A 57,671-nucleotide genomic window follows, 5' to 3' on the forward strand; every position below is an offset into this window, starting at 1 on the left:
CTATCCGGTCATCCGCAAAAACGCCGTCCACAAGGGCAAATGACAGCCCTCCACCACACCACCACGAACACACCCACACCACACCGCCAGACCACCCTGCCCACAGAACGGTCAAAACACGAGGGTATGCCTGTGAGGCATATTTATGCCTCACAGGCATACCGCTTCTTGCCGCACCGACATACCGCGTTCCGCGCCTGATGGTGCCGACACCCGGACGGGCCACGGGCCGGCCGGACGAGCCGGCCCGCCAGCGTCGAGCCGACCGAGCCCGACCAGCCAGTCGAGCCGGACCAACCGGGCCAGCCGGACGGCCACGGGCCAGCCAGTCGAGCCGGACCGCCAGCGTCGAGCCGACCGAGCCCGACCAGCCAGTCGAGCCGGACCGACCGGGCAGGCCGGATCACCCGCGTCGACCCGGATCACCCGCGTCGAGCCGGCAGACGGACGCCGCCCGCCGCACTAGGCTGCCCAGGCATGAGCGATGCGAGTGAGCTGCCGTCCCGCGCCGACGTCGTGATCATCGGATCGGGGCACAACGGGCTGGTCTCCGCCGTCCTGCTGGCCCGCGCCGGGCTGGACGTGCTGGTGCTGGAGGCGGCGGAGGTCATCGGCGGGGCCACCCGCACCGAGAACCCGTTCCCGAAGGTGCCCGCGCTGCGCCACTCCACCGGGTCGTACCTGCTGGGGCTGATGCCGCCGGAGCTGCTCGCCACCCTCGACGTGCGCATCCCGGTGCTGCGCCGCGACCCGCACTACTTCCTGCCCACCCCGGGCGGGCCCGGAGCGCCTTACCTGCTGTTCGGCAGCGACACCGCCGCGACCCGGCGGCAGCTCACCGAGTTCTTCTCCCCCGCCGACGTGGCCGCCGACGACGCGCTCCAGGCCGAGCTGGCGCAGTTGCGCGCCGACCTGGCCCCGGCGTGGCTGGCCGAGCCGCTGCCGGTGGAGCAGACCGCCGAACGCTACGTCCGCCCCGAGCTGCGGCAGGTCTTCGTCGACCTGGTCCGCAGCTCCGTCGCCGACTACCTGGCCCGCTTCGACTTCCGCTCCGAGCTGCTGGTCAGCATGTACGCGGTCACCGACGGGCTGTCCGGCCTCAACGCCGGCCCCGACGACCCCGGCACCGGCCACAACTTCCTGGTGCACAACATGTGCCGGCTGCCCGGCGCGGACGGCACCTGGATGATCGCCGAGGGCGGCATGGGCACCGTCTCGCGTACCTTCGCCGAGGCCGCCCGCGCCGCCGGGGCGACCATCCTGACCGGTGCCCGGGTCGACGCCGTCACCCTGTCCGGGGGCGCGGCGTCGGGCGTCCGGCTCGCCGACGGGCGGGAGGTCACCGCCGAGGTGGTGCTCGGCGCGTGTGACCCGTACCGGCTGATGGAGCTGGTGCCCGACGGCGCGCTGCCGGCGGAGCTGGGCGCGCGGATGGCGGCGGTCCGCCGGCCCGGCACCACCCTGAAGCTCAACCTGGCGCTGACCGGGCTGCCCCGGTTCTCCTGCCTGCCGGCCGACGCGCCCAGCCCGTTCGGGTCCACCATCCACCTGCTGCCCGGGTCGGCGTCGCTGGTCGGTGCCGACAGCGAGTCACCGATGGCGGCGCTGCGGGCGATGTGGGCCGACGTGCAAGCCGGGCGGCTGCCCGACGAGCCGACCATCGAGTGGTACCTGCACACCACCGTCGACCCGTCGCTGTCCGACCCGGCCGGGCACCACTCGTCGGCGCTGTTCGTCCAGTCGGTGCCCTACACGCTGGCCGGCACCGACTGGGACACCGCGTTGCCCGGCTACGTCACCCGACTGGTGGAGATCTGCGAACGGTACGCCCCGGGCACCGGTGACCTGATCGCCGACGCGGTGCCGCTGCCCCCGCCCGGCATCGAGGCGCACTTCGGCATCACCGGCGGGCACATCCACCACGTCGACAACACCGTCTCGTTCACCGACCGGATGCCGTACGCCACCGGCATCGACGGGGTGTACGCGGGCAGCGCCGGCTGCCACCCGGCGGGCAGCGTGATCGGCGCGGCCGGCCACAACGCCGCCCGACGCATCCTCGCCGACCTGGGCCGCTGACGCCCACCGGCCCGTCCCGCCGGGCGGGCCGGGTGACACCGTCGCCGTCCGGGCGGGCGGTGACGGGCCTGCCCGGCTCAGGCGGGGGCCGGGCGGGAGGACGGCAGGTCGCCGGGGCCCCGGATCAGGTAGAGCCCGGTGAGCAGGAAGTACGCCGCGAGGCTGAGCACCGGGTCGACGAAGGAGATGCCGAACGCCACCACGTAGAGCACCGGGCCGAGCAGGAAGCGGCGGGCCACGGCACGGGCCAGCCGGGGGTCCAACCCCGGGTCGAGCAACCGTCGACGGCGGGCCCACCACCAGCTCAGGTTGAAGAACAGCGCCTCACCGAGCACCGTGCCGACATAGAGGGCGGCGGTCAACCGCTGGTCGGCGACGGTGCCCCGCAGGTTGTCGGCGAGCAGACTGGCCGCGAACGGAATGGCCGCCACGAACAGCAGCAACAGCAGATTGAGGACGAGCAGCAGCTGGTCGACCTTGACGACGTACCGCCACATGTTGTGGTGGGTCAACCAGACCTGACCGACGATCACGAACGTGATCACGTACGCCAGGTAGGCGGGCCACTCGTGGAACAACGCCCCGGGCAGATCCTGCCCCTCGGGCCGCTGCGGGCTGAGTTGGAGCAGCTCCACCGCCATCAGGGTGAGCACGATGGCGATCACCGCGTCGCTGAACGCCTCCACCCGGGAGGCGTCCCGCTCCTTCTCCCGCCGGTGCCCGAACTCGTACTCCTCCTCGTCCACCACCCCGCCCCACCCGCCCTGTCGGTCCTGACGTCACCGTGCCCGGAGTGCACCGGTTGCCGGCCTCTGCGGCGTGGCACCACGTCATGGTCGCCGGAAACGGGGGGTGGCGGGGTGGGAACGGGTCAGCCGCGTCGACGGCCTGGCCGGTTCGCCCCCCGCCTGCCGCCCCACAGGACGGCCGGTGGTCAGGGCGGACCCGGTGAGCCGGTCAGTTGACCGGTCCGCCGGCCGGGGCGGGCGTCTCCGCGTCCACCTGGGCGGCGCGGATCTTGTGGCCGACGCTGGTCAGGCAGCGGCCCGACGGCAGGTCGAACTTCCAGCCGTGCAGCTGGCAGGTGAGCTGGTCGCCGTCGACGATGCCGAACCTGGTCAGGTCCGCCTTGAGGTGGGGGCAGCGGCGCTGCACCACCCAGTCACCCAGGGTGACGTCCTCGGCGTCGACGGCCCGCTCGTGCTCGTCGTACCAGCCCTCGGCGTACTGGAGGCGCTCGGTGGACAGGCACTTGAAGAAGGCGTAGACGAACTCGTTGTACTGGCCGATCCGGGCCGCCGAGAACCGGCAGGACAGGAAGAGCGAGTTGACCCAGTCGACCTCGTCGATATGGAGCAGGTGCTCGATCAGCGCCCGCTCGGTGCGGAACCGGTACCGGACCTTCTCGTCCGCGTACGGCCGGACCTCCTTGCCGGGGAAGTCCACCACGATCGACTCGACGCTCTCCCCGTCGTAGCCGACCAGGTCGAAGCGGACCGGGCCACCGACGCCCTTGGCCAGGTAGATCGACTCGTCGAGCAGCGGCTCGATCCGGCGCTTCATCCCGGCCAGCACGTCGATCTCGGGGTGCCGCCAGGACGCCTTCTCGGCCTCGATGACCGGGCGCTTGCGCTCCCGCATCTCCTCCAGGTGCGCGGTCTTGTTCGCGAAGAACTCCTCGACCGGCTGCGGGTGGGTGGTGGTCGCGCCGGAGGTGGTCACCTCGGCGACGCTGCCCGGCAGCAGCACGATGCCGTTGGTGCCGCCGACCTTCGCGTACTCCGACAGGAACACCGACTGGTCCGGGAAGATGTTGCCCTCGTCGCCGTGGATGTCGTTGAACTGCCACAACGCGTCGTCGAGGAAGCACGGCGGGCCGGCGATCGGGAAGACGTGGTCGGCCTTCAGGTCGTCGATGTAGCGCCAGGTCCGGTCGAACTGCCGCTCCCGCTTCTGCTTGCCGAACGCGGTCTTCGCCGACTGCGGCAGCTCGTAGACCATCGGGTACCAGATCGCGCCGGAGAACTGGAGCAGGTGCGCGTGCACGTGGCCCAGCTCGGCGAAGACGGTCAGGTCGGTGGGGCGGGCGTCGTTCTGGTTGAGCAGCCGGACCCCGTCGTACTCCACCCAGAGCGACGAGTCGCCGATCGGGCCGTCGGTCGGGCTGGTCAGCGCCTGGATCATGATCTTCAGGCCGCCGGGCAGCTCCACCACCTGCTCGTTGGGGGCCCGCAGGAACTTCGTGAAGCCCAGCGCCCGCAGCTCGTCGGCCATCTCCGAGGTGGGGAACTCGGGCAGCAGGACGGTGGCGTCCTTCGAGACGAACTCCCGCAGGTGCTTGGCGTCGAAGTGGTCCCGGTGCAGGTGCGACACGTACAGGTAGTCGACCTGACCCAGGGCCTCCCAGTCGAGCAGGGAGTTGTCGGGGAACGGGAACCAGGAGGCGAAGTAGGCCGGATTGACCCACGGGTCGCACAGGATGCTGCCCGCAGCCGTGTCGATCCGCATGCTGGCATGTCCCGTACCGGTCACTCGCACCGCAGTCCCCCTCAAACAGACAATCAAGGTGTACGCCCGAACGCTACCGGAGGCAGTGTGGTCGACGGCCCGCGACGCCGGTAGAGCCGACCCGCCCCACCGGGCCGGGGTCTTTCGGCCCGGTCCCCGGCCGGCCCTGCCCACTCCTGCCCGGCCCGGCCACCCCGGCACGCCGATCCTGCCGACCCGGCCCCCGGCGACCCGGGCGCTGCTGCTCAACAGCCGGCCGCGCGCCACGAGTTTCCCGGTCCGCCGGGCTTCGGCAGGGCGGACCCCGCACCGGGGCCGGGGCAGGGCGTGCCAGACTAGCCGGAGATCCGATCGCGAGGGAAGGACCGACAGTGGCAGGAAGCGAGCCGGTAACCGCGCCAGATCAGCACAGGCCCGGGCACCGCAAGGCCGGACGGATCGGCGCGGTGCTCTCCGCGTTGGCGCTGCTGGCGATGCTGTGCGGCAACCACGAGGGCAAGGTCGAGGAAATCTGGCTGGTCGGCCTGGCCGTGCTGTTGCTGGCGATCGTCATCGGCGACGCCGTGCTGCGCCGCAGCGGGCTGCGCTCCTGACGCACCGCCCCACAGACGTACGAGGGCCCACCCCGGTCGGGGGTGGGCCCTCGTCACATCTGCTGGATCAACGGCCGAAGAGGATGTCCTGGACGTCCTTGAGCGCGGCGTCGACCTCCGCCTCGAAGTAACCACCGGGCACCAGCCCGAACCGCAGCGTGTCCAGGTCCTTGGGGTTCACCGGCATCTGGTTACGGCCCTGCATCCCACCGAGCAGGCTCTCGAAGAACCGGTCCACCTGGTCGGGGTCGTACCCGCTGCCGAAGCGGCGCACCTGGAAGCTGCGCCGGATCTGGTCGACCCGGTACAGCTCGCTGCCGGGCGGGCCGGCCATCGGCGGACCCACCATCGGCGGGCCACCGGCCGGCGGACCCATCGGCGCGGGCCCGCCCATCGACGGGCCACCCATCGGCGGTGGGCCTCCCGGACCACGACCACGCATCTCCCGCGGGTCGCGCTCGGGCATCCGGTCCCGCTCGGGCATCCGGTCGCGTTCCGGCATCCGGTCGCGCTCGGGCATCCGGATCTCGGCGGTCATGTCGGTACGACCGTGCCGGCCCGCCTCGAAACCGTCGAAGCGCTGCTCGTCCGGGGGGCCGTAGCCACTACCCGGGCCGGCCGGCAGACCCCGCGGCGGTGGGCCACCGTGCCCCATCGGCCCGCTCGGACCGGGGCCCATCGGCCCGCCGGGCCCGGGGCCCAACTGGCCGCGCGGCGCGTCGTACCCACCACGAGGCGGGTCGTACCCACCGCGCGGCGCGTCGTGTCCGACGGCGAAGGCACCGCTCGGCTCGTCGTACCCACCGCGCGGCGCGTCACGTCCGACGGCGAAGGTGCCACTCGGCTCGTCGTACCCACCGCGCGGCGCGTCACGTCCGACGGCGAAGGCGCCGCTCGGCTCGTCGTAGCGGCTGCCGTAACGGTCCGGCGGACCCGGCTGGGCCGGCATCGCGCGGGGCGGCATCGGCTGCGGCACCGACGACATACCCCGGTGGTCGTCGCGCATCGGCGGGGCGAGCCGGTCCGCGCCACGCGGGTCGGCGACCCGGCCACCGGGGGCGGCGCGCTCCTCCAGCTCGGCCAACTGCCGCTCCACCCGGTCCAGGTGCAGGTCGACCTGCCACTCGTCATAGCCGTTGAAGCGGACCCGGAAGACGACGTCGTGGACCTCCTGGGAGGCCACGGGGGCACCGACCGGCTGACCGGCGAGGGTGGCCTCCACCCGGTCCAGGAAGGCGTCGACCTCGTCGACCTTGTAGCCCCGGCGGAGCGCCTTACGCCGGAAACGCTGACCCTGACTCGCCACTATGTCTCCTGGTCTCGTACCGCTACGCCCGGTCGCGCCCGCGCGGCGCTTCGATGTCACTGTCCACCGCGGCAGCCAACTGCCCGCACGCACCGTCGATCTCACGCCCCCGGGTGTCACGCACCGTGGTGGAGACGCCGGACTCCCGCAACCGTCGGACGAACTCCCGCTCCACCGGCTTGGCGCTGGCGTCCCACCGGCTACCCGGTGTCGGATTGAGCGGGATGAGGTTGACGTGCGCCGACCTACCGGCCAGCAACCGCCCGAGCAGGTCGGCCCGCCACGGCTGATCGTTCACGTCTTTGATCATCGCGTACTCGATCGACACCCGGCGCCCCGTCGTCGCCGCGTAGTCCCACGCTGCGTCCAGCACCTCGGCTACCTTCCAGCGCTGGTTGACCGGCACGAGTTCGTCGCGCAGCTCATCATCGGGCGCATGCAGCGACAACGCAAGGGTCACCGCGAGGTCTTCGCTGGCCAGTCGGCGGATGGCCGGCACCAGACCGACCGTGGAGACGGTGATGTGCCGCTGCGACAGACCCAACCCCTCCGGGGCCGGCGCGACCAGCCGCCGGATCGCCGTGACGACCCGGGAGTAGTTGGCCAGCGGCTCACCCATGCCCATGAACACGACGTGCGACAACCGGGGCGGCGACCCGGCCACCGCGCCCGAGGCGGCGACCCCGGCGAGATAGACCGCCTGGTCGACGATCTCGGCGGCGGACAGGTTGCGGGTCAACCCGGCCTGGCCGGTGGCGCAGAACGGGCAGGCCATGCCGCAACCCGCCTGGCTGGAGATACAGACGGTGACCCGGTCCGGGTAACCCATCAGCACGCTCTCCACCAGCGACCCGTCGTGCAACCGCCACAGCGCCTTACGGGTGGCCCCGTCGTCGCAGGCCAGCTCGCGGACCGGGGTGAGCAGCCGGGGCAGCAGCGCCCCGGCCAGCCGGTCCCGGGTGGCCGCCGGCAGGTCGGTCATCTCGGCCGGGTCGCGCACCAGTCGCCCGAAGTAGTGGTGGGAGACCTGCTGGGCACGGAAGGCTGGTTCACCCAGCTCGGTGACGAGCGCCCGCCGGCCCGGCAGGTCCAGGTCGGCGAGGTGTCGGGGTGGCATCGCCGGGCGGCGGCCGGGGGCGTCCGGGTCAACGGGGATCACAGGCAGGCTCGTCATGGCTGGTCCAGTCTGTCACGCCGGTCGCCGGACCCACCCGTCCGGAGGTGCCGAATCGGCCCCCACCAGGGGGACCACCCGGGTGGCGCGGCGTGATTCATCCCTCAGCCCACCACCGGCACGAGGATCGCCAGCAGCAGGTAGGCGGTGGGTACGGCGAACAGGATCGAGTCCAACCGGTCCATCAGGCCACCGTGCCCCGGCAGCAGGGTGCTCATGTCCTTCACGCCGAGGTCCCGTTTGATCATCGACTCGGCGAGGTCGCCCAGCACCGCCGCGCCGGAGACCGCCATCCCGAACACCGCACCCCACCAGGGCGCCACGTCGAAGAGCAGCCAGATCAGCAGGGCACTGCCGAGCGCTGCGGCGGCGACCGAGCCGGCGAACCCCTCCCAGGATTTCTTCGGGCTGATCCTGGGTGCCATCGGGTGCCTACCGAAGGACACCCCGGCGGCGTACCCGCCGGTGTCGGAGAGCACCACGCCGACCACGGTGACCAGCACCCGCAGGTGGCCGTCGCCCGGAGCCGCCGCGAGCATCGCCGCGAAACCACCCAGGAACGGCACGTAGACCGCGATCAGGGTGGCCGCGGTGATGTCCCGTTGGAAGCCGGCCGGGCCGTCACCCAGCCGCCAGACCATCGCGCCCAGCACGGTGACCAGCAGCCCCAGGCTCAGCGCGTCCGGCCCGGCGAACCAGGCCAACCCGATGGTGAGCACGCCACCGGCGAGCAGCGGCACCAGCGGCGGGTGGGCGCCGCTGCGCCGGACCGCGCGGGTCATCTCCCAGATGCCCACCCCGATCGCGCCGGCCAGCACGGCCAGAAAGCCGGGCAGGAAGAAGAAGAGCGGCACCAGGACCAACGCGCCGAGCCCCAGCCCGACACCGATGGCGGCCGGCAGGTTACGGCCGGCCCGCCCGGTCGCCGGCAGTGGGGTGGCCGGCCGGTCGGCACTGGCCCGCCGCCGGCCCCGGAACCGTCGACCGGCCGGTGGCTCCGGATCCGCCTCGGCATCGGGCGACGGCAAGCGCGACCCGGTGCCGCCGTCGTCACCGACCGGGACGAACTGGGGGGTCGGCAGGTCGCCGTCGCGCACCGGCGTCAGGTGCGCGGTCGGGGCGTCGTCGTCGCGCACCGCGGCGAACTGCGCGGTCGAGGCGTCGTCGGCGAGCGGCCCGCCCGGGTGATCGGCACCGAAGAGGTCACCGACCGGTTCGTCGTACGGCCCGCCGTTCGGCTCGTCGTGGCCACGCACCGGTGGCCGGAGCGGGGCCTGCGGCCCGGCCGACAATCCGGGGCCGGACTGCCGGGGCGACCACGGTTCGACCTCCCGTTCCGGCCAGGGCAGGGCCGGGGGACGGTCGGACCGCTCCCAGCCACGGGGCTCGGTGCCGCTGTAGGGGTCGAGGGGGGACATCACGCACCGGACGAGGGTGCGAGTGCCACCACATGACGCAAGACCACAACCATCCCCTACCCGCGTGACTACTTCCGGTTGACCGGCCCGACGACCGATCGATCCCCGCCGTTCACCGCCCGGTGGCCAGGAATCCTGCCGAGCCTACTGCACCGGCCAGCCGGGCACGGTGGACGTCGGCACGGCGGTCCGGCCGACGGACGACGACGGCACCGGCGCTGCCTCCGCAGAGCGGTGACGCGCCGGTGCCGTGGGCCGGGCTCAGACTTCGAGCAACTCCGACTCCTTGTGCTTGACCAGCTCGTCGACCATGGCGACGTAACGCTGAGTCATGTCGTCGAGTTCCTTCTCGGCGCGGCGGCCGTCGTCCTCGCCGACCTCACCGTCCTTGACCAGGCGGTCCAGCTCTTCCTTGCCCTTGCGGCGGACGTTGCGGACCGCCACCTTGGCCTCCTCGCCCTTGTGCCGAGCCACCTTGATCATCTCGCGGCGACGTTCCTCGGTCATCTGCGGGAGCAGGATGCGCAGCTGGTTGCCCTCGTTGTTCGGGTTCAACCCCAGGTCGGAGTCGCGGATCGCCTTCTCCATGGCGTTGATCTGCGAGTTGTCGTACGGCTTGATGATGGCCATGCGCGGCTCCGGCACCCCGATGGACGCCATCTGGGGCAGCGGGGTCGGCGTACCGTAGTAGTCGATGATGACCTTGGAGAACATGGCGGCGTTGGCGCGACCGGTACGGATGGCGCCGAACTCCTCCTTGGCGTGCTCGACCGCACGCTCCATCTTCTCCTCGGCCTCGAGGAGGGTGTCGTCGATCACCGGTCTCCTCGCCTCCTTCTGTTGCTCGTCGTGGGCTGAAGCTGCTGCTCTGGTGCGGAGGACCGCTCTGGTCGCCGGGACCGGTCAGGCGGTGATCAGCGTACCGATCGTGTCGCCGCCGACGGCCCGGATGATCGTGTCCTCGCCCTGGGCGCCGAAGACCAGCATCGGCAGCCCGTTCTCCATGCAGAGGCTGAACGCCGCCGCGTCGGCCACCCGCAGGTTGCGTTGCAACACCTCGGAAAAGGTGATCGAGTCGAACTTGCTGGCGGCCGGGTCGATCCGCGGGTCGGCGCTGTAGACGCCGTCCACGCCGTTCTTGCTCATCAGCACCACGTCGGCGCGGATCTCCAGCGCCCGCTGGGCGGCCACCGTGTCGGTGGAGAAGTACGGCATCCCGGCACCCGCACCGAAGATCACCACGCGTCCCTTCTCCAGGTGCCGGATCGCCCGCAGCGGAATGTACGGCTCGGCGACCTGGGCCATCGTGATCGCGCTCTGCACCCGCGTCTCGATGCCCTCCTTCTCCAGGAAGTCCTGCAACGCCAGGCAGTTCATCACCGTGCCCAGCATGCCCATGTAGTCGGCGCGGGCCCGGTCCATGCCGCGCTTCTGCAACTCCGCCCCACGGAAGAAGTTGCCGCCGCCGACCACCACGGAGACCTGCACACCACGGCGGACCACGGTGGCGATCTGCCGGGCGATGGCCTGCACGACGTCCGGGTCGACACCGATCGCCCCACCGCCGAAGACCTCACCCGAGAGCTTCAGCACCACCCGGCGGGCTCGGCCGGCCGGCGGCGCCGTCGGGTCGTCCGCCTCCAGGCTCCGGTCGTTCACAACCTGTGTCATCCGCCCCGCCCCTCCCGCGTGCGCGTCGACCGCGCCGCGTCACCGCGTACCTGCCCGTTGCCGACCCTATGCGACGAGGAGGCCGCGGTGCCTGTCGCGTACACCTGCGGCCTCCTCGTCGGCGTTGCGTGCCCGTCCGGGTGCGGCACGCGCGCCCGGACGGTGGCGGCTCAGGCCTGGCCGACCTCGAACCGGACGAAGCGGGTCACCTCGATGCCGGCCTCGGCCAGCACCTGCTTGACGGTCTTCTTGTTGTCGGAGACCGACGCCTGCTCGATCAGGACGTAGTCCTTGAAGAAGGCGTTCACCCGACCCTCGACGATCTTCGGCAGGGCCGCTTCGGGCTTGTTCTCCTCGCGGGCGGTCTGCTCGGCGATGCGCCGCTCGGACTCGACGACCTCGGCCGGCACCTCGTCACGGGTGACGTACTTCGGCCGCATCGCGGCGATCTGCATGGCGGTGCCCCGGGCGTCGGCGTCGCCGGCCTCGTCGGTCTTGCCGCTGTACTCCACCAGCACACCGACGGCCGGCGGCAGGTCCTGGCTCTTGCGGTGCAGATAGACCGCGACGGTGCCGTCGAGCTTGGCGAAGCGGTTGAGCACCAGCTTTTCGCCGATCTTGGCGGACTGCTCCTGGATCAGGTCGGCGACGGTCTTGCCGTCCAGCTCGGTGGCGAGCAGCTCCTCGGCGGTGCCGACGCCGCTGCGCTCACCGTGCTCGACCAACTGCTGGGCCAGCGCGACGAACGCGTCGGTCTTGGCCACGAAGTCGGTCTCGCAGTTGAGCTCCAGCAGCGCCTTGCCGGAGTGCGCGACGAGGCCGTTGGCGGCGGTCCGGCCGGCCCGCTTGCCGACGTCCTTGGCGCCCTTGACGCGCAGGATCTCGACGGCCTTGTCGAAGTCGCCCTCAGCCTCGGTGAGCGCCTTCTTGCAGTCCATCATGCCGGCGCCGGTGAGGTCGCGGAGCTTCTTGACGTCCGCGGCGGTGAAGTTGGACATGACTCTCTCTTCGGGTGTTGAGTCTGCGGTGGGTGGTCTGGGATGCCGGCTACCCGGAACAGGCCGGATGCGCCCGGCGGTACGGGTCACTCGGCGTTGGCGGCCGCCGGCTGCTCGGCCGGCTTCTGCTCGGCGGCGGGCTGCTCGGCGGCGGCAGGCTCGGCGGCCGGCTGCTCGTCGGCGGCGGGCTGCTCGTCGGCCTTCTTCGGCTCCAGCAGCTCACGCTCCCACTCGGTCAGCGGCTCGTCGCTGCCGACCTGACCCGCCTCCGGCTTCTCGTCGCCACCACGACGACGGCCGGACCGGGCGATCAGACCGTCGGCGACGGCGGCGGCCACCACCCGGGTCAGCAGCTCGGCGGAGCGGATCGCGTCGTCGTTGCCCGGGATCGGGAAGTCGACCTCGTCCGGGTCGCAGTTGGTGTCCAGCACCGCGATCACCGGGATGCCCAGCTTGCGGGCCTCGTCGACGGCGATGTGCTCCTTCTTGGTGTCGACGATCCAGACCGCGGCCGGGAGCTTCTGCATGTCCCGCAGGCCACCAAGGGTCTTGGTGAGCTTGGTCTTCTCGCGGAACAGCTGCAGGGTCTCCTTCTTGGTGTAGCCGGCGGCGGTGCCGGTCAGGTCACCGAGCGCCTCCAGCTCCTTCATCCGCTGGAGCCGCTTGTACACCGTCTGGAAGTTGGTCAGCATGCCACCGAGCCAGCGGTGGTTGACGTACGGCTGGCCGACCCGGGTGGCCTGCTCGGAGATGGCCTCCTGAGCCTGCTTCTTGGTGCCGACGAACAGGATGCTGCCGCCCTCGGCCACCGTGTTGCGCACGAAGTCGTACGCCTTCTCGATGTAGTCGAGGGTCTGGCGCAGGTCGATGATGTAGATGCCGTTGCGCTCGGTCATGATGAAGCGCTTCATCTTCGGGTTCCAGCGCCGGGTCTGGTGCCCGAAGTGGACACCGCTCTCCAGCAGCTGACGCATGGTCACGACGGCCATGGTGGGGTACTCCTCAAGATCCCTGGTTGTCACGCCCGGCCGGTGGCCGGGCGTCCTGGTGCCTGGTCGCCGGCCCATGGTGGGCCCGAAGGAGATCGGGACCAGGGAGGCCGTCGCCCCACGACGAGACGTGGAGAGGGCACGCGAGGTCGACCGCCGAGGCGGTCGCCAAGAGGCCAGTGTACGCCCCCGCCCTGCCACCCGACCCCCGCCCCACCATCCAGCCGCGCATCCGGTTCCCGCTCCCGGCTCCCGGCTCCCGGCTCCCGGCTCTCGGGTCCCAGCTCCCGGTCTCGGGTCTCGGGGCTCAGCTCCCGGGTCCCGGGTTGGATCGGGCGGGTGCCGAGGTGTCGGCAGGCGACGGGGGTCCAGCGGGTCGGCGAGGGTGACGGTTCTCCGCAGACCGCCGTTCGACGGGCGGTCCGGGGGGCGCGGTTCAGGGGGGTGGTTCAGGGACGGTCCGGGGGCGGTTCAGCGGGCGGCGAGGGCAGCGGCGAGGAAGAGGACCAGCCCGACGGTGAGGTAGGCGGTCGGCGGGCGCAGCCAGCCCCGGGCCCCGTCGGTCATCGCCAGGCCACCGGTGCGCAGCCCGTACAGGCCGCCGGCGAAGACCGGCAACCCGATCACCAGGAAGATGCCCACGACGACGTGCGACGCCGAGACCGGGTCACCGGTGAGTCCGTGCAGCAGCACCCGCAGCGCGGGAACCTCGAAGACCAGGGCCGACAACCCCAGCAGCACCGCCAGGGCCGGCCGCCGGGTGCGGTACACGCCCTCCGAGGTCGGGCCACCCGTGCGGTACGCCCCGTCCGGGCTGGCCAGGTCGTCCACCCGCGGCGTGACCGGCGCCATCGGGCCGGTCGGCACCTCCAGGGGGGAGGGCTCCGCCGGTCGGGTGGGTTCGACGATCGGGTAGTTGCCCAGCGCCGCCGGCCGGACCGGATCGGTCCCCGCCACCGGGCCGACCCCGCTGACCCCCAACAGGCCGGAATCGGCGGTGAACCGGCCGGTGCCACTGTCACCGCTGCCGAGCCGACCACCCCCGGTACCACCCAACCGGCCCGTACCGGTATCGCCGACACGCCGGCCGATGCCGGTGTCGGACAAGCGGCCGGTACCGGTGTCGGACAGCCGGCCGGTACCGGTGTCGCCAACGCCCCGGCCGATACCGGTGTCGGACAGGCGGCCGGTGCCGGTGTCGCCCACGCCCCGCACCGGGATGCCGCCGATCGGGCCCGCACCGGTGTCCCCGAGCGGGCCGACGCCACTGACTGCGGCCTCGCGGGCGGCGCGTCGACCCACCCGGTCACCGGGCAGTTCGCCGGAGACATCCGGGTCGTCCCGGCGGGACCGGGTCGGCCGGTATCCGGTGCTCTCACCCCCGGCGGCACCCAAGGGATCAGCCGTGTCGAGGCGTCCCGAGTCGAAACGGCTGGCGTCCCCGTGCCGGCCTTCCTCGGCAGCTCGTTGGTCGGGGGTGCGGGCCTCGTCGTCGCGCCGGCGCACCCCGCTCGCCGTCCGCCAGTCGGAGTCGTCGTACGCGCGTTCCCGGCCGGCCGGGTACCAGCGTGACTCCTGATCTTCGGGGTAGCTCCGTCGTGCGTCCACGTCCGGCACCGTATGCGACCGACCCGCCCGGCGCCATTCGCAGGTCGTACCGGCAGACGGGACCGATCGGACGGGTCGACGGACGATCGCCGGCCACCCCCGGGAGCAGGGCATCAGCAGATCACATAGCAGGTCTGGGCCTTGATCGTCCGCTCGTCCACAGGGCGTCGAGTTGTCCACAGGTGCGGCCTCGGATGTCGCGCCCACCCCCGCCCCACCCGCAGCCTGACGGGCATGACGAAGCGGAACCAGGCGATCGGCGCGTACGGCGAGAGGTGCGCCGTACGGCATCTGATCGGGGCCGGGCTGCGCCCGGTGGCCCGTAACTGGCGCTGCCGTGAAGGTGAGATCGACGTCATCGCGTGGGACGGCCCGGTCCTCGCCTTCTGCGAGGTGAAGACCCGACGCGGCGACGCCTACGGCAGCCCCGCCGAGGCGGTCGTCCCGGCCAAGGCCCGACGGCTGCGGGGGCTCGCCGCCCGCTGGCTGGCCGAGACCGGGACGACCACCGACGAGGTGCGTTTCGACGTCCTGTCGGTCCGGTTGCCGCCGGCCGGTCCGGCGCAGGTCGAGCACCTCAAGGGGGCCTTCTGATGATCCCGACCCGCCACCGCGCCCGGCCGGCCCTGGCCCGTCACCGCGCCCGGCCGGCCCCGACTGGCCACCGCGCCCGGCCAGCCCTGGCCCGTCACCGCGCCCGGCCGGCCCTGGCCCGTCACCGCGCCCGTCGGGTCATCCGGCACCACGCCGGGCGGCCGGGGGCAGGGGTGGCACGGTGAGCTACGCCAAGGTGCACGCGGTCGGCCTGGTGGGGGTCACCGGCCACCTGGTCGAGGTGGAGGCGGACCTCTCCCCCGGGCTACCGGCCGTGGTCATCTCGGGGCTGCCGGACACCGCCCTGCACGAGGCCCGGGACCGGGTCCGCGCCGCCGTGGTCAACTCCGGCCAGCGCTGGCCCAACCGCCGGATCACCCTCAACCTGCTTCCCGCCACGCTCCCCAAGTACGGCTCGGCGTTCGACCTGGCCATCGCGGTCGCCCTGCTCGGTGCCGCCGGTGAGCTGCCGCTGCTGCCGATGGAGGGGGTGGTGGTCCTGGGCGAGTTGGGGCTCGACGGCACCGTCCGCCCGGTCCGCGGCGTGCTGCCGATGGTCACCGCGGCGGTACGCGCCGGGCTGGGCCGGGTGGTCGTGCCGGTGGGAAACGCGGCGGAGGCGGCGGTGATCCCGGGGGTGAAGGTGCGCGCCGTCGACACCCTGCACCGGCTCGTCGCCTTCGTCCGGGACGGCGCTCCCCTGCTGGAGCCGCCGCCGGCTGCTCCCGCCGGGACGCCGTCCGGGCCGGATCTCGCCGACGTCGCCGGGCAGGGGCTGGGCCGGCGGGCGTTGGAGGTGGCGGCGGCCGGCGGGCACCACCTCTGTCTGCTGGGGCCGCCCGGCGCCGGCAAGACGATGCTCGCCGAGCGGCTGCCGTCGATCCTGCCGGAGCTCGACGACGAGGCCGCGTTGGAGGTCACCGCACTGCACTCGATCGCCGGCACGCTGCCACCGGACGGCCGGTTGCTGCGTCGGCCGCCCTTCCAGGCACCCCACCACTCGGCGACCGTGCCGTCGCTGGTCGGCGGCGGCTCGGGGCTGGCCCGGCCGGGCGCGGTGTCGCTGGCCCACCGGGGGGTGCTCTTTCTCGACGAGGCAGCCGAGTTCAGCAAAGGAGCCCTGGAGGCGCTGCGCCAACCGTTGGAAAGTGGGCAGGTCCATCTCACCCGGGCCCGGGGCAGCACCCGTTACCCGGCCCGGGTTCAGTTGATCATGGCGGCCAATCCCTGCCCCTGCGCGAAGCCCGGTGGCGACTCGCTCTGCGAGTGCAGTCCGCTGGTGCGACGGCGCTACCTCGGCCGGCTCTCCGGTCCCCTGCTCGACCGGATCGACGTACAGGTCAGGGTGCTGCCGGTACGGGCGGCCGAACTGATGGGCGTCGACCCGGACGGCGAACCGTCGGCGGTGGTCGCCGCCCGGGTGGCGGTGGCGCGCGCGGCTGCCGCCGAACGGTGGGCCCCGGTCGGGCACCGGCTCAACGCGGAGGTGCCGGGCCCGCTGCTGCGCCGACCACCGTGGCGGCTCGCCGCCCAGGCCACCGCCGAACTACGGGGGCGGCTCGACCGGGGCTCGCTCTCGGCCCGGGGCTTCGATCGCATCATCCGGCTCGCCTGGACGATCGCCGATCTTGACGGCCGGCCACGGCCCGATCTTGAGGACGTCCGGGAGGCCACCGGCCTGAGAACGGGGGAGGAAGTGTGAACAGCACCGAGGATCTGCACGCCCGGGTGGCACTGACCTGGCTGACCGAGCCGGGCACCCGGTTGGTGCACCGGCTGGTGGGCCGGCTCGGTCCGGTCGCCACGCTGGACCTCCTGCTCGACGGTGGGGCACCCGACGAGACGTTGCGGGTGGCGGTGGCGGCCCGGTTGCACGCGGGTGACCCCCGGGCGGTGGCCGCCGAGGCGGTGGCGCTCACCGACCGGCTCGGTGCGCGGATCATCTCCCCGCACGACGACGAGTGGCCCACCCAACTGGGCGATCTGGAAGGGCTGGTGCTGCCCGGGGCGAGCCGGAAGGTCGACCGGGAGACCGCCCCACCGCTCTGCATCTGGGTACGCGGCGGGTGGCCGTTGGCCCAGGTGCTGGACCGCTCGGTGGCGGTGGTCGGCGCACGGGCCGCCACCGGGTACGGCGTACACGTCGCCACGGAACTCGGGTACGGCCTGGCCGACCGGGAGTGGACGGTGGTCTCCGGTGGCGCGTTCGGCATCGACGCCGCCGCCCACCGGGGCGCGTTGAACGCCGGTGGGGTGACGGTGGCGGTGCTGGCGTGCGGGGTGGACCGCCCCTATCCGATGGGCAACTCCGCGCTGTTCGACCGGATCGCCGAGACCGGGTTGCTGATCAGCGAGTGGCTGCCCGGTGCGGAGCCGCTGCGTCCCCGATTCCTGATCCGTAACCGGGTGATCGCCGCCGGCACCCGGGGCAGTGTGCTGGTGGAGGCGGCGGCCCGCAGCGGCGCGGCCCAGACCATGCACCGCGCGATCGCCCTGCGACGACCGGCGATGGTGGTGCCCGGCCCGGTCACCTCGGCGCTGTCGGTGGGCGCGCACGAACTGCTCCGTGAGTACGAACGCACCCGACTCGTGACCGGGCTGGCGCACGTGCTGGAGGAGGTGGGCCGGATCGGGGCGGACCTGGCACCACCCGCCCGAGGTGCGGACCGTCCCACGGACGTCCTCGACGACGAGGCCGCCATGCTGCGCGAGTCGATGCCCCGACGCGGCACGATCGGCGCGGACGCGCTCGCCGCCCGGGCCGGCGTGCCGATCCGCACGGCGTTGCGCAAGCTCGCCCTGCTGACGGAGCTGGGCCTGGTGAGCCGGCACGACGACGGCTACGCCCTGGTCCGACGGTGAGCGGTCGAGACATACGGATCTCTGGCGACGACGTCCTGACCGACAGGGGTCTCCCCACGAGCGGGCCGGTCCACCCGGGACGACGCCGGCCGTCGATCGCGCTGGCCCGAGGTCGGTACGAATGCGATGATCGCTGCCGTGTCGATTCCCCGTCGTTCCGTGCTCGGTCTCGGGTTCGCCGCCGCCCTCGGGTTGGTCGGCTGTGCCAAGAACCCGCCCACCGCGCTGGCCGGCTCCTGGGCCACCGCCGCGCCGGTCGACGGTGCGCAGGGCGGCCAGGGTGCTGCGGCGGCCCGCCAGCCCCGGGCGGCCGCCCGGGGCACCACCCCGGTCCCGGCCAGCAAGCCGCGCACCCTCACCGTGGCGCTCCAGCGCTACCTCCAGCCGACCACCGAGAACCCGAAGCACCCGACGTACGCCGGGGCGGTGGTGCTGGCGGTGACCGACGGTGAGCCGACCGACCACCTGGCGGTCGGTGAGGCGCTGCGCTACGACGCCGGCCCGGTGCTGCTGCCGGCGGCGAAGCGGGTCGCCATGCGTCCCGACTCGATCTTCGACCTGGCCTCGCTCACCAAGGTCTACACCGCGATCCTCACCCTGCAACAGGTCGACAGCGGCCGGATCGACCTGGACGCGCCGGTGGTGCGCTACCTGCCCGAGTTCACCGGCGCCGGCAAGTCCACCGTCACCGTGGCGATGCTGCTGGCCCACACCAGCGGTCTGCCAGTCGGGGCCAAGGTGACCGGTTACGCGACGATGGCCGAGCGGTGGCGCGCGGTGCTGACCACGCCGCTGGTCAGCGGCGCCACCCCGGGCACCGTGTTCCGCTATTCCAGCGTCGGCCTGATGGTGGCCGGGAAGATCGTCGAGAAGGTCACCGGGCTCAGCCTCGACCGGGCCCTGAAGGCCCACCTGACCACGCCGTTGGGGCTGCGCTACACCGGGTTCAACCCCAACACCTGGCTCGGCACGACCGACCGGGCCAACCGGCTGGTCGCCACCGACGCCCGTTCCTCCCGGGGGCTGCTACGGGGGGTGGTGCACGACGATGTCGCCAACCACCTCGGCGGCATCGCCGGCCACGCCGGCATCTTCGCCCCCGCCGAGGAGGTGGCGGTCATCGGGCAGTTGCTGCTCGACGGCGGCAGCTACGGCGGGAAGCGGATCCTCGCCGAGAGCACCGTCGCCCGGATGCTGCGCAACGCCAACACCGGGCTACCCGCCGTCGACCCGGACCGACCGGGCCGCACCTCCGACCACGGCCTGGGCGTGGTGCTCAACCAGCCCTGGTTCATGGGCAAGCTCGCCCGGCCCACCACCTTCGGGCACACCGGGTTCACCGGCACCTCGTTCCTGGTCCAACCCGACCGACGCCGGGTGCTGGTGCTGCTCACCAACCGCGCCCACCCCAACTGGAGCTGGGCCGACCCGGATCCGGCCCGGGTCGCCGTGGCCAACACGTTCGCCTGACCCGTCGCCCTACCCGCCTGCGTCCGTAAGCTGGGCGGGTGGCCCCGGACGACCGCTCGCTCCCCCGTCGGTCACCGCCGCCCTGCGGGTGCCGTCACCGGTCGACCTTGACGGAGGCGGGTCGATGAGTCGACGCGGTGCGGGCACCCGGGTCACCCACCAGGCACTGCCGCCGGCGATGCGGGACGCGGTGGACGAGTTCGCCGCCCACCTCGCCCAGGTGCGCAACCGGTCCGCGCACACCGTCCGGGCGTACGTGGCCGACCTGGTCTCGCTGCTCGACCATGCCGTCCGGATGGGCTGTGCCGAGCCAGCCGACCTCGACCTGAGCGTGTTGCGAAGCTGGCTGGCGAAGCAGCGGACGACAGGCGCGGCGCGCAGCTCGTCGGCCCGGCGGGCCGCTGCGGTGCGTACCTTCAGCGCGTGGGCGCACCGGTCCGGCCTGCTGGCCACGGACGTGGCCGCGCCGCTGGCCACTCCGAAGGCCCGTCGGGAGCTGCCTGTCGTGCTCCGCGCCGACCAGGCCGCCACCCTCGTCGAAGCCCCGGGCGACGGCGGGCCTGCCGCACCGGGCGGTGCCGGTGCGCCGGGGGCGGCCACGGCGGACGATCCGGTGCTGTTGCGTGACCGGGCGTTGCTCGAGCTGCTCTACGCGACCGGGGCGCGGATCAGCGAGGTGTGCGGGTTGGACAGCACGGACGTCGACCACCCCCGTCGGGTGGTCCGGGTCCTCGGCAAGGGTAACCGGGAGCGCACGGTCCCGTACGGGCTGCCGGCGCAGCGGGCCGTCGACAGGTGGCTGGCGGTCGGCCGGCCCGCACTGGCCGGACCGGAATCCGACCGGGCACTGTTCCTCGGTGCCCGGGGCGGCCGGCTGCACCCGACGATGGCCCGACGGATCGTCGCCGGTTACGCCCGGGCCGCCGGGCTGCCTCCGACCAGCCCGCACGGGCTGCGCCACTCGGCGGCAACCCATCTGCTCGACGGCGGCGCGGACCTGCGGGCGGTGCAGGAGCTGCTGGGGCACTCGTCCCTGGCGAGCACCCAGATCTACACCCACGTGTCGATGGAGCGGTTGCGTGCCGCCTACCGCCAGGCCCACCCCCGGGCCTGACCTGCCAGCCGACCAGCTCCGGCCCGGCCAGTCCCGCCAGCCCCGGCGCGTCAGATAGGCGTAGACCGCCGCCGGGTAACCGGCCGGCCCGCAGGACAGACCGCCGCAGCGAGGGGGCGTCGGACCACAGTGGCCGGCGACGATCGGTCCTGCGGGCCCCGGCGTGCGGGCTACGATCACCGGATGAGCGTCCCGCCGCCGCCCGAGTCGATTCCCGGGGCCCGACTGCTCTTCACCCTCGACCCCTCGGTCAGTTATCTCAACCACGGGGCGTTCGGCGCGGTGCCCGTCGGGGTGCAGCGCACCCAGCAGCGGTTGCGCGACGAGATGGAAGCCAACCCGCAGCGCTTCTTCGGCCAGTCACTGACCGACCGGCTCGCCCACACCCGGCGGCACCTGGCCGCTTTCCTCGGTGCCGATCCGGAGGGCACCGCCCTGGTCGGCAACACCACCACGGGGGTGGCCGTCGCCCTCCAGTCACTCGGTCTGCGCCACGACGACGAGGTACTCAGCACCGACCACGGGTACGGCGCGGTGCACCTCTCCGTTGCCCGGGAATGCCGCCGGACGGGTGCGACCGCCCGTAGCCTGCACCTGCCCCTGTCGGCCAGCGACGCGCAGCTCGTGGAGATCGTGCGGGCCGGGCTGCGCCCGGGACGGACCCGGTTGCTGCTGGTCGACCAGCTCACCTCGGCCACCGCCCGGTTGCTGCCGGTCGCCGCGCTGGTGGCCGTGGCCCGGGAACACGGCGTCGCCGTGCTGGTGGACGCCGCGCACGTGCCCGGGATGCTGCCCGTCCAGGTCGACGCGATCGGGGCCGACTTCTGGGTGGGCAACCTGCACAAGTGGGGGTTCGCGCCCCGTGGCACGGCAGTCCTGGTGGTCGCCCCACGGTGGCGGGACCGGATCGAGCCGCTGGTGGTGTCCTGGCAGCAGGCGAGCGGCTTCCCGGGCAACGTCGAGTGGCAGGCCACACTTGACTACACGGGTTGGCTGAGCGCCCCGGCCGGGCTCTACACCTTGCGTACCCTCGGGCTGGAGCGGGTCCGCACGCACAACGCGGCACTGGCGGCGTACGGGCAGCGGGTGGTCGCCGACGCGCTCGGGGTGCCGCCGACCGACCTGCCCGACCCGGGCGGGCCGGGGGTGGCGATGCGGATCGTGCCGTTGCCACCGGGCGTCGCCGGCACGTTGGAGGCCGCCGGTGCGTTGCGGGCCCGGATCGCCGACCGGCTCGCCGCCGAGGTGTCGGTGATGGCCTGGAACGGGCGGGGGTGGCTCCGGCTCTGCGGTCAGGTCTACAACACCACCGACGAGTACGAGCGGTTGGCCTCCCGGCTGCCGGCGTTGCTGGCCCAGGGGTGACAGGGCTCCTGCCGGGCGCTGACCGCACCGGCAGGGTGGCCGTTCGTCCCGCCGGGCGATCCCGTCCGGCCCCTGGTCCCACCGCTGACCGGTGTCGCGAGCGCCAATCCGGACCAGCAGGGGGCCGCCGCGCCGGACCAGCAGATGGTCAGCGCCGGGGGCGGCATCCCGGGTGAACCGGTCGGCGGAGTCGCCGGGCCCGTCGACCCGGAGGAGACCCACCTCGGCGGGTGCCGCCACCGGGAGCAGCCGGACCGGGCCGAGCCCCAGCAGGGCCAGCGGGTCGAGGTATTCCTGGCCCCGCCGGACCCCCCAGTGCAGGCACCCGCCGGTCGGGGTGGACACCCCCGCCACGGGGCAGCCCGGATGCCCGCCCAGCAGCACACCCAGTGGTGCGCCGCCCGCCACGACGTCGCCGGGGAGCACCTCGGGTCGGACCGGTTCGTAGGTGGTCCGCAGCCCTCCGGAGTGGCCGACGGTGACCACCGGGCGGCCGGCGACCATGCCGGCGAACAGCACGGTGCCGGCTGCGGCGGCCCGGACGGCGGCCCCGGGTACGGCGGCGAGGTCCACGCCCCGGTGACCCGCCAGCCAGGGCAGCGGAGGCGGGTCGAACCGGCGCACCGGCCGGGGTGGCCCGTCGAGTGGCCACCGGAACACCGGGTCCGGCCCGGCCCGGACCGGGGCGGACGGGAGTGGGGTGGACGGGGGTGGGGTGGACCGCCCGGGAACCCAGTGGGGGCCGAACATGAGCACGGCGGCCCCGAGGGCCGCCACCTGCCGCAGTGCTGTGCGCATCACCGCAGCATGTCGGGGCCGGCGGACCGACGCCACGGACCGGCTGTCCGCTGTGGATGACGGGACCGGCTGTGGAAAACGCCCACCCGGCCTGTCGATCTGCTATGCCGGCGTGCCGGCGGCGGCCGGGAGAGCGCAGGGGGACGGCCGTGGTCCGGCGGTGTCGGCCCCGCAGCGGGGCTAGGCTGGCGGCATCGCAGGCGGGCGCAGACCGGGAGGCCACCGATGACCACCATCGACGAGGTGAGCCGACCGTCGCGGGTCGCCGGGCCGGACGAGGCGATCAGCGCGGAGGAGCTGCAACTGGCCGCCCGCAACCACGGCATCCCGCTCGAAGCGTTGCGTTACGACGTCACCCCGGCCGGCCTGCACTACCTGCTCATCCACTACGACATCCCCGACCTCGACGCGGTGACCCACACGCTGACCGTGGACGGCGCGGTACGTCAGCCGCTCCGGCTCGGGCTGACCGAGCTGCGCGAACGCCCCCGGGTGACCCGCCGGGTCACGCTGGAGTGCGCCGGGAACGGGCGGGCGCTGCTGCACCCCCGCCCGGTCAGCCAGCCGTGGTTGGTGGAGGCGGTGGGCAACGCCGAGTGGACTGGCACCCCGTTGGCGCCGTTGCTGCGTGAGGCCGGGATCGCGCCCGACGCGGTGGACGTGGTGTTCACCGGCGCCGACCACGGTGTGGAACGCGGGGTGGAGCAGGACTACCAGCGGGCCCTGCCGGTCGCCGACGCGCTGCGCGACGAGGTGCTGCTGGCGTACGAGATGAACGGCGCTCCGCTGCTGCCCCAGCACGGCGCACCGCTGCGGCTGATCGTCCCCGGCTGGTACGGCATGGCGCACGTCAAGTGGCTCCGGTCGATCAACGTGCTGACCGGGGAGTTCGACGGCTACCAGAACGCGGTGGCCTACCGGCTGCGGCGCGACGCCGACGATCCGGGTGTGCCGGTGACCCGGATCGAGCCCCGGGCGCTGGTCCGGCCGCCGGGCTTCCCCGACTTCATGTCCCGCAGCAGGGTGCTGCGTCCGGGAACGTGCACGGTGGACGGACGCGCCTGGTCGGGGCACGGCCCGGTGGTCGGGGTGGAGGTGACCACGGACGGCGGGGTGACCTGGACGCCGGCCGTCCTGGACCCGCCCGGCGGTGGCGAGTGGTCCTGGCGGCGCTGGCGGTACGAGTGGACGCCGCAGCCCGGCCGGTACGCGCTGGCCGCGCGGGCGACCGACGGGTCGGGGCGTACCCAGCCGGTGGAGCAGCCGTGGAACCGGGGTGGTTTCGCCAACAACCTGGTCCAGCGGGTCGACGTGCTCGTCGTCGAGAAGTGAGGTCGGCGGCGGGGTGAACAACCCTGGCCCGGCGGGGGCCCGGTGTCGCGGGTGGGGGGCCGACGCGGGGTGGGTCAGCTACCGAAACCCGAGTCGGCGGGCAGCGAGATGTCGGGCTTCTCCAGCTCCTCGACGTTGACGTCCTTGAACGTCATCACCCGGACGTTCTTGACGAAGCGGGCCGGACGGTACATGTCCCAGACCCAGGCGTCGTGCATCTCGACCTCGAAGTAGACCTCGCCGTCGGAGTTGCGCACGTGCAGGTCCACCTGGTTGGCCAGGTAGAAGCGGCGTTCCGTCTCCACCACGTAGGAGAACTGACGGACAATGTCGCGGTACTCCCGGTAGAGCTGCAGCTCCATCTCGGTCTCGTACTTTTCGAGATCTTCCGCGCTCATCGCACTCCGCCTTCCATGACCACATCTTCCCCCACCGGTGCCGGAGGCCGAGGCTGCTCGCCCAACGCCACGCCGACGGTACCCCCTGCCGTGCCCGAGCGCTCCATCGGCTCGGGAGCGGCTGCGCCGAGCGGCCGACGGGCCCGGGGCGGGGCACTCTCCCGGCCCGACACGGCGGCCACATTGACGTACGAGAACCGGTGCTCCACGCAGGGCCCACGCTCGCGCAGCGCCTCGGTGTGCTCGGCCGTGATGTACCCCTTGTGCTCGGCGAAGCCGTAACCCGGGTGGCGTCCGTCCAGCTCCACCATGATCCGGTCCCGGGTGACCTTGGCCAGTACGCTCGCCGCCGCCACGCAGGCCGCCACCCGGTCACCCTTCCAGACCGCCAGCCCCGGCACGTCCAGCCCGTCCACCCCGAAGCCGTCGGTGAGCACGTACTCCGGTCGGGTGGTCAGTGAGGCCAGGGCCCGGCGCATCGCGGCGAGGTTGCACACGTGCAGCCCCCGGGCGTCGACCTCCTCGGCCGGGATGACCACCACCGCGTACGCCAGGGCACGGGCGACGACCTCGGCGTAGACCCGCTCCCGGCTGGCCGGGGTGAGCAGTTTGGAGTCGGCCAGCCCTTCGATCTCGCCGCGTCGTCCCTCGGGGAGCACCGCGGCGGCGGCCACCAGCGGGCCGGCGCAGGCGCCCCGGCCGGCCTCGTCCGCGCCCGCGACGTGCCGGAAGCCGCGCCGTTGCAGGGCCCGTTCCAGCGCGTAGAGCCCTCCGTCGCGGCGCACCACCGTGCGCGGCGGGGTCAGCATGACGCCTCCGGGGCCGGGGCGGCGGCCAGCACCTGGGTGAGCAGGGCGGCCAGGTCGGCGGGGTAGCACCGCTCGGCGGTGTCGGCCAGCTCGGCCGCCGACCACCAGCGGTGTCCGGTGACGCTGGCCCGTTCGATCTCGTCGAACCCGGCCGTGTCGACCTCCCAGGTGGGCACCCGGACCACGAAGAACTCCTGTTCCTGGCGGTACCACACGCCGTCGAAGGGAAACTCCACCGTCTCGGAGCGGACCGACCCGCCCAGCTCGGCCGGGGTCAGCCGCAGCCCGGTCTCCTCGGCCAACTCCCGGGCCGCCCCGGCCGCCGGGGACTCCCCCGGGGTGAGCCCACCACCGGGGGTGAACCAGTACCGGTGACCCGGGCGGGCCGGGTCGATGCCCTGGAAGAGCAGCACCCGGCCGGACGCGTCGACGAGCAGCACCCGGGCCGCACGACGGGGGTGGAAGACGGTCACCGCATCAGCCTGCCAGACGGTGTCGACGCTCGGCCACGCCCGGGTGGTCGCGAACCGGTCAGGGGTTGGGAATCCCGTCGAACGACTTGGGCACGGTGAGCCAGGTGGCCCGGTCGAACGGCCAGAACACGGTGAAGGCCCGGCCCACGACCTCACCCTCGGGGATGGTGGCGCTGTCGATGTTGCGACCGGACTGCTGCCAGTGCTCCAGGGAGTCCCCGGAGGCCGAGCGGTGGTCACCCATCACCCAGAGCCGCCCCGCCGGGACGGTGATGTCGAACTCCTGGTCGGCGGGCTTGTCCTGCTGGCCGTTGGCGGAGTAGATGTAGGGCTCGTCGAGGGACTTGCCGTTGATCGTCAGCCGGTCCTGCGCGTCGCAGCAGACCACGTGGTCGCCGCCGACCCCGATCACCCGCTTGATGAAGTCCTCGCCGTCGGGGTTGCCACTCCACTCGGTCGGCGCCTTGAACACCACCACCTCACCCCGGTGCGGTGAGCGGAAGTCGTAGACCAGCTTGTTGACCAGCACCCGATCGTCGATCTTGAGAGTGTTCTCCATGGACGGCGACGGGATGAAGAAGGTCTGCAGCACGAATGCGCGGACCAGCACCGCCACCAGAATCGCGACGCCCAGGAGAATGGGCAGCTCCTTCCAGAAGGAGCTGCGCGGCTTGTCGGTCTGCTCGTCAATCACGGGTGGAGCCTACGTCGCCGGAGCCGTCCGGGCCGCCCGGAACGCCGGAGGCGTCCCGGCCACCCGGAGCGCCGCAGCCGTTCCCGGCGCAGGCGTGGTGGCCGCCCGGGGCCGGGGGGCCACACCCGTCGCCCGGAGCGCACGACGGCCGCGAGCAGCGCGGCGACCGGCAGGAGCAGGACCACGTCACCGGTGGGGGTCGGCCGGACCGGTGCCGGGGCGTTGGGCGCGGCAGCGGAGTCCGACAGCCGTTCGAAGGTGGCCGGCACGGGCAGCGACGCCCACCGCGACGACGGCCACACCACCATGAACGCCCGGCCGATCACGTTGTCGATCGGCACCGGCCCCTGGCAGCGGGCGTCCTGGGAGACCAGCCGGTGGTCGCCCATCACGAAGATCTGACCAGGGGGTACGACCACCTCGTCGAACCGGCGGGACCGGCACTCCTTGGGGTTCGGCGGTACGTCCAGCGGTGAGTCACGCACCACGTACGGCTCGTCCAGCGGGATGCCGTTGACCAGCACCCGACCCTGGTCGTCGCAGCACTTGACCCGGTCGCCGGGCAACCCGATCACCCGCTTGATGAAGTCCTTCTCGCCGGGGCGGCCCACGCCGACCAGGTCGCCGAGGGTACGCCCGATCTTGCCGACGGCACCGGTCGGCGGCACGGGACTCTCCAGGGCGACCCACTTGTCGGTGCCCCGGAACACCACCACCTCACCGCGCAGCGGGTCACGTACGTCGTAGACGACCTTGTTGACCAGCACCCGGTCGCCGATGAGGAGGGTGTCCTCCATCGAACTGGACGGGATGAAGAAGGCCTGGAGCAGGAAGGTGCGGATCAGCACCGCCAGACAGAAGGCCACGATCAGCAGGAGCGGCAGCTCCTGCCAGAGGGGCATCTGCCGACGGGTGGGTCGGCTCCGCCGACGCCACGGGTCGGCTGTGCCGTTCGAGTCGAGCACCTGCACCACGCCACTCCCCGGTCCGCAGAAACGACACTACCGCCCGGGAGCCTCGTCGAGGCCCCACGGGCGGCAGCGGACGATCGGAGTGCCACGATCTGGGTCGCGACACCACCTGCCGGACTGCGCCCGTACCGATCAGCGTAGTGCGCTCTGGTCGATACGACATCCGCGCAGGTCAGGCGGCCTGGCGAGCGGGAAGTCAGCTGGGCTGCTTCTCCCGCTTCTCCTTGATCTTGGCCTTCTTGCCGCGCAGCTCGCGCAGGTAGTAGAGCTTGGCCCGGCGGACGTCGCCACGGGTCACGATCTCGATCCGGTCGATACCCGGGCCGTTGAGCGGGTAGGTCCGCTCCACGCCCACCCCGAAGCTGACCTTGCGGACCGAGAAGGTCTCGCGCAGACCGTCACCCTGGCGGCGGATGACGACGCCCTGGAAGATCTGGACCCGGGACCGGTTGCCCTCGACGACCCGCGCGTGCACCTTGACGGTGTCACCGGCACGGAAGTCGGGGAGGTCGGTGCGCTTCGACTGGGCGTCAAGGGCGTCCAGGATGTTCATCGCTGCGTCCTCGTGATGCTCACGGCGCACCGTCAGTCGGTGCGCGGATGGGTGATTCTGATTCCCGGTGCCGGTCGGCGGGCCGACCCTGTCCGGGGATCCTCGCAGCCGCCCACGGGCGCGGACGGATGCGGCAACCCCTCTACTTTGCCACATCCCCCGGGGGCAGCGGAAACCCACCCCGCTCCAGCGTCGCCAAGTCCCGTTTGTCCAGGATCTCCGGGGGCAACGCGGCGAGCATGTCCGGTCGCCGGGTGCCGGTGCGGGTCAACGCCTCGTCCCGTCGCCAGCGGGCGATCCGGCCGTGGTCACCCGAGCGGAGCACCTCGGGCACCTCGTGCCCCCGCCAACTCGCCGGCTTGGTGTACATCGGGGCCTCCAGCAGGCCGTGCGCGTGCGACTCGTCGTCCAGCGAACCGGCGTTGCCGAGCACCCCGGGCAACAGCCGGGTGACCGCCTCCAGGATCACCAGCACCGCCACCTCGCCACCGAAGAGCACGTAGTCGCCGAGTGAGACCTCGGTGACCCGCAGCCGGGTCGAGGCGTGGTCGAGCACCCGCTGGTCGATGCCCTCGTACCGGCCGCAGGCGAAGAGCAGGTGCGACTCGGTGGCCAACTCGTGCGCCATCGCCTGGGTGAACGGCACGCCGGCCGGGGAGGGCACCAGCAGCCGGGGCAGGGTCAGGCCGTCCGGAGCCAACTCGTCGGGGGCCAACGCGTCAAGCGCCTCGCCCCACGGTTCCGGCCGCATCACCATGCCCGGCCCGCCACCGTAGGGCGTGTCGTCGACCGTGCGGTGCACGTCGCGGGTCCAGGTCCGCAGGTCGTGCACGGCCAACCGGAGCAGGCCCTGTTCCCGGGCCCGCCCGATCAGGGACAGATCCAGTGGGGCGAAGTAGTCCGGGAAGATCGACACGATGTCGACGCGCATGAGGGTGGCTTCCGGTCTAGAGGTCGAGCAGACCGGCCGGCGGGTCGACGACGACGCGTCCGCCGGCGAGATCGACCTCCGGGACGATCGCCTTGACGAACGGGATGAGCGCGCTGCCCCCCTGCGGGCGGCGCAGGACGAGCAGGTCGGAGGCGGGCGCGTGGTCGATCTTGACCACCTCGCCGAGGTGCTCACCGGCCGGGGTCACCACGGCCAGGCCGACCAACTGGTGGTCGTGGAACTCCTCCGGGTCCTCCGGTGGGGCGACGGAGGCGCTGTCCACCCCGAGTAGGGTGCCGCGCAGCGCCTCGGCGGTCTCCCGGTCGAGGACCCCCTCGAAGGCCACCAGCATCCGCCCCTGGTGCCAACGGGCCGCCTCGATGGTCAGCTCGTCGGGGACCAGGTACGCCACCTCCGGGTCGGCGGTCGCGGCCGGCTCGGCCCCGCCCCGACGGGGGGTCTCCACCCGGGGCGGCACCCCCGGCTCGGTGCTCAGCACCGCGCCGGGGGCGAACCGCGCCTCGGGCTCGTCGGTCCGCACCTCCACGGTGACCTCACCGCGGATGCCGTGCGGCTTGCCGATCCTGCCGACGATGAGCAGCATCAGTACGAGTCGACGATGTCGACGCGTACCCCGCGTCCTCCGATGGAGCCGATCACCTGACGCAGCGCCTTGGCGGTCCGACCGGACCGCCCGATCACCGTGCCGAGATCCTCCGGGTGCACGCGGACTTCCAGCCGCTTGCCCCGACGGGAGTCGACCATGCGGACGCGCACGTCGTCCGGGTGGTCGACGATCCCCTTGACCAGGTGCTCCAGGGCGGGACGCAGCGGCATGTCAGGCCTGCTCACCGGAGTCGGCAGCAGCGGCCGGGGCCTCGGCCGGAGCCTCGGTCTTCGGCGCTTCGGTCTTCGGCGCCTCGGGCTCGGCCGGGGACTCCGCCTTGGCGGCCTTGCGGGCCGGCTTGGCCGGGGTCTCCGGAGCCAGGCCGGCAGCGGCCTTCGCCTCGGCCTCGTACGCCGCCTTGCGGTCGGCGCGCTCGGCGGCGACCTTGAGCGGCGGCGGGGCCGGCAGGCCCTTGAACTTCTGCCAGTCGCCGGTCAGCTCCAGCAGCCGCTGGACGGCCTCGCTCGGCTGCGCGCCGACCGAGAGCCAGTACTGGACCCGCTCCGACTTGACCTCGATGATCGAGGGGTCTTCCTTCGGCTGGTAGATGCCCACGAACTCGATCGCGCGACCGTCGCGCTTGGTGCGCGAGTCCGCGATGACGATGCGGTACTGCGGGTTGCGGATCTTGCCCATCCGCAGGAGCCGGATCTTTACGGCCACAGTTGTTTCGCTCCTGTTGCGATTTCACCGACCCGGCTACGGGCGGTGCACGGGTGAGCGTCGACCGGCACAGTGGGGTTGGGCCGGAGACTGCTCGGTGGACTGGCGACGCGCCCGGGTTAGAGGGCGCCGGACGCGCGCCGGATACCAGCGACCCATTCTGCCAGATCGCGCACCGGATGCTCACATCGGGCCGGCCCGACGGCAGGGCGTCGGTCCCGGCGGGCCGTCCGACCACCGCCGCCACGCGCCCCGACGACGGCCCGGCCAGGTGAGCTACGACACATTCACCGCGCGGGCGGTCGGTCCCAACCCGGCGGCAGCTCCGTCGGGGACGTCCAGTCGGCCGGCGGGACGAAGTCGCACCAGGTGCCGTCGAACGGGAACTTCCCCGCCTCGGCGAGGGCGATCACCCGCTCCCCCTCGGCACGGACCGCCTGCTCGTCGGTCACCCAGTAGTGGTCGGGAAAGGCCAGCCGCTCGGTGAACTCGCCCTCGTCCTTCCACTGCCAACTGAGATCGGGACGGACCACCACGTCCAGGTCCTGGTCGACCACGTCCACCCCGGCCACCGACCCGTCGTCCCACCGGACCCCGGGCTCCTCCAGGTTGACGTACCAGGCGACGAAGCGGTCCTGCTCGTCGCGGAAGAACCAGACCGAGTGCGCCGCCCCCGTGGGCAGGAACTCCAGCAGCGGAGGACCGTCCCACCGGCCCCGGGCCAGCCGGTAGGACGAGGCGATCCACTCGGTGAACGGCATCGCCCGCATGCCCAGGCCCGCCTCGGACACCTCGTGCGCCACCGGCGTGTCCCGGGCCACCCAGAGCAGCAGACCCCGGTCGTCGTCGCCCACCACCCGGGCCGGCCGGACCCACCCGATCCGGCCCCGCCGCACGTTGCGGTGCATGATCAACTGACCTGGCGCGAAACGCATCACACCTCCACAGGTCTGGACGGGCTTCCGGCGCCCCGGCCCACCGCCGCACCCGGGACGAACAGTGCGGGCCGGCTTTCGGCGTACCCGCGACGAACGGGGCAGCCGGTCCGGTGGGCCGGTTGCGCGGCGACGAGGTCGCCGCGCCCACGGCCGGCCGGCGACCCGGGAGCCGGACCTGCGGGCCCCCGGGCTGCGGTGGGCCGCCTCAGTAGGCGCGGGCCAGGATGGCGGTCAGGTCCGGCTCGTCCTCGCTATCCGGGACGGAACCGTCGGCGCGCAGCAGGCACCGGACGGTGACGCCCTGGCCGTTGGCCTCGGCCTCGCCCGGCACGCCGACGGCCGACCACGGCACCATGGCCCAGCCGGTGGCCGCCGCCTCGATCGCCTCGGCGAGGGTGGACACCTCGACGGTGCGGGACCGCCGGTGGGCCAACGCCTCGTCGTGCAACGCCTGCTGGTCGGCCTCCAGAGCGGCCAGGACCGCGCCGACGACGTCCGCGACCGGGGTGGGGGCCTTCGAGCCGTCCGTCCGCCGGACCACGACCGCGTTGCCGGTGGCCAGGTCGCGGGGGCCGACCTCGACGCGTACCGGATAGCCGCGCAGCTCGGCGTCGACGGCCCGGCGGCCGAACGCGGTGTCGGTGCGGTCGTCGAGCGCGACCCGGACCCCGGCGTCGCGCAGCGCGTCGCGCAGCTTGGCCGCCGCCTCGCCCACGCCGTCGCCCGCCTTGACGATCATGACGTACGCCTGGATCGGGGCCAGCCTCGGCGGCACCCGCAGCCCGTTGTCGTCACCGTGCGCCATGATCAGCCCGCCGAGCATCCGGGTCGAGGTGCCCCAGGAGGTGGTCCAGGCGTGCTCCCGGCCACCCTCGGCCGAGGAGTAGCTGATGTCGAACGCCTTGGCGAAGTTCTGCCCCAGCTCGTGACTGGTGCCGAGCTGCAGCGCCTTGCCGTCGCCCATCATGCCTTCGCAGGTGTAGGTGGCGGTCGCCCCGGCGAAGCGCTCCCGGGTGGTCTTCAGCCCGACCACCACCGGGATGCCCAGCACGTTGACCATCAGGTCCTCGTACGCCTCGTGCAGGATCTTGCGGGCGTAGGCGCGGGCGTCGGCACGGGTGGCGTGCGCGGTGTGCCCCTCCTGCCAGAGGAACTCGCTGGTGCGCAGGAAGATCCGGGGGCGCAACTCCCAGCGGACCACGTTGGCCCACTGGTTGAGCAGCAGCGGCAGGTCCCGGTACGAGTCGATCCACTTGGCCATGAACTCGCCGATCACCGTCTCGCTGGTGGGACGCACCACCACCGGCTCGGCGAGCTGCTTGCCGCCACCGTGGGTGACCACCGCCAGCTCCGGCGAGAAGCCCTCGACGTGCTCGGCCTCCCGCTTGAGGTAGCTCTCCGGGATGAACAGCGGGAAGTACGCGTTCTCCGCGCCGGCCGCCTTGATCCGGGCGTCCATCTCGGCCTGCATCCGCTCCCAGATGGCGTAGCCGGCCGGACGGATGACCATGGTCCCCCGGACCGGGCCGTTGTCGGCCAGCTTCGCCTTGGCGATCAGGTCCTGGTACCAGCGGGGAAAGTCCTCCGCACGGGGAGTGAGCACGCGAGCCATGACCGCACATCCTATGCGCCCCGCCCGGACCCGATGCGCTCGGGCACGCCGCCGCCCACATCCTCACCCCGCGCCACGGATGCCGGCCGCGCGGGAAACGCCCCACGCCCCACGCCCCACGCCCCACGCCCCACGCCCCACGCCCCACGCCCCACGCCCCACGCCCCACGCCCCACGCCCCACGCCCCACGCCCCACGCCCCACGCCCCACGCCAAGATCATGCTCGATCCTGGTTGTAGTGGCATCCCCGCGCCTTGAGGCCACTACAACCAGGATCGAGCGCGATCTTGACGCGAGAACCTGAAGACGCGAGGACAGGTCAGACCGTGGCGAGGACGGCGGCTGGCGCGGTGGGCGGAGCATCGCGGAGACGGCCTGCGGGCAGCGTTGGCAGCCGCGAATGCCGGCAGGCACAGGGGGCGGGACGGCACACGCCGGCGATCAGCGCACGCCGGCGATCAGCGCACGCCGGCGATCAAGGGCTCGATGGCCGGCGCGCGGGGGCAGCCCGCGCACATCGGCAGCCAAGCGCACACCGACGGTCAGGGGCTCGATGCCGGCGCGCGGGCGGGGCGGGCGGGGCGGGCGGGGACGGGGACAGGGACGGGCGGGGGTGGGTCAGCGGACCACCCGGCCGCGCAGGACGATCCGGCTGGGCGTCCGGACCACCCGCAGGTCACGGCGCGGATCCTCGGGGTAGACGACCAGATCCGCCAGGCCGCCCTCGACCAGGCCGGGGAAGCCGAGCCACTGCCGGGCCCGCCAGGAGGCGGCGGCGAGGACGTCCACGGCGGGCATGCCGGCCTGCTCGTGCAGCAGCAGCATCTCCTCGGCGGCCAGCCCGTGGTCGATGCCGCCGCCCGCGTCGGTGCCCACGTAGATCGGCACCCCGGCCTCGTGGGCGGCGCGCACCACCTCGGGGAAACGGTCGCGCAGGGCGAGCATGTGGTCGGCGTAGCCGGGGAACTTGGGGCGGGCCGCGGCGGCGATGCCCCCGAAGGTCCGAATGTTGATCATCGTGGGGACCAGCGCGGTGCCCTGCCGGGCCATCAGGTCGATCAGGTCGAGGCTCAGCCCGGTACCGTGCTCCACCGAGTCCACCCCGGCGCGCACCATGATCTCCACGGCCGACTCGCTGAACGTGTGCACCGCGGCGCGTACCCCGGCGGCGTGTGCGGCGGCCACGGCGGCGGCCATCGTGTCGGCGTCCCAGGCCGGGGCGAGGTCGCCGACGCCCCGGTCGATCCAGTCACCGACCAGCTTGACCCAGCCGTTGCCGGCGGCGGCCTGCGCGGTGACCGCCGCGGTCACCTCCGCCGCGTCGACCTCCAGGCCGATGTCGCGCAGGTAGCGCTTCGGCGGGGCGACGTGCCGCCCGGCGCGGGCCAGTCGCGGCAGGTCCGGTTCGTCGTCGAGTTCGGGGTACGGGTACGGCGAGCCGGCGTCGCGCAGCGCGAGCACCCCGGCGTCCCGGTCGGTACGGGCCAACGTGCGGGCCTGGTCGAGTGAGGTGACCGGGGTGGCGCCCCGGGCGATGCCGAGGTGGCAGTGGGCGTCGACCAGTCCGGGCAGCACGAACCCGGAGTCGGCGACCGTCTCGGCGTCGGGCACCGGGTCGAAGGTGACCCGGTCGCCGTCGAGCCAGACGTCCCGGACCTCGTCGTCGGGCAGGAGCACACCGCGCACATGCAGAGCCATGCGCACAGTCCTACCCGATCACTTCCGCGCCCGTTCGAGGACCTCCTGCCGACGCCGCGTCCACGCCGGGAGGTCGAGCGTCACCTTCCAGGGCCGGTCGATGGTGACCAGGCCGTCGGTCTCCACGCTGGGCTCGTAGCCGCCCTTGGGGCTCAACAGCAGTTCGGTGAAGGTGATCTTATCCCGCAGCGGATCGATGACCCAGTAGGCATCCACTCCGGCGTTGGCGTAGATGCGGACCTTCTCGTGCCGGTCGCGGATGGTCGATTCGGGGGAGATGACCTCGACGGCGAGCATGGCGTCCTGGACCGGCACCGGCGAACGGTTCGCCTGCTCGACCCGGATGACCACCACGTCCGGTCGTGGTTCGTTGCGGCGGTCGATCGACAGGGACTGGTCCATGCTGACGAAGTAGTCGTCCGGGCAGTGGAGTTCGAGGGCGAACACCACCCGGGCACAGACGAACTGGTGTAGCGGCGTGGGGGACGGCACGATCAACCTTCCGTTGATCAGTTCGTACGGAAGGTCCTTCGGCAGGTCGCCGAGGTCGTCGACCGTCCACTCGTGCCGTTCGGGCAGGCTGGGCGCTGCGGTCATGACATCTCCTCCCAGGGGCGACGACCACCCTAGGTGCCCGGATCGTCGCCCTCCGCCACCGACACGCGTCAGCGGGGCCGGTTGTCGCCCCTGCCGAGCTTGTTAAAGTCGATCTTCGGAAGCTTGAAGCCCGGCGGCAGCCCCTGGCCGCCCGCCAGGTCGTTCGGGTCCATCCCCGGCGGGAGCTGCGGCATGCCACCCGGGAAGCCGCCCGGCAGCCCGGCGCCCGCGCCGCTGCGCGGCCGGTTGCCGCCCTTGGTGCCCTTGCGCTTGTTCTTCGGCGACTTGGTGGCCTTGCGCCGGCCCCCGCCGGGCAGACCCATCATGCCGCCCATCTGCTTCATCATCTTCTGCGCGTCGGCGAAGCGGTTGAGCAGCTGGTTGACGTCCATGACGGTCACCCCGGAACCACCGGCGATACGGGCCCGCCGGGACCCGTTGATGATCTTCGGGTTGGTCCGCTCGGCCGGGGTCATCGACCGGATGATCGCGGTGACCCGGTCGAAGTGCTTGTCGTCCAGCTCGGCGAGCTGGTCCTTCATCTGCCCCATGCCGGGCATCATGGCCAGCACGTTGGCGATCGGGCCCATCCGCCGCACCGCGATGAGCTGGTCGAGGAAGTCCTCCAGGGTGAACTGCTCACCGCCCATCAGCTTGGCGGTCATCTTCTCCTTCTGATCGGTGTCGAAGGCCTGTTCGGCCTGCTCGATCAGAGTGAGGACGTCGCCCATGCCGAGGATCCGGCTGGCCATCCGGTCGGGGTGGAAGACGTCGAAGTCCTCCAACTTTTCACCGGTGGAGGCGAACAGGATCGGCTGGCCGGTGACCTCGCGTACCGACAGTGCGGCGCCACCCCGGGCGTCGCCGTCGAGCTTGGACAGGACCACACCGGTGATGCCGACGCCGTCGCGGAACGCCTCGGCGGTGCGGACCGCGTCCTGACCGACCATCGCGTCGATGACGAAGATGACCTCGTCGGGGTCGACCGCGTCACGGATATCGGCGGCCTGCTGCATCATCTCGGCGTCGATGCCGAGCCGGCCGGCGGTGTCGACGATGACGATGTCCCGGGCGGCCCGCTTCGCGTGCTCGATCGAGGCGCGGGCGACCTGCACCGGGTCACCGGTGCCGTTGCCGGGCTCCGGGGCGTACACCTCGACGCCGGCACGGCCACCGAGCACCTGGAGCTGCCCGACGGCGTTGGGACGCTGGAGGTCCGCGGCGACCAGCAGCGGCTGGTGCCCCTGCGCCTTGAGCCAGCGGGCCAGCTTGCCGGCGAGGGTGGTCTTACCGGAACCCTGGAGGCCGGCCAGCATGATCACGGTCGGCGGCTGCTTGGCGAACTGGAGCCGGCGGCCCTCGCCGCCGAGCACGTTGATCAGCTCTTCGTTGACGATCTTGACGATCTGCTGGGCCGGGTTGAGCGCCTGGGAGACCTCCGCGCTGCGGGCCCGCTCCTTGACGTTGGTGATGAAGCCCTTGACCACCGGCAGCGCGACGTCCGCCTCCAGCAGCGCCAGCCGGATCTCACGGGCGGTGGCGTCGATGTCGGCATCGGTGAGCCGGCCCTTGCCCCGGAGCTTGGTGAAGATTCCGGACAGGCGGTCACTCAAGGTGTCAAACACGCGAACATCCCGTTTGTCGTCAGCGGCGGGCACAGGTGCGGCCGGGCCGGCTGTCCAGCCCACCGTTAGGGTAGCCCGCCGGCCGCACGCCCGCTCCGGCCCCGCGCGCCGCGCCCCACGCCACGCCGAAGGCGACGGACGCGCGCCGGTCACCCCACCGGCACCACCCGGCTCACCCGCCACCCCACCCAGCGAACCGGGGGTCGGTGATCAAGAGGTTCAGGTCATCAACCGGCGCGAGACTGACGCAAACCTCTTGATCACCAGCGTCCGACACACCACCTCGCCCCACCCCGGCAAGGTGGGTCGGTGATCAAGAGGTTCAGGTCACCAACCGGCGCGAGACTGACGCAAACCTCTTGATCACCGGGGGACGTGGCGGGTCTCGGCCCGGCGGCGGGTGCCCCGGCGTACGTCGACGGGTGTAGCCCGTGACCCGGAGGCCGGCCGGGACGTGTCGGTGCGGTTGGAGAGACGGCTGCGCGGCCCTACACGGCGGCGAGGACGGCGGCCTCGATGTGGGCCCGCTGCTCGTCCGACGGCCAACCACCGACCAGGTAGAACGCGTCGACCACGTCACCGCCGAGGGTGGAGATCCGGGCGGCGCGCACCTGCGCCCCGGCCTCGTCCAACGCGCAGGTGACCCGGTAGAGCAGGCCCGCCGCGTCGGCGGCGCGCAGCTCCAGCAGGACCGCGTCGGTGGCCGCCTCCCGGTGCCAGACCACCCTCGGCGCGGCACCCTGGCTGCGCGCGGCGAGCGCCCGGCCCCGCAGCCGCTGGGTGACCGAGACGTCGCCGGTGACCGCGCGGCGCAGGTCGGCACTGAGCGCGATCGGGTCCGGGGCCATCCCGTAGCGCGGCTGCACCAGGCACTCGACCAGGGCCCGGTCGTCGACCGTGGCGGCGTCCGCCGAGATCACGTCCAGCCGGTGCAGGGCCAGGCAGCCGGCCACCGTGGCGAGCAGTCCCCGCCGGTCGGCTGCGGCCACCGCCACCCGGTCGTCGGTCAGGTGCACCACCGGCAGCGGCCCGGCGACCAGCGCCGGGTCGGGGTCCGGCGGGGCGGGCACCACGCCGGTGTCCAGGGTGGTCCGTACCCGGGCGACCAGCTCGGCGATCAGCCGCCCCTTCCAGCCGGACCAGGCGGCCGGGCCGGTGGCGGCGGCGTCGGCCAGCACCAGGGCGTGCAGCAGCTCCAGGGTGGTGGTGTCACCGACCCGCTCGGCCACCCCGGCGATCGTCTTCGGGTCGGACAGGTCGCGGCGGGTGGCCACGTCGGGCAGGAGCAGGTGCAGCCGGACCAGGGTGCCGATCAACGCCGCCTCCCCGGCGGGCAGGCCGATCCGGGTGGCCACCGCCTGGGCGAGCGGGGCTCCGACAGTCGAGTGGTCGCCGTCCAGCCCTTTGCCGATGTCGTGCAGGAACGCGCCGATCAGCAGCAGGTCGGGGCGCTCGACGTCACGGGTGTGCCGGCTCGCCTCGTACGCGGCCTGCACCAGGTGCCGGTCGAGGGTGAACCGGTGCACCGGGTTGTGCTGGGGCAGGCTGCGCAGCCGGGTCCACTCGGGCAGCCAGCCGTCGATCAGGCCGTACCGGTCGCAGGTCTCCCAGGCGGGCACCAGGCCGGGGCCGGCACCGAGCAGGGTGACGAACGCGGACCGGGCGGCCGGCGGCCAGGGCGCGGGCAGCGGCGGGCAGTACGCGGCCAGCCACTCGCAGGTGGCCCGGGCGATCGGCAGCCGGGTGGTGGCCGCGGCGGCGGCGATCCGCAGCGACAGGCTCGGGTCGGGGCGGGCCCCGATGGCGGTCCGGGCGAGCACCAGCTCCCCGTCGTGCTCGACGACGTCCCGGGCCACCGGGCGGCGCAGCGGCCGGCCGTCGGCACCCCGGCGGCGGCCGGAGCGGAGCCGGTCGGCGGCCCGCCAGGCGTCGTCGAGGGCGTGGCTGACGGTGCGGGCGTCACCGGCGACCCGGCGCAGCAGGGCGTCGCCGTCGCCGGTCTCCGCCCGCGTCCCGGCGTCGGTGGCCTCCGGGGTCGGCTGGCGCAGGCCGAGCAGCGCGGCCACCCCGGCGCGTTCCTGGGCGACCAGCCGGTCGACCCGGCGGCCCACCTGCCGGTGCAGGGCGTCGCGGGTGTCCAGCAGCCGCAGGTGGGCGGCGCGGACGGCGGGACGCAGCGCGTCGGTGATCCCGGCGGTGGCGATGGCCCGCAGGATGCCCACGTCGCGCAGCCCGCCGGCGGCCTCCTTCAGGTCACCTTCGAGCAGGAAAGCCAGTTCACCGTGGGTACGCCAGCGCACCTCGGTGATCTCCCGCAGGGCGGGCAGCTGGCGGACGGCGGTCCGCCGCCAGTGGTCGGTGGCGGTGCGGGTGAGGGTGTCGGCCAGCGCCGGGTCACCGGCGACGAAGCGGGCGTCGAGCAGGGCCAGGGCGACCTTGACGTCGTCCTGGGCCACCGACAGCGCCTCGGCGAGGGTACGCACCGAGTGGTCGAGCCGGACCCCGGCGTCCCAGATCGGGTACCACAGCGAGGCGGCCAGCTCGTCCACCCCGGCCACCCCGGCGTGCAGCAGCACGAGGTCGAGGTCGCCGTACGGGGCGCACTGTCGACGGCCGAGGCCACCGACGGCGATCAGCGCGATGCCCTCCCGCTTCGGCAGCAGCCCGCGCAGCCAGGTGTCGAAGGCCTCCGCCCGGCCCGCCCGGGCCGGTTCCCCGATCCCCGCCGGGACCCCGACGACCCCGTCGATCAAGAGGTTCCCGTCTCCGTTTCCGGTGTCATCCGACGTGTTCCTCTTGATCGACGGGGTCATCTGGGGGGTCCTCCTACAGGGCGTCGAGGCCGCGTTCGCCGGTACGGACCCGGACGACCTCTTCCACGCCGGTCACCCAGACCTTGCCGTCACCGATCTTGCCGGTCCGGGCGGCGGCCACGATCGCGTCGACGACCTTGTCGACGTCCATCTCGTCGGTGAGCACCTCGACCCGGATCTTGGGCAGGAACTCGACCGTGTACTCGGCACCCCGGTAGACCTCGGTGTGCCCCTTCTGACGTCCGTACCCCTGGACCTCGCTGACGGTCAGGCCGGCCACGCCGAGGGCGTGCAGGGCCTCCTTCACCGCGTCCAGTTGGTACGGCTTGATGACCGCGGTCACCAGCTTCATGTCCAAGCCCTCCATTCTCCGAACGTTAACCGGCGACCTTCTCGTCCACGGGCGCGGTGGCCGGTTCGGGGGCCCCCGGGGAGGCCGGCTTAGCGCCGCCGGGGGTGATCCCGGCCATCGCGAACGCACCGCCACCGGCACCGCCGGTGCTCGGGGACAGGTCGTAACCGCTCTCCGCGTGCTCGCTGATGTCGATGCCCTCGACCTCGTCGTCGGCCTTGACCCGGAAACCGAGGGTCTTGTCGATGACGAAGGCGAGCACCCAGGCGACACCGAACGACCAGGCGGTCACGATCAGGCCGGCGAGGGCCTGGCGGCCGAACTGGGTGACGCCGCCGCCGTAGAACAGGCCGTCGGAGGCGCCGACCACGTCGCTGATCGCGGCGTTGACCGAGTTGGTGGCGAACAGGCCGAGCCAGAGCGACCCGATCCAGCCACCGACGAAGTGCACGCCGACCACGTCGAGCGAGTCGTCGTAGCCGAGCTTGTACTTCAGGCTGATGGCCAGGGCGCAGACCACACCGGCGACGATGCCGAGCAGGACCGCCGCCCAGGGGGCGATGAACCCACAGGCCGGGGTGATGGCGACCAGACCGGCGACGGCACCGGACGAGGCACCGACCATGGTCGGCTTCTTGTCCTTGATCCACTCCACCGCGATCCAGCCGAGCACCGCAGCGGCGGTGGCGAGCTGGGTGTTGATGAAGGCCAGCCCGGCGACCGAGTCGACGGTGAGCTCCGACCCGGCGTTGAAGCCGAACCAGCCGAACCACAGCAGGCCGGCGCCGAGCGCGACCAGCGGGATGTTGTGCGGCTTCATGCCCTCACGCGGCCAGCCCAGCCGCTTGCCGAGCACCAGGGCAACGGCGAGAGCCGCCGCACCGGCGTTGATGTGCACCGCGGTACCACCGGCGAAGTCCAACGCGTGGATCTTGGCACCGATGATGCCGCCGCCCCACACCCAGTGGGCGACCGGGAAGTAGACCAGGGTGGCCCAGCCGAAGGCGAACAGCAGCCAGCCGCCGAACTTGGCCCGGTCGGAGATCGCGCCGCTGATCAGCGCGACGGTGATCACCGCGAAGACCATCTGGAACGCCATGAACACGTACAGCGGGACGCCGATGCCGCTGGGGTTCTCCGCCGTGGCGCCCCACAGGTCGGTCTCGGCGAGGAAGGTCTTGGTGCCCAGGTAGGCACCGGGGTCGCCCCAGAAACCGTTGACGTCGGTCCCGAAGGCGATGCTGAAACCGTAGAACCACCACAGAACAGAGATGAGCCCGATGGCGGAGAAGCTCATCATCATCATGTTGAGCACGCCCTTGGCCCGGTTGAGGCCGCCGTAGAACAGCGCCAGTCCCGGGGTCATGAGCAGCACGAGAGCGGTCGAAACCAGCAGCCAAACGGTGTTGCCGCCGTCGATCGTCGGTGCTTCAGGCACGCTGGCCTCCTAAAGGTGAAGTTCCCTCCTTCGCGGCTTCCGGGGCAGCGTCGCCCGTACGCCGGTTGGGCGGAAGCTTGGTCGGCCGCTGTTTCCGGACCGACACCCCTCGATTTCCGACACGTGACGGGTTGTTTCCGGCGTGTGAAGAACCTCGATCATGAAATTCGGGAAACGAAAGAGTGGCCGTTCCGGCAACGAACAGCCACTCTTTCCCCGATGCGGTCGTCAGCGGAGGGCGTGCTCCAGGGCGTGCCGTTCGTAGTCGAGCAGGCGCAGGTCGCGCATCGGGCGACGAAGGTGACCCTTGTGCACGATCCGGACGAACGCCGGCTCCCCCGCCGCGGCCATCCGCCGGATGCCCTCCACGTGGTCGACGATCCGCTTACGGATGGTCCGGATCAGCCGGTGCCGGTCCCGGGGGATCAGCCCGTACGCGTCGGCGAACAACCGCAGCCGGCGGGGCCGGTCCGGGTGCTTCCAGCCGAGCGTGATCGAGTCCCGGTCGGCGAAGATCGGCACCCAGGTCCACGCCGCGTACGCCACGTCGTAGATCCGGGCCCCGGGCGAGGCGAGGTCGAAGTCGATCAGGCCGAGGGTGCCGTCGGGCCGCCAGATCACGTTGTGCGGGGCGGCGTCGTGGTGGCAGATCACCTCGGTGTCCGGTGGCGGCGGCCCGAACGAGCGCCAGACCGCGCCCGGCGGCGGGGCGAAACCGTACTGGGCGTCGTGGAACATCCGCAGCATGGTCGCCACCGTCACCAGCGCCTCGTCGGTGACCCAGTGCGGGGCCAGCGGGTACTCCCCGCACTCCCCTTCGAGGTAGGACAGCACCTCCCGGTTGCGCTCGTCCATCCCCAGCGCCCGCGGAGCGCCGGTGAACCCGACGTACTCCAGGTGGCGCAGGAGGGCGTGCACCGAGGGCGTCCACGGGCCGGCGTTGCGCCGGACGGTGTCGCCGACCCGGACGACGGTGCTCACGTTCCCGCCGTGCAGCGGGATCTCCTGCGAGGTCACGTACGGTCTCCCCAGGCCCGGCGCCGCATGGCGGGGGTCACGCCACCCGGCGTACGCGCAATCGTCGTTGCTCACCGCGAGGTTACGCGTCCCGGGCGAGCGGCTCGGTGCCGAGCAGCGCGTCGACGAACTGCGCCGGGTCGAACGGGGCCAGATCGTCCGCGCCCTCGCCGAGACCGACCAGCTTGACCGGGATGCCGAGCTTGCGCTGGACGGCGATCACGATGCCACCCTTGGCCGTCCCGTCGAGCTTGGTCAGCACCACGCCCGTCACGTTCACCACCTCGGTGAAGACCCGGGCCTGTTCCAGCCCGTTCTGCCCGGTGGTGGCGTCCAGGATCAGCAGCGTCTCGTCGATCGGGCCGTGCTTCTCCACCACCCGCTTGACCTTGCCCAGCTCGTCCATCAGGCCGATCTTGTTCTGCAACCGGCCGGCGGTGTCGATGAGCACGGTGTCGGTGCCGGCGTCGATGCCCCGGCGGACCGCGTCGAAGGCCACGCTGGCCGGGTCGGCGCCCTCGGCGCCCCGGACCGTCTCGGCGCCCACCCGGCCGCCCCAGGTCTCCAGCTGGTCGGCGGCGGCGGCCCGGAAGGTGTCGGCCGCGCCGAGGGTGACCGAGCGGCCGTCGGCGACCAGCACCCGGGCGATCTTGCCGCAGGTGGTGGTCTTGCCGGCGCCGTTGACCCCGACCACCAGCAGCACCGCCGGCACGCCGTCGCGGCCGGTGGTGCGCAACGAGCGGTCCAGTCCCGGGTCGAGGGCGGTGACCAGCTCGGTGGCGAGCAGGTCCCGCAGCTCACCGGCGGAGCGGGTGCCGAGCACCCGGGTCCGCTCGCGGAGCCGGTCGACGATGTCCCGGGTGGCGTCGATGCCGACGTCGGCGGTGATCAGGCTGTCCTCGATCTCCTCCCAGGCGTCCTCGTCGAGGTGGTCGCGGGCGAGCAGGCCGAGCAGGCCCTTGCCGAAGGCGTTCTGCGAGCGGGCCAGCCGCGACCGCAGCCGGACCAGCCGGCCCGCGGTCGGCTCGGGGACCTCCAGCGGTGGGGCCGTGACCACCGGCGGCTCGACCAGGACACCGGTGGACAGGTCGGACTCCGCCGCCTCGACGGGTGGCCCGGCGAGGTCCTCCTCGGCCCGGGTGTCGACCTCGGTCTGCGGCAGCGGGGGTGCGGCACGCCGACGCAGCCGGGGCACGACCAGGCCGAGGCCGCCGAGGATCAGCACGCCGAGCAGGGCCAGTGCGACGAGGAGGTAGTCCGTCATGCCGAAATCCTGTCAGATGCCGGCGACGACGTCCCACTCACCGCCTCCGGAGCTGAGCGAGCTGCGGGTACGCTCGCCGCTGCCGGGGGTGACCCACCCACCCACGGGGTAGAAAAGATGAATCGTCCTCTCCTCGGAGGTGCCACCCATGCCCGAGCCGCGTCTGCTCATCGGCCCGTTGCTGCGCCGGGTCGTCGGCACCCGGGCGACGGTGTGGGTGGAGACCAGCGGGCCCGCGGTGGTCACCGTCCGCACGGCCGACGGCGCCACCGGCTCCGCGCCGACCTTCTCCGCGTACGACCACCACTACGCGCTGGTGGTGGTGGAGGGGCTCACCCCGGACCACACCACCAGCTACGAGGTGCTGGTCGACGACGAGCTGGTCTGGCCGGTGGCCCGCGACGGGTTCCCGCCCAGCGTGATCCGGACCAGGGCGGCCGACGACCGGGACCAGCCGGTCAGCCTGATCTTCGGGTCGTGCCGGGAGACCACCCAGCACAACACCACCCGCAAGCTGCCCCCGGACGCGCTTGACGCGTACGCCCGGCGGTTGATGGCCGCGCCCGACCGGGACGCGCAGCCCGACCTGCTGGTGCTGCTCGGCGACCAGGTCTATGCCGACGTCACCTCGCCCACGGTCAAACGGTTGCTCAAGCGGCGTCGGCGGCGGCCGAAGGACGCCCCGGCCGACCAGGTGGTCAGCTTCGACGAGTACACCAAGCTCTATCTGGAGTCGTGGCGCGACCCGGAGATCCGCTGGCTGCTGTCCACCGTGCCGAGCGTGATGATCTTCGACGACCACGAGGTGATCGACGACTGGAACACCTCGAAGTCGTGGCGGTCCGACATGCGCGAGCAGGCCTGGTGGGCCGAGCGGATCCGCAGCGGCCTGGCCTCCTACTGGGTCTACCAGCACCTGGGCAACCTCGCCCCGGACGAGATCGCCGCCGACCCGCTCTACGCCAAGGTCGTCGCCGCCGAGGACGCCACCGACGTGCTGCGCGAGTTCGGCGAGCGGGTCGACAAGGAGGCCGACGAGGCGCACGACACCGAGCGCTGGCGGGCCGTGCAGTACCAGTGGAGCTACGCGCTGGACCTGGGCCGGACCCGGCTGGTCATGCTGGACAACCGGTGCAGCCGGGTGCTCGAACCGGGCGTCCGGTCGATGCTGCCCGCCGGTGAGTGGTCCTGGTTCCTCGACCGGGCCCACGGCGTCTACGACCACCTGGTGATCGGCGCGTCGCTGCCCTGGCTGCTGCCGCCGGGCATCCACCACGTGGAGGCGTGGAACGAGAAGCTCGCCGACTCCGGCCGGCCGTGGGTCGCCGGGCTGGCCGAGAAGTTGCGCCGGGCGCTCGACCTGGAGCACTGGGCCGCGTTCCGCCGCTCGTTCGACGCCCTCGGGGCGCTGTTCGTGCGGCTGGGCAGCGGCGCACCGGGCAGCGCCGGGGACCGGATCGGCGCGGGGCCCGCGTACCCGGCGCCGGCGTCGATCAGCGTGCTCTCCGGCGACGTGCACCACTCGTACGTGGCCCGCGCCCGGTTCGACGACCCGGCGGTGCGTACCCCGGTGCACCAGCTCACCTGTTCCCCGATCCACAACCAGGTGCCGGCGGCGATGCGCCCGCTGATGAAGCTGGGTTGGAGCGCCGGACCGGCGGCGGCCACCCGGGCGCTGGCCCGCTCCGCCGGGGTACGCCGCCCGACGGTGCGTTGGAAGAAGCTGGCCGGCCCGTACTTCGGCAACGCGGTGAGCACGCTGCGGCACACCGGGCGGGAGGCGGTGGTGCTGATCGAGGGCACCACCAGCGACGGGCACCTGCGTGAGGTGGCCCGGCAGCGACTCTCCTCGGCGAAGTGACCTCCGCCACGTACCCTCGTGCCGTGGACGATCATCTGCCGGAGACGCTGCGCGTGTTGGAGCACGAACTCACGGCGCTGCTCCGCCGGGGCCGGGCACTGTCCTGGGAGATCGCCCGGGAGGTGCACCCCAACCTGGAGCCGAACGCGTACGGCCTGCTGCTGTGGTTGCGCCGGTCCGGGTCGACCCGGCTGACCGACCTGGCCGCTGAGCTGGGCATCGGTAAGGGCACGCTGAGCCGGCAGATCCAGGGGCTGGAAGGGCTGGGCCTGGTGCGCCGCGATCCGGACCCGGTCGACCGGCGGGCGGCGCAGCTGCGGCTGACCGAGGAGGGCACCCGGCGGTTCGACGCCGCCCGGTCCGCCCGGATGGACCAGATCAACCGGTCGATGGAGACCTGGCCGAAGCGGGACGTCGAGGAGTTCGCCCGCCTGATGCACCGGTTCAACGAGACCTTCTGACCCCGTCGCGCCCCTCCCCGGCTCCGGCGGGCGTCATCTGCTGACCCACTCCGGCCCGGCGGTGCGACGCGCCGACCCCGCCGACCCCGCCGACCCCGCCGACCCGGCCGACCCCGCCGCACCCCGCCGCGCCCCGCCCCACCCCGGCCCGGCCCGGGGGCAAAGGGAATAGAGCCAGGTCACCTCCGGTTGTTGCTTGAGGCAACGAACGCTTACGGTTGCCCGAGGCACCCTTTTCACCATCAGCGGAGGCAACGACGATGACCCAGGCGACAGCGCCCACCCGGGCGACCGGCGTCGAGATGACCCACCGGCAGATCCTGGAGGCCCTCTCCGGACTGCTGCTGGGCATGTTCGTCGCGATCCTCTCCTCCACGGTCGTCTCCAACGCGCTGCCGCGGATCATCACCGAACTCAAGGGCGGCCAGTCCGCCTACACCTGGGTGGTCACCTCGACCCTGCTGGCCACCACCGCGACCACCCCGATCTGGGGCAAGCTCGCCGACCTGACCAGCAAGAAGCTGCTGGTCCAGCTCTCCCTGGCCATCTTCGTGCTGGGCTCCGTGCTGGCCGGCCTGTCCCAGTCCACCGAGCAGCTCATCGCCTGCCGGGTGCTCCAGGGTGTCGGCGCGGGCGGCCTCACCGCCCTGGCCCAGGTGATCATGGCGACGATGATCGCGCCCCGCGAGCGCGGCCGGTACAGCGGTTACCTCGGCGCGGTGCTGGCCGTCGGCACCATCGGCGGCCCGCTGATCGGCGGCGTCATCGTCGACACCTCCTGGCTCGGCTGGCGCTGGTGCTTCTACGTCGGCGTGCCGTTCGCCATCGCCGCCCTGGTGGTGCTCCAGAAGACCCTGCACCTGCCGGTCGTCAAGCGTCAGGTGAAGATCGACTGGTGGGGCGCGACCCTGATCACCGCCGCCGTGTCGCTGCTGCTGATCTGGGTCACCCTGGCCGGCGACAAGTACGACTGGATCTCCGGGCAGAGCGCCGCCATGGTGATCGGCGCGATCGCCCTCGGCGTGCTCGCCGTCCGGGTCGAGAACCGGGCCAGCGAGCCGATGATCCCGCCGAGGCTGTTCCGCAACCGGACCATCACCCTCGCCGTCGTCGCCAGCATCGCCGTCGGCGTCGGGATGTTCGGCGCATCGGTCTTCCTCGGCCAGTACTTCCAGATCAGCCGGGGCGAGAGCCCGACCATGTCCGGTCTGATGACCATGCCGATGATCCTCGGCCTGCTGATCTCCTCCGTCGTCGTCGGCCGGATCATCACCCGGACCGGCCGCTGGAAGCGCTACCTGGTCACCGGATCGGCGCTGCTCACCGCCGGCTTCGCGCTGATGGGCACGATCCGCTACGACACCCCCTACTGGCACCTGTCCATCTACATGGCGCTGATCGGGCTCGGGCTCGGCATGACCATGCAGAACCTCGTCCTCGCCGTGCAGAACACCGTCGACACCCACGAACTCGGCGCGGCCAGCTCGGTGGTGGCGTTCTTCCGCAGCCTCGGCGGCGCGGTCGGCGTGTCCGTGCTCGGCGCGGTCCTCAGCCACCGGGTCAAGGACTACATCGCCGACGGACTCACCGCGCTGGGCATCCCGGCCACCGGCTCGGGCAGCGGCGGCGTGCTGCCCAACGTGCACACCCTGCCGGGGCCGATCCGGACCGTGGTGGAGAGCGCCTACGGCCACGGCGCGGGTGACATCTTCCTGGTCGCCGCCCCGTTCGGGCTGATCTCCCTGATCGCGGTGATCTTCATCAAGGAGATCCCGCTACGCCAGCACACCGGGGACGCCCGGACCGACACCGTCGCGCAGGAGTCCACCGTCGCGGCGGCTGCCGGGGCGGCGGTGGTCCGCACCGGGACCGACCGGTGAGCATCCCCGTCGAGCGTGAGCAGTACGGCCCGCAGGCCCGCCCGCAGGAGTTCGAGCGGGGCACCGACGGACCCCGGGTCGTGCTGGTCGGGGTCGACGGCAGCCGCACCTCGCTACGGGCCGCCTCCTACGCGGCAGGGCTGGCCCGTCGACAGGGTGCCGGACTGGTGGTGGTCTTCGTCAGCGCCCCGGCCGGCTACACCGGCCTGATGCCCGGGGTGGTGGCCGGGGCGGTCCAGCAGACCCACGACGAACTCGCCGACGACCTGCGACAGGAGTGCCGCCGGGGCGCGGAGGAGCTGGGGCTGCCGGTGACGTTCCTGTGCCGGCGCGGCGACGCGTACACCGAGTTGCGGGCGGCAGCCGACGAGTCCCGGGCGGACCTGGTGGTGGTCGGCTCCTCCGAGCAGGCCGGTCACCGGCTGGTCGGTTCCGTCGCCACCCGCCTGGTCCGCACCGGCCGCTGGCCGGTCCTCGTCGTCCCCTGACCGGGGCAGGGTCGGCGACCGCCGCCTGCGCCGGGTCGTCGCGGGGCATCCGGGCCGGGTGGTGCCGCCGACGGCGCGACGAATAACGGTCGCGGAATGTCGGACCGGGCGACGAGGATGCCGGACATGACCTGGCGAGCACCGGACATCACCCGGACCCCTGAACTCCCCGTCGGCGACGAGCGGGCCATGCTGGAGAGCTGGCTCGACTACCACCGGCAGACCCTGCTGCTCAAGTGTGCCGGGCTCACCGGCGAGCAGTTGCGCACCCCGAGCGTGCCGCCGTCCGAGCTCACCCTGCTCGGCCTGGTCCGGCACCTGGGCGAGGTGGAGGCCTGGTGGTTCCGGGAGAACTTCGCCGGGCAGCAGTTCGACTACCCGTACGGTTCCGTGGACGACCCGGACGCCGACCTCGACGTGAGCCACGCCGACGCCGAGGCCGACTTCGCCACCTACCACGAGCAGGTCACCCTGGCCCGGGCCGCCGCCGTGGGCCGCTCGCTCGACGAGACGTTCACCGAGGTGGGTCCCAAGAAACGGACCTTCAGCCTGCGCTGGGTCTACCTGCACCTGATCGAGGAGTACGCCCGGCACAACGGTCACGCCGACCTGCTCCGGGAACGCCTCGACGGGGTCACCGGCGAGTGACCCCGCCGCCGGTCGGCGCGGCCCACCCGTCCGCCGGCCGGCCCGACCCCGGCCTGGGGGTGTTGCGGGCACCCGTCGTGACCAGATGACCGGACATCACCATCCGTGAGGCCGCAGGAGCGCTCCGGAGCACCGATGAGCGGCGTGCGTCCACACGGGATGATGAAGACATGGGTGAGGTCTTCCGCCGTCGCCCGCCCGGCCGGCGGGCGGTGATGTTGCTGCTGGCGGCGTTGCTGGCTGCCGCCGTGGCCGTCGTGCTGCTGCGTCGTCCCGTCGATGGCGCAGCGCTGCGACCCGGCTGGGCCGGCACCGAGCAGGCCGGTTGGATCGCCGGCATCGTCAGCGCGGTGTTCTCCCTGGTCGGCACCATCGCCGCCGTGCAGGCGCTGCGGGTCGGCCGAGCCGACCGTGCCCCGGCGACCGGCCGTCTGGTGCAGGTCGGACGGCTGCCGCAGTCCGCGTCCTGGTTCCAGGACCGACGTGCGCAGCTGGACCTGACCCGCGTCGCCCGGACCGGCCGCACCGCGGTGCTCACCCAGGTGCTCTCCGGGATGGGCGGTGTCGGCAAGACCCAACTCGCGGCCCAGTTCGCCCGACGACTGGCCCACACCGGCGAACTCGACCTGCTGGTCTGGATCACCGCCATCAGCCGGGACGCCATCCTCGCCGGTTACGCCCAGGCTGCCTGGCAACTACGTCTGGTCGATCCGACGGTGGACTTGGAGCAGGCCGCCGCGACACTGCTGAACTGGTGCGAACGCACCGACCGCCGCTGGCTGGTGGTGCTGGACAACCTCGACACGCCGGCCCACGCGGCCGGCTGGTGGCCGCCCGCCAACCGCCACGGACGCACGATCGTCACCACCCGCCGACGTGACGCCGTCCTCGCCGCCGAGGGTCGCGTCCTGGTCGAGGTGGGGCTCTTCAGCGAGGCCGAGGCCGCAGGCTACCTGCACCGGGCCATCGCCGACCCGGGTCGGCTGGCCGAGGCCGGTCAACTCGCCGCCGACCTCGGCCATCTGCCGCTGGCCGTCGCCCAGGCCGCCGCCTTCATCCGGGACCGGGGGCTCGACTGCGCCGGTTACCGCCGGCTGCTCACCGACCGCCGACGGCGGCTCGACGAGTTGGTGCCCCAGCCGGACGCCCTCCCCGACGACCACCGGGCCACGGTGGCGGCGACCTGGGCGCTGTCCATCGACGCCGCCGACGCGGCGGCCCCCGCCGGCCTGGCCCGGCCGGTGCTGAATCTGGTCGCGCTGCTGGACCCCAACGGCGTCCCCACCACCCTGCTCACCACCACGGCCGTACTGGCCTATCTGACCGAGGCACGCGGCACCGGCGATGTCGTCGGGGTGGACGACGTGGGTCGCGCCCTGCACAACCTGCACCGGCTCAACCTGATCACGCACGACCCGCACGGTGGCAGCCTGCGGGTGCACGCGCTGGTGCAGCGCGCCGCACGGGACGAGCTCACCGGCGACCAGCTCAGCCGGGCCACCCGGACCGCCGCCGCCGCGCTGCTGGACCAGTGGCCCGAGAGCGAGACCCGCCCGGCCCTCAGTCAGGCGTTCCGGGCGAACACCGTCGCGCTCCGTGATCATGTCGGTGACCTGCTGCTCCGCGACGAATCTCGGGACGTGTTGATCAGCCTCTACAGCAGCCTGGGTGACGCCGGGCTGGTCAGGGCCGCCAGTGACGGCCTGGATCGGACCATCGCCGACTCGCTGCGGCTGTACGGGCCCGACCACGCCGGAACACTCAACTTCCGTTTTCTGCACGCCTTCCACCGGGGTTGGGGCGGAGATGCCGCCGGGGCGGCGGACGAATTCGTCACGCTCGCCGCCGACTGCATCCGGGTGCTGGGCCCGGACGCCCCGCTCACATTGACCACCCGGCACAACATCGCCTTCTGGCGGGGCGAGGCGGGCGATCCCGCCGGGGCCGCCGAAGCCACCGCCGAGGTCTTCGCCGACCGCCTACGGGTAAACGGCCCGGACCACCCCGAGACACTGAACTCCCGGGGAAGCCTGGCCTGGCTACGGGGACAGGCCGGTGATCCGGCCGGTGCGGTCGTCGCGCTCCGTGAGCTGCTCGCCGACTGCCATCGGCTGCTGGGCCCCGAGCACGACGTGACCCTGAAAGCCCGCAACGGCCTGGCCTTCCAGCTCGGCGTCACCGGTGAGCACGCCGCCGCGGTGAGCGAGACGCGGGCACTGGTGGCGGACTACATCCGGGTGCTCGGCGCCGAGCATCCGCAGACCCTGTCCGCGCAACGGAACCTGGCCTCGTGGCGGGGGCACGCAGGGGATCCGGCGGGTGCCGCCGACGCCCTGGAGCAGTTGCTGGCCACCTGTCTGCGGGTGGTCGGCCCGGACCATCCGCTCACCGCCGAAGCCGCCGAGGCCCTGACGTACTGGCGACAGCAGAGCCAGCCCCACGACGTCAGCGACGGATGACCCCCGCCGCCCGGGGTCAGTGGGCCAGCGCCGCCCGCAGGTAGCGCAGCCCCTCCGGCCCACTCCACCGGTACGCCGACAGCCCGGCCGCCCGCGCCCCCCGGACCGCCCAGTCCTCGTCGTCAACGAAGAGCACCCGCACGGGCGGGGTCTCCAGCGCCGCGCAGGCGGCCTGGAAGTACTCCTTCGCCGGCTTGTGCACCCCGACGACCGAGGAGTTGACCACCACGTCCAGCTCGCCGACCAGGCCCAACTCGGCGAGGTCGGTGTCGAGCAGGTCGGTGGCGTTGGTGCCGAGACCCACCCGGACCCCGGCGGCCCGCACCTCGCGGACGAACGCCAGCACGTCGGCGTCGAGCTCACCCCGGTAGCGCTGCCACTGCTGCACCGCCGCCCGCGCCCGGTCCGGGCCGACCGACTCGGTCAGCGCGTCAGCCACGCTGGACACCCAGTCGGCGTGGCTGACCTGACCGGTCAGCACCGGTTGTAGCCGCCCCCAGTGCATGGCGATCTCGCCGAGCACCCCGGCGGAGAGGCCGTACTCCCGCTCGATGCCGGCGGCCACCGCCGGGTCCCAGTGGCGCAGCACGCCGTCGAAGTCGAGCAGGAGCGCCGTCGGCCGTTCCCGTGCCACTACTGATTCTCCTCAGTTCGGTCGGACCGCTCGTCGTCGGTCCGGTTGAGCCGTTGGCTGATCACCTGGGTGACGCCGCTGCGCATGGTCACGCCGTAGAGCGCGTCGGCGATCTCCATGGTCCGCTTCTGGTGGGTGATGACGATCAGCTGGCTCTTCTCCCGCAACTGGGCCAGCAGCGTGATCAACCGACCCAGGTTCACGTCGTCGAGGGCCGCCTCCACCTCGTCCATGATGTAGAACGGGCTGGGCCGGGCCCGGAAGATCGCCACCAGCATCGCCACCGCCGTCAGCGACCGCTCACCACCGGAGAGCAGCGACAACCGTTTGATCTTCTTGCCGGGCGGCCGGGCCTCCACCTCCACGCCGGTGGTGAGCAGGTCGTCGGGTTCGGTGAGGATCAACCGGCCCTCGCCGCCGGGGAAGAGCACGGTGAAGACCTGCTCGAACTCGCGGGCGGTGTCGGCGAACGCGCTGGCGAAGACCTCCAGGATCCGCTCGTCGACGTCCTTGACCACGGTGAGCAGGTCACGTCGGGTGGCCTTGAGGTCCTCCAGCTGCTCGGAGAGGAACTTGAAGCGCTCCTCCAGGGCGGCGAACTCCTCCAGCGCGAGCGGGTTGACCTTGCCGAGCAGGGCCAGTTCCCGTTCCGCCTTGGCGGCCCGCTTCTCCTGCACCGGCCGCTCGTAGCGGACCGGCTCGGGCACCGGCAGGCCGTCGCGTTCGGCGGTCGCGACGTCCACCGGGGTCGGCGGGACGGGCTGCGCCGGGCCGTACTCGGCGAGCAGGGTCTCCAGGTCCAGGCCGAAATCCTCGGCGGCCTTGGCTTCCAACTGCTCGATGCGCAGCCGCTGCTCGGCGCGGGCCACCTCGTCGCGGTGCACCTGGCTGGTCAACCGCTCCAGCTCCGCGCCGAGCCGCTTCGCCGCCCCGCGCACCTCCTGGAGTTCGGCTTCCCGGGCGGCGCGTTCGCGGGCGACCGCGTCGCGGTGCTCCTCGGCGCGCGCGACGGAGGTGCCCAGCCGGGTGAGTGCCTCGCGGGCCCCGCCGACCACGGCTCGGGCGATCGCCGCGCCCCGGGTCCGGGCCGCCCGCCGGGCCGCCGCCCGCTCCCGGGCCGCCCGCTCGGCGGTGGCCTGCCGGGCCAGCGAGTCGGCCCGGCCGGCGATCGAGGCGACGCGCTCCTCGGCGGTACGCACCGCGAGCCGGACCTCCATCTCGTTCTGCCGGGCCCGGGGCACCATCGCGGCGAGCTGGTCCCGGTCCTCGGTGGAGGGTTCCGCGTCGATCGGGGTGTCCTCGGCGAGCCGCAGCCGCTCCGCCAGCTCGGCGAGGGCGGTCAGGTCACGTTCCCGGGCCGCCTCGGCGCGGGACCGGCTCTCACCGAGCCGGTCGGTCTCCGCCCTGGCCGACCGGGCCGCCGCACCCAGCTCGGCCAGCCGGCGGGCGGCGGCGTTGCGGTGGCTCTCCGCCTCCCGTTTCGCGGCGGCGGCGTGCTGCACCGCCTCCTTCGCGGCGGCCACCTCGGCCCGGGCATCGACGAGCTGGTCGCGCAGCTCCGCACCGGTCCGTTCGGCGGTGAGCCGGTTGGCGCGGGCCTCCTCCACCGCAGCCTGCACCTCGATGAAGCTGGCCGCCTTGGCCGACCCGCCGGCCGCCGCGTACGCCCCGACCACGTCACCGTCCGGGGTGACCGCGCGCAGCTCCGGGTTGTCGGCGACCAGCTCGGCAGCGGCGGCGAGGTCGTCGACCAGCGCCACGTCACGCAGCGCCCGGTGTACGGCGGGACGCAGCTCGGGGGCGCACTCCACCAGGTCCGGCGCCCACCGGGCGGACTCCGGCAGCCGGGGGCGCAGCGCGTCGGCGGAGCCGGTCATGCCGGGGCCGGCGGGGCTGCCGACCAGCAGACCGGCCCGGCCGGCGTCGGAGATCTTCAGCAGCCGCATCGCCTCGACGGCCTCGTCCACACCGGTGACCGCCACCGCGTCGGCGAGCCCACCGAGCGCGGCGGCGAGCGCCGCCTCGTGGCCGGCGGCGACGGTGAGCAACCCGGCCAGGCTGCCCAGCAGGCCGGGCACCTCGTCGGCGCGGGCCAGCAGCGCCCCGGCACCGTCCTTGCGGCGCAGGCCCAGGGCGAGCGCCTCCTCGCGGGCCTTCCACGTCGCGGCGTCCTTCTCGGCGGCCCGCTCGGTGTCGGCCAACGCCCGGACGGTGGCCTGGGCCCGTTCGTGGGCGGCCACCGCCTCGGCATGCCGGTCGTCGAGTTCGGCGTTGTCCCGGTCGGCCTCGGTGGACTGTTCGGCGACCGCGTCCAGCTCGGCCTGGGCCTGGTCGGCGCGGGCCAGGGCGTCAGCGTGCGCGGCGGCGAGCCGGTCGATCTCCTCGCCGGCGCTGGTGGTACGGGCCCGCGCCGAGTTCACCTGCCCGGTCAGCCGGGCCAGGCCCTCCCGCCGGTCGGCGATCGCCTTGGCGGCGGCGACGAGTTCCCGTTCGGCGGCGGCGAGCTGGCGTTCCAGCTCCTGCCGGTGCTCGACGGCCTCGGCGAGCCGGATCTGGTCGTCGGTGAGCGCCGCGCGCAGCTCCTCCTCCTGCTCGCGGACCCGCTGCGACTCGGCCTCCAACTGGTCGGGGTCCCGGCCGGGTCGCTCGTCGTCGCCGGTGGCGCTGAGGTGGCGCAGCCGTTCCCGGGCCACCTGCTCCACCGAACGGAACCGTTCGGCGAGGGCGGAGAGCTTGTACCAGGTGTCCTGGGCGGCGGCGAGCAGCGGCGCGTCCTCGGCGAGCGCCGCCTCCAGCTCACCGAGACGGCCCTGCACCTCGGTGTGCTCGCCCTCGATCTGTTCGCGCCGCTGGCGCAGCGCCGTCTCGTCGGCGATCTCCTTGTCCAGGGTGACCCGCAGGGTGTGCAGGTCGTCGGCGAGCAGCCGGAGCCGGGCGTCGCGCAGGTTAGCCTGGATGGCGGCGGCCCGGCGGGCCACCTCGGCCTGCCGGCCCAGTGGCTTGAGCTGGCGGCGCAGCTCGGCGGTGAGGTCGGTCAGCCGGTTGAGGTTGACCTGCATCGCGTCGAGCTTCCGCAGCGCTTTCTCCTTGCGCTTGCGGTGCTTGAGCACGCCGGCCGCCTCCTCGATGAACGAGCGGCGGTCCTCCGGTTTGGCGTGCAACATGCCGTCGAGCCGGCCCTGACCGACGATGATGTGCATCTCCCGGCCGATGCCGGAGTCGCTGAGCAGCTCCTGGATGTCGAGCAGCCGGCACGAGTCGCCGTTGATCTCGTATTCGCTCTCGCCGGAGCGGAACATCCGGCGGGTGATGGAGACCTCGGTGTACTCGATCGGCAACGCGCCGTCGGTGTTGTCGATGGTGAGGGTGACCTCGGCCCGGCCCAGCGGCGCCCGCCCGGCGGTGCCGGCGAAGATGACGTCCTCCATCTTGCCGCCGCGCAGCGCCTTGGCGCCCTGCTCGCCCAGCACCCAGGCGATCGCGTCGACGACGTTGGACTTGCCGGAGCCGTTCGGGCCGACCACGCAGGTGATCCCGGGCTCCAGCTTCAACGTCGTGGCGGAGGCGAAGGACTTGAACCCCTTCACCGTCAGACTCTTGAGATGCACCTGTCCGATCCTCGTCCGGTGGCCACCGCAGGCGTCGCGGGCTGCGCGGACCTGGTGAACCCGCAGACTAACCCGTCGGTACGCGGTGGCCGGCACGCGACCCGCCCCGGCCCCCGGTGCCGCACCCCGTACGGTCCGAAAAATGATCGGGTGTGCTACGCCACATCGAGTGACAAGATCACGAATTGACGCCCGGAAGAATTGCCGGCGACAGCACTGCGCGCCGGCACAAAAAGTGTCGGCGCGCTATTTCGCGGTGGTGCTGTTCAGTTTTCTGCGGTGCCGAAGATCAGGTGAGCGCCGGCTCGGCCAGCCGGAGGAGGTCGTCCACCTCCGCCGCAGCCGCCGCGAGCCGATCGTTGTCGGCACGCAGGCGCGTGATCTCGAACTCCAGGGTCTGCACCCTGGAACGCAGTCGGGTGACCTCGTCGAGCAGACGCCGGTCGGGCGCTGCACCTACGTGGCCGTACAGGGCCTTCGCCATGCTAACTCCTTGATATGCGCTGCCGGAAAAGCCGGCCAACGCGCGCCCATTTCGTGTTCGCGACTACTACCGGGCCACTGAGTTCCGGGCGTGGCTGGGCGCGACTGGCGACACCTACATATTGAGCGATAATCCGCCGTTCGTCAAGTTCTCGCAGGCCGTAGATCATCTACACGCCTACCCTGACGACTGTGCCCGGGGGCCGCAAGGCTCGGACACTCTCTGTCCGGACTTCTTGACTCTACGCCTTCCCCGGCGGCTACGGTGACCCTGGATGTCTGCCCGGCCTTAACTCTTCCTTAGCCGCGTTGCCGCTGTTCCCGTTGCCGCCGTAGCGTCACCCCGGCCCGCAACCGACCCGTGGAGGCGACAGGCGTGTACGGCTCGACCGATCCGAACGACCCGGACGCCGCATACCGACGGCCGCAGCCGTCGGCGGACGACCCGGCCTGGCTGACCGACCGTCCCGAGCCCCGCTCGGCGTACCTCTTCGGTGACGACCCGACGCCGGACGGCCCGGATCGGACCGGCCCCGACCCGGCCGGCACCTCCGCCGGGCGCTTCGCGGGTGGACCCGACCGCTGGGCCGCCGGACCGCCCCCCGCCGGTGACCACCGGGCCGACGCGGCACCCGGCCAGCACCCGGCGGAACCGACCGGAACGTGGCGGAACGAGCCGGCGGACCGGTGGCGCGACGAGCCGACCGGCCGGTGGACCGCAGCGGCCGCCGGGCAGTGGCCGGCCGCCGACCGGACCGACCATCGGCAGGACGGACCGACCGGGACGTGGCAGGACGGACCGACCGGGACGTGGCAGGACGACCGGACCGACCGCTGGCAGGCTGACCAGACCGGTCCCACGCAGGACGGGCCCGCCGGTTCGTGGCAGGACACGCCGACCGGGCCGCGGCACGGCGAACCCGACGGGCAGTGGCAGGGCGAAACCGACGGGCAGTGGCACGGCGAACCGGCCGGTGGCTGGCAGGGCGGGCACGCCGACCGGTGGCCGGACACGCAGGGCGGGCAGACCGGCCAGTGGCACGGCGAGCAGGCCGGGCCGTGGGGTGGCGAGCCGGCCGGGCCGTGGCACGGCGATGCCGCCGACCGCTGGCAGGACACGCCCGGCGAGCCGGCCGACCGCTGGCAGGACGAGCAGACCGGGCGGTGGCAGGGCGAACCGGCCGGCCCGTGGGGCGGGGACACGCACCCGGCCACCGGACAGGACGGGCCCTGGGTGGGCGAACCGGACGGGCGGCAGGCGTACCTGAGCGGAGCCGGTTCCGGGCCCGCCGACCGGGACGCCACCGCGCTCGCCCCGGCGGTCGTGCCGGCCGGCGGACCGACGACGACACCCACCGGCAACGGCCGGCCGACACCCACCGGCCCCGGCCGGCCGCGTCGCCGGCTGAAGCGTCCACTGCTCATCGGCGGGGCCGCCGCCGCGGCGACCCTGGTGGTGAGCCTGGGCATCGGCGCGCTGCTGCTGCCCGACGACGACGAGCGCACCGACCCGGCCGCCCTCGACGAACCCGTGGCCACCGCGCCGGTCATCCCGGACACCGCACCAAGCACCACCGCCCCTACCTCCCCCAGCCCGTCGCCGAGCCCGTCGGCGGCGTCGCCGAGCCCGTCGCCGAGCCGGAGCGTCACGCCGACGCCCGCCCCGAGCCGGACCCAGCCGGCGTCCCGGCAGACCACCCGGGGCGGCAACATCCCCACCGCGGCGACCACCACCCGGGCCGCGGTCAGCGGCGGC

Annotated in this window: 48 protein-coding genes and 2 pseudogenes (1 of these 50 running past the window's edge); 16 read left to right on the forward strand and 34 right to left on the reverse strand. The window is 72.9% G+C overall.

Annotation, left to right across the window (positions count from 1 at the left end; translation table 11 throughout):
• The first annotated feature begins 477 nt into the window (after positions 1-477).
• On the forward strand, positions 478-2,079 hold the full coding sequence (locus JQN83_RS11805) for a phytoene desaturase family protein (protein ID WP_208567169.1): 1,602 nt from the start codon (positions 478-480) through the stop codon (positions 2,077-2,079).
• Positions 2,080-2,156: 77 nt separating this feature from the next.
• Here JQN83_RS11805 and JQN83_RS11810 read toward each other — a convergent pair whose 3' ends face one another.
• Together JQN83_RS11810 and JQN83_RS11815 are read right to left on the reverse strand one after the other, a co-directional pair.
• Positions 2,157-2,828 (reverse strand): TMEM175 family protein, encoded by a 672-nt coding sequence (locus JQN83_RS11810; RefSeq protein WP_208567170.1) that lies wholly within the window; start codon positions 2,826-2,828, stop codon positions 2,157-2,159.
• A 208-nt stretch (positions 2,829-3,036) separates the two neighbouring features.
• Complete coding sequence (locus JQN83_RS11815) at positions 3,037-4,617, reverse strand: Rieske 2Fe-2S domain-containing protein (RefSeq protein WP_208567171.1); 1,581 nt, start codon at positions 4,615-4,617, stop codon at positions 3,037-3,039.
• A gap of 341 nt (positions 4,618-4,958) precedes the next feature.
• Here JQN83_RS11815 and JQN83_RS11820 point away from each other — a divergent pair, with 341 nt between their 5' ends.
• Positions 4,959-5,180 (forward strand): DUF2631 domain-containing protein, encoded by a 222-nt coding sequence (locus JQN83_RS11820; protein WP_208567172.1) that lies wholly within the window; start codon positions 4,959-4,961, stop codon positions 5,178-5,180.
• Between the two features lie 67 nt (positions 5,181-5,247).
• On the opposite strand, the gene JQN83_RS11825 is transcribed toward JQN83_RS11820, so the two are convergent.
• From JQN83_RS11825 to JQN83_RS11860, 8 genes are all read right to left on the reverse strand, one after another.
• Positions 5,248-6,486 (reverse strand): DivIVA domain-containing protein, encoded by a 1,239-nt coding sequence (locus JQN83_RS11825; RefSeq protein WP_208567173.1) that lies wholly within the window; start codon positions 6,484-6,486, stop codon positions 5,248-5,250.
• A 22-nt stretch (positions 6,487-6,508) separates the two neighbouring features.
• Positions 6,509-7,660, reverse strand: a complete 1,152-nt coding sequence (gene rlmN / locus JQN83_RS11830) for a dual-specificity RNA methyltransferase RlmN (protein WP_208567174.1) — start codon at positions 7,658-7,660, stop codon at positions 6,509-6,511.
• A 104-nt stretch (positions 7,661-7,764) separates the two neighbouring features.
• On the reverse strand, positions 7,765-9,078 hold the full coding sequence (locus tag JQN83_RS11835; RefSeq protein WP_208567175.1) for a phosphatidate cytidylyltransferase: 1,314 nt from the start codon (positions 9,076-9,078) through the stop codon (positions 7,765-7,767).
• Between the two features lie 261 nt (positions 9,079-9,339).
• Positions 9,340-9,897: a ribosome recycling factor gene (gene frr, locus JQN83_RS11840; protein ID WP_208567176.1), complete on the reverse strand. Its 558-nt coding sequence runs from the start codon at positions 9,895-9,897 to the stop codon at positions 9,340-9,342.
• An 84-nt stretch (positions 9,898-9,981) separates the two neighbouring features.
• Positions 9,982-10,749, reverse strand: a complete 768-nt coding sequence (gene pyrH, locus JQN83_RS11845) for a UMP kinase (protein ID WP_219468356.1) — start codon at positions 10,747-10,749, stop codon at positions 9,982-9,984.
• Between the two features lie 170 nt (positions 10,750-10,919).
• Positions 10,920-11,747 (reverse strand): translation elongation factor Ts, encoded by an 828-nt coding sequence (gene tsf / locus JQN83_RS11850; RefSeq protein WP_208567177.1) that lies wholly within the window; start codon positions 11,745-11,747, stop codon positions 10,920-10,922.
• A gap of 86 nt (positions 11,748-11,833) precedes the next feature.
• Positions 11,834-12,736 carry a 30S ribosomal protein S2 gene (gene rpsB / locus JQN83_RS11855; RefSeq protein ID WP_208567178.1) on the reverse strand — a complete coding sequence of 301 codons (903 nt, stop codon included), beginning with the start codon at positions 12,734-12,736 and terminating at the stop codon, positions 11,834-11,836.
• A 471-nt stretch (positions 12,737-13,207) separates the two neighbouring features.
• Positions 13,208-14,344: a hypothetical protein gene (locus JQN83_RS11860; RefSeq protein WP_244252294.1), complete on the reverse strand. Its 1,137-nt coding sequence runs from the start codon at positions 14,342-14,344 to the stop codon at positions 13,208-13,210.
• Positions 14,345-14,578: 234 nt separating this feature from the next.
• Between JQN83_RS11860 and JQN83_RS11865 the strand changes: the two genes are divergently transcribed.
• The 6 genes from JQN83_RS11865 (at position 14,579) to JQN83_RS11890 (ending at position 21,749) form a co-directional block, all read left to right on the forward strand.
• Positions 14,579-14,938, forward strand: a complete 360-nt coding sequence (locus JQN83_RS11865) for a YraN family protein (protein WP_208567180.1) — start codon at positions 14,579-14,581, stop codon at positions 14,936-14,938.
• Positions 14,939-15,119: 181 nt separating this feature from the next.
• Complete coding sequence (locus JQN83_RS11870; RefSeq protein WP_208567181.1) at positions 15,120-16,640, forward strand: YifB family Mg chelatase-like AAA ATPase; 1,521 nt, start codon at positions 15,120-15,122, stop codon at positions 16,638-16,640.
• Positions 16,637-17,800 (forward strand): DNA-processing protein DprA, encoded by a 1,164-nt coding sequence (locus JQN83_RS11875; RefSeq protein ID WP_208567182.1) that lies wholly within the window; start codon positions 16,637-16,639, stop codon positions 17,798-17,800. Before JQN83_RS11870 ends, JQN83_RS11875 begins: the two co-directional genes overlap by 4 nt.
• 138 nt (positions 17,801-17,938) lie before the next feature.
• Positions 17,939-19,270 carry a serine hydrolase domain-containing protein gene (locus JQN83_RS11880; protein ID WP_307799192.1) on the forward strand — a complete coding sequence of 444 codons (1,332 nt, stop codon included), beginning with the start codon at positions 17,939-17,941 and terminating at the stop codon, positions 19,268-19,270.
• Between the two features lie 124 nt (positions 19,271-19,394).
• The gene (locus JQN83_RS11885) at positions 19,395-20,384 is read left to right on the forward strand and encodes a tyrosine recombinase XerC (RefSeq protein WP_208567184.1); all 990 of its coding nucleotides are present in this window, start codon (positions 19,395-19,397) and stop codon (positions 20,382-20,384) included.
• Positions 20,385-20,567: 183 nt separating this feature from the next.
• Positions 20,568-21,749: an aminotransferase class V-fold PLP-dependent enzyme gene (locus JQN83_RS11890; RefSeq protein WP_208567185.1), complete on the forward strand. Its 1,182-nt coding sequence runs from the start codon at positions 20,568-20,570 to the stop codon at positions 21,747-21,749.
• A 237-nt stretch (positions 21,750-21,986) separates the two neighbouring features.
• Here the strand turns inward: JQN83_RS11890 and JQN83_RS11895 are convergent.
• Positions 21,987-22,499: pseudogene (locus JQN83_RS11895) on the reverse strand (peptidoglycan DD-metalloendopeptidase family protein); the annotation flags it as partial.
• A 273-nt stretch (positions 22,500-22,772) separates the two neighbouring features.
• Between JQN83_RS11895 and JQN83_RS11900 the strand changes: the two are divergent.
• Entirely contained in the window at positions 22,773-23,879 is a 1,107-nt protein-coding gene (locus JQN83_RS11900; protein WP_208567186.1) for a sulfite oxidase, read from the forward strand.
• Between the two features lie 74 nt (positions 23,880-23,953).
• Here the strand turns inward: JQN83_RS11900 and JQN83_RS11905 are convergent, their stop codons facing one another.
• From JQN83_RS11905 to ftsY, 20 genes and pseudogenes are all read right to left on the reverse strand, one after another.
• Entirely contained in the window at positions 23,954-24,277 is a 324-nt protein-coding gene (locus tag JQN83_RS11905) for a DUF2469 domain-containing protein (RefSeq protein WP_011905215.1), read from the reverse strand.
• A complete protein-coding gene (locus JQN83_RS11910) occupies positions 24,274-25,086 on the reverse strand; it encodes a ribonuclease HII (protein ID WP_208567187.1) in 813 nt (270 codons plus the stop codon). The genes JQN83_RS11905 and JQN83_RS11910 overlap by 4 nt, the downstream gene beginning before the upstream one ends.
• Positions 25,080-25,559 carry an NUDIX hydrolase gene (locus JQN83_RS11915; RefSeq protein ID WP_208567188.1) on the reverse strand — a complete coding sequence of 160 codons (480 nt, stop codon included), beginning with the start codon at positions 25,557-25,559 and terminating at the stop codon, positions 25,080-25,082. Before JQN83_RS11915 ends, JQN83_RS11910 begins: the two co-directional genes overlap by 7 nt.
• Positions 25,560-25,617: 58 nt before the next feature.
• Positions 25,618-26,253 (reverse strand): signal peptidase I, encoded by a 636-nt coding sequence (lepB, locus tag JQN83_RS11920; protein WP_208567189.1) that lies wholly within the window; start codon positions 26,251-26,253, stop codon positions 25,618-25,620.
• 152 nt (positions 26,254-26,405) lie between these two features.
• Positions 26,406-27,227 (reverse strand): annotated as a pseudogene (lepB, locus tag JQN83_RS11925) (signal peptidase I); the annotation flags it as partial.
• A gap of 193 nt (positions 27,228-27,420) precedes the next feature.
• Positions 27,421-27,777, reverse strand: a complete 357-nt coding sequence (rplS, locus tag JQN83_RS11930) for a 50S ribosomal protein L19 (RefSeq protein ID WP_007456548.1) — start codon at positions 27,775-27,777, stop codon at positions 27,421-27,423.
• 142 nt (positions 27,778-27,919) lie between these two features.
• Complete coding sequence (gene trmD, locus JQN83_RS11935) at positions 27,920-28,708, reverse strand: tRNA (guanosine(37)-N1)-methyltransferase TrmD (RefSeq protein ID WP_208567191.1); 789 nt, start codon at positions 28,706-28,708, stop codon at positions 27,920-27,922.
• A 16-nt stretch (positions 28,709-28,724) separates the two neighbouring features.
• On the reverse strand, positions 28,725-29,309 hold the full coding sequence (gene rimM / locus JQN83_RS11940; RefSeq protein WP_208567441.1) for a ribosome maturation factor RimM: 585 nt from the start codon (positions 29,307-29,309) through the stop codon (positions 28,725-28,727).
• Between the two features lie 2 nt (positions 29,310-29,311).
• On the reverse strand, positions 29,312-29,572 hold the full coding sequence (locus JQN83_RS11945; protein ID WP_172862164.1) for an RNA-binding protein: 261 nt from the start codon (positions 29,570-29,572) through the stop codon (positions 29,312-29,314).
• The gene (gene rpsP / locus JQN83_RS11950) at positions 29,547-30,038 is read right to left on the reverse strand and encodes a 30S ribosomal protein S16 (protein ID WP_208567192.1); all 492 of its coding nucleotides are present in this window, start codon (positions 30,036-30,038) and stop codon (positions 29,547-29,549) included. Before rpsP ends, JQN83_RS11945 begins: the two co-directional genes overlap by 26 nt.
• 287 nt (positions 30,039-30,325) lie before the next feature.
• Positions 30,326-30,973 (reverse strand): ribonuclease FAU-1 family protein, encoded by a 648-nt coding sequence (locus JQN83_RS11955; protein ID WP_208567193.1) that lies wholly within the window; start codon positions 30,971-30,973, stop codon positions 30,326-30,328.
• A 208-nt stretch (positions 30,974-31,181) separates the two neighbouring features.
• Positions 31,182-32,588 (reverse strand): proline--tRNA ligase, encoded by a 1,407-nt coding sequence (gene proS / locus JQN83_RS11960; RefSeq protein WP_208567194.1) that lies wholly within the window; start codon positions 32,586-32,588, stop codon positions 31,182-31,184.
• Positions 32,589-33,207: 619 nt separating this feature from the next.
• A complete protein-coding gene (locus tag JQN83_RS11965; protein WP_204956864.1) occupies positions 33,208-34,287 on the reverse strand; it encodes an amidohydrolase family protein in 1,080 nt (359 codons plus the stop codon).
• Positions 34,288-34,305: 18 nt separating this feature from the next.
• A complete protein-coding gene (locus JQN83_RS11970; RefSeq protein ID WP_208567195.1) occupies positions 34,306-34,884 on the reverse strand; it encodes a Uma2 family endonuclease in 579 nt (192 codons plus the stop codon).
• Between the two features lie 68 nt (positions 34,885-34,952).
• Positions 34,953-36,509, reverse strand: coding sequence for a signal recognition particle protein (gene ffh / locus JQN83_RS11975; RefSeq protein ID WP_208567196.1), 1,557 nt, complete (start codon positions 36,507-36,509; stop codon positions 34,953-34,955).
• A 488-nt stretch (positions 36,510-36,997) separates the two neighbouring features.
• Positions 36,998-39,322 carry a [protein-PII] uridylyltransferase gene (locus tag JQN83_RS11980; RefSeq protein WP_208567197.1) on the reverse strand — a complete coding sequence of 775 codons (2,325 nt, stop codon included), beginning with the start codon at positions 39,320-39,322 and terminating at the stop codon, positions 36,998-37,000.
• Positions 39,323-39,335: 13 nt separating this feature from the next.
• The gene (locus tag JQN83_RS11985) at positions 39,336-39,674 is read right to left on the reverse strand and encodes a P-II family nitrogen regulator (protein ID WP_067307311.1); all 339 of its coding nucleotides are present in this window, start codon (positions 39,672-39,674) and stop codon (positions 39,336-39,338) included.
• Positions 39,675-39,699: 25 nt separating this feature from the next.
• Positions 39,700-41,112: an ammonium transporter gene (locus tag JQN83_RS11990; RefSeq protein WP_208567198.1), complete on the reverse strand. Its 1,413-nt coding sequence runs from the start codon at positions 41,110-41,112 to the stop codon at positions 39,700-39,702.
• Between the two features lie 228 nt (positions 41,113-41,340).
• Positions 41,341-42,204, reverse strand: coding sequence for a phosphotransferase (locus JQN83_RS11995; protein ID WP_208567199.1), 864 nt, complete (start codon positions 42,202-42,204; stop codon positions 41,341-41,343).
• A gap of 7 nt (positions 42,205-42,211) precedes the next feature.
• Positions 42,212-43,393 carry a signal recognition particle-docking protein FtsY gene (gene ftsY, locus JQN83_RS12000; protein ID WP_208567200.1) on the reverse strand — a complete coding sequence of 394 codons (1,182 nt, stop codon included), beginning with the start codon at positions 43,391-43,393 and terminating at the stop codon, positions 42,212-42,214.
• 148 nt (positions 43,394-43,541) lie between these two features.
• Here ftsY and JQN83_RS12005 point away from each other — a divergent pair, with 148 nt between their 5' ends.
• From JQN83_RS12005 to JQN83_RS12030, 6 genes are all read left to right on the forward strand, one after another.
• Positions 43,542-45,254 carry an alkaline phosphatase D family protein gene (locus tag JQN83_RS12005; RefSeq protein ID WP_208567201.1) on the forward strand — a complete coding sequence of 571 codons (1,713 nt, stop codon included), beginning with the start codon at positions 43,542-43,544 and terminating at the stop codon, positions 45,252-45,254.
• 23 nt (positions 45,255-45,277) lie between these two features.
• A complete protein-coding gene (locus JQN83_RS12010; protein WP_307799197.1) occupies positions 45,278-45,715 on the forward strand; it encodes a MarR family winged helix-turn-helix transcriptional regulator in 438 nt (145 codons plus the stop codon).
• Between the two features lie 260 nt (positions 45,716-45,975).
• Entirely contained in the window at positions 45,976-47,595 is a 1,620-nt protein-coding gene (locus tag JQN83_RS12015; protein WP_208567202.1) for an MDR family MFS transporter, read from the forward strand.
• Entirely contained in the window at positions 47,592-48,083 is a 492-nt protein-coding gene (locus JQN83_RS12020) for a universal stress protein (RefSeq protein WP_307799198.1), read from the forward strand. Before JQN83_RS12015 ends, JQN83_RS12020 begins: the two co-directional genes overlap by 4 nt.
• A 126-nt stretch (positions 48,084-48,209) precedes the next feature.
• Complete coding sequence (locus JQN83_RS12025) at positions 48,210-48,731, forward strand: DinB family protein (protein WP_208567203.1); 522 nt, start codon at positions 48,210-48,212, stop codon at positions 48,729-48,731.
• Between the two features lie 170 nt (positions 48,732-48,901).
• Complete coding sequence (locus JQN83_RS12030; RefSeq protein WP_208567204.1) at positions 48,902-51,190, forward strand: tetratricopeptide repeat protein; 2,289 nt, start codon at positions 48,902-48,904, stop codon at positions 51,188-51,190.
• Positions 51,191-51,206: 16 nt separating this feature from the next.
• Here the strand turns inward: JQN83_RS12030 and JQN83_RS12035 are convergent, their stop codons facing one another.
• From JQN83_RS12035 to JQN83_RS12045, 3 genes are all read right to left on the reverse strand, one after another.
• A complete protein-coding gene (locus JQN83_RS12035) occupies positions 51,207-51,824 on the reverse strand; it encodes an HAD family hydrolase (RefSeq protein WP_208567205.1) in 618 nt (205 codons plus the stop codon).
• A complete protein-coding gene (gene smc / locus JQN83_RS12040; RefSeq protein ID WP_208567206.1) occupies positions 51,824-55,432 on the reverse strand; it encodes a chromosome segregation protein SMC in 3,609 nt (1,202 codons plus the stop codon). The genes JQN83_RS12035 and smc overlap by 1 nt, the downstream gene beginning before the upstream one ends.
• 289 nt (positions 55,433-55,721) lie before the next feature.
• Positions 55,722-55,916 (reverse strand): hypothetical protein, encoded by a 195-nt coding sequence (locus JQN83_RS12045; RefSeq protein ID WP_208567207.1) that lies wholly within the window; start codon positions 55,914-55,916, stop codon positions 55,722-55,724.
• Positions 55,917-56,291: 375 nt separating this feature from the next.
• Between JQN83_RS12045 and JQN83_RS12050 the strand changes: the two genes are divergently transcribed.
• Positions 56,292-57,671 carry the 5' portion of a CAP domain-containing protein gene (locus tag JQN83_RS12050; protein WP_307799199.1) on the forward strand. 384 nt of this gene lie beyond the right edge of the window, so only the first 1,380 of its 1,764 coding nucleotides appear in the window; it begins with the start codon at positions 56,292-56,294; its stop codon lies off the right edge, out of view.

The sequence above is a fragment of the Micromonospora antibiotica genome (assembly GCF_017599305.1).
Lineage (GTDB): Bacteria > Actinomycetota > Actinomycetes > Mycobacteriales > Micromonosporaceae > Micromonospora > Micromonospora antibiotica.

Coding starts and splice junctions, on each gene's coding strand:
- rlmN (WP_208567174.1), bottom strand. CDS start 7,660: ATGACGAGCCTGCCTGTGATCCCCGTTGACCCGGACGCCCCCGGCCGC.
- JQN83_RS11835 (WP_208567175.1), bottom strand. CDS start 9,078: ATGTCCCCCCTCGACCCCTACAGCGGCACCGAGCCCCGTGGCTGGGAG.
- JQN83_RS11905 (WP_011905215.1), bottom strand. CDS start 24,277: ATGAGCGCGGAAGATCTCGAAAAGTACGAGACCGAGATGGAGCTGCAG.
- JQN83_RS11900 (WP_208567186.1), top strand. CDS start 22,773: ATGACCACCATCGACGAGGTGAGCCGACCGTCGCGGGTCGCCGGGCCG.
- JQN83_RS11980 (WP_208567197.1), bottom strand. CDS start 39,322: ATGACCCCGTCGATCAAGAGGAACACGTCGGATGACACCGGAAACGGA.
- JQN83_RS12030 (WP_208567204.1), top strand. CDS start 48,902: ATGGGTGAGGTCTTCCGCCGTCGCCCGCCCGGCCGGCGGGCGGTGATG.
- JQN83_RS12025 (WP_208567203.1), top strand. CDS start 48,210: ATGACCTGGCGAGCACCGGACATCACCCGGACCCCTGAACTCCCCGTC.
- proS (WP_208567194.1), bottom strand. CDS start 32,588: ATGGCTCGCGTGCTCACTCCCCGTGCGGAGGACTTTCCCCGCTGGTAC.
- JQN83_RS11865 (WP_208567180.1), top strand. CDS start 14,579: ATGACGAAGCGGAACCAGGCGATCGGCGCGTACGGCGAGAGGTGCGCC.
- JQN83_RS11965 (WP_204956864.1), bottom strand. CDS start 34,287: ATGGCTCTGCATGTGCGCGGTGTGCTCCTGCCCGACGACGAGGTCCGG.
- JQN83_RS11985 (WP_067307311.1), bottom strand. CDS start 39,674: ATGAAGCTGGTGACCGCGGTCATCAAGCCGTACCAACTGGACGCGGTG.
- JQN83_RS11890 (WP_208567185.1), top strand. CDS start 20,568: ATGAGCGTCCCGCCGCCGCCCGAGTCGATTCCCGGGGCCCGACTGCTC.
- ftsY (WP_208567200.1), bottom strand. CDS start 43,393: ATGACGGACTACCTCCTCGTCGCACTGGCCCTGCTCGGCGTGCTGATC.
- pyrH (WP_219468356.1), bottom strand. CDS start 10,749: ATGACACAGGTTGTGAACGACCGGAGCCTGGAGGCGGACGACCCGACG.
- rplS (WP_007456548.1), bottom strand. CDS start 27,777: ATGAACATCCTGGACGCCCTTGACGCCCAGTCGAAGCGCACCGACCTC.
- JQN83_RS12015 (WP_208567202.1), top strand. CDS start 45,976: ATGACCCAGGCGACAGCGCCCACCCGGGCGACCGGCGTCGAGATGACC.
- JQN83_RS11910 (WP_208567187.1), bottom strand. CDS start 25,086: ATGCTGACCCCGCCGCGCACGGTGGTGCGCCGCGACGGAGGGCTCTAC.
- rpsB (WP_208567178.1), bottom strand. CDS start 12,736: ATGGCCGTCGTGACCATGCGTCAGCTGCTGGAGAGCGGTGTCCACTTC.
- JQN83_RS11970 (WP_208567195.1), bottom strand. CDS start 34,884: ATGACCGCAGCGCCCAGCCTGCCCGAACGGCACGAGTGGACGGTCGAC.
- JQN83_RS11955 (WP_208567193.1), bottom strand. CDS start 30,973: ATGCGTTTCGCGCCAGGTCAGTTGATCATGCACCGCAACGTGCGGCGG.
- JQN83_RS11885 (WP_208567184.1), top strand. CDS start 19,395: ATGAGTCGACGCGGTGCGGGCACCCGGGTCACCCACCAGGCACTGCCG.
- tsf (WP_208567177.1), bottom strand. CDS start 11,747: ATGTCCAACTTCACCGCCGCGGACGTCAAGAAGCTCCGCGACCTCACC.
- JQN83_RS12005 (WP_208567201.1), top strand. CDS start 43,542: ATGCCCGAGCCGCGTCTGCTCATCGGCCCGTTGCTGCGCCGGGTCGTC.
- trmD (WP_208567191.1), bottom strand. CDS start 28,708: ATGCGCGTCGACATCGTGTCGATCTTCCCGGACTACTTCGCCCCACTG.
- JQN83_RS11805 (WP_208567169.1), top strand. CDS start 478: ATGAGCGATGCGAGTGAGCTGCCGTCCCGCGCCGACGTCGTGATCATC.
- JQN83_RS12045 (WP_208567207.1), bottom strand. CDS start 55,916: ATGGCGAAGGCCCTGTACGGCCACGTAGGTGCAGCGCCCGACCGGCGT.